Origin of the sequence: Gordonia sp. LUNF6 (genome assembly GCF_047041125.1) — a bacterium.
GTDB classification, from domain to species: Bacteria; Actinomycetota; Actinomycetes; order Mycobacteriales; family Mycobacteriaceae; genus Gordonia; species Gordonia sihwensis.
Genome location: NZ_CP178182.1, coordinates 1 through 56,027 on the forward strand (window position 1 = coordinate 1; position 56,027 = coordinate 56,027).

At 63.4% G+C, this 56,027-nt stretch carries 56 protein-coding genes, 1 pseudogene and 1 other annotated feature (1 of these 58 running past the window's edge); of the genes and pseudogenes, 19 read left to right on the forward strand and 38 right to left on the reverse strand.

What is annotated here, in order from left to right; translation table 11 throughout:
- Positions 1–828 carry a hypothetical protein gene (locus ACK8HH_RS18655; protein ID WP_006897737.1) on the forward strand — a complete coding sequence of 276 codons (828 nt, stop codon included), beginning with the start codon at positions 1–3 and terminating at the stop codon, positions 826–828.
- A gap of 83 nt (positions 829–911) precedes the next feature.
- Positions 912–1,289 (forward strand): hypothetical protein, encoded by a 378-nt coding sequence (locus ACK8HH_RS18660; protein ID WP_006897736.1) that lies wholly within the window; start codon positions 912–914, stop codon positions 1,287–1,289.
- A 78-nt stretch (positions 1,290–1,367) separates the two neighbouring features.
- Here the strand turns inward: ACK8HH_RS18660 and ACK8HH_RS18665 are convergent, their stop codons facing one another.
- Together ACK8HH_RS18665 and mobC are read right to left on the reverse strand one after the other, a co-directional pair.
- Positions 1,368–3,386 carry a relaxase/mobilization nuclease domain-containing protein gene (locus ACK8HH_RS18665; protein WP_006897735.1) on the reverse strand — a complete coding sequence of 673 codons (2,019 nt, stop codon included), beginning with the start codon at positions 3,384–3,386 and terminating at the stop codon, positions 1,368–1,370.
- Positions 3,383–3,811, reverse strand: coding sequence for a plasmid mobilization relaxosome protein MobC (gene mobC / locus ACK8HH_RS18670; protein WP_006897734.1), 429 nt, complete (start codon positions 3,809–3,811; stop codon positions 3,383–3,385). Before mobC ends, ACK8HH_RS18665 begins: the two co-directional genes overlap by 4 nt.
- Positions 3,812–4,199: 388 nt before the next feature.
- On the opposite strand from mobC, the gene ACK8HH_RS18675 reads away from it, so the two are divergent.
- Complete coding sequence (locus ACK8HH_RS18675; RefSeq protein WP_006897733.1) at positions 4,200–4,562, forward strand: hypothetical protein; 363 nt, start codon at positions 4,200–4,202, stop codon at positions 4,560–4,562.
- A gap of 88 nt (positions 4,563–4,650) precedes the next feature.
- Here the strand turns inward: ACK8HH_RS18675 and ACK8HH_RS18680 are convergent, their stop codons facing one another.
- Both ACK8HH_RS18680 and ACK8HH_RS18685 read right to left on the reverse strand, forming a co-directional pair.
- Positions 4,651–10,050, reverse strand: coding sequence for a helicase-related protein (locus ACK8HH_RS18680; RefSeq protein WP_278127478.1), 5,400 nt, complete (start codon positions 10,048–10,050; stop codon positions 4,651–4,653).
- A 389-nt stretch (positions 10,051–10,439) separates the two neighbouring features.
- Entirely contained in the window at positions 10,440–10,973 is a 534-nt protein-coding gene (locus tag ACK8HH_RS18685; protein WP_006897731.1) for a hypothetical protein, read from the reverse strand.
- A 204-nt stretch (positions 10,974–11,177) separates the two neighbouring features.
- Between ACK8HH_RS18685 and ACK8HH_RS18690 the strand changes: the two genes are divergently transcribed.
- Complete coding sequence (locus ACK8HH_RS18690; RefSeq protein WP_006897730.1) at positions 11,178–11,531, forward strand: hypothetical protein; 354 nt, start codon at positions 11,178–11,180, stop codon at positions 11,529–11,531.
- On the opposite strand, the gene ACK8HH_RS18695 is transcribed toward ACK8HH_RS18690, so the two are convergent.
- From ACK8HH_RS18695 to ACK8HH_RS18725, 7 genes are all read right to left on the reverse strand, one after another.
- Complete coding sequence (locus ACK8HH_RS18695) at positions 11,528–12,499, reverse strand: Fic/DOC family protein (RefSeq protein ID WP_006897729.1); 972 nt, start codon at positions 12,497–12,499, stop codon at positions 11,528–11,530. The two genes, ACK8HH_RS18690 and ACK8HH_RS18695, sit on opposite strands and share 4 nt — an antisense overlap.
- Positions 12,496–12,744 carry a hypothetical protein gene (locus tag ACK8HH_RS18700; protein ID WP_006897728.1) on the reverse strand — a complete coding sequence of 83 codons (249 nt, stop codon included), beginning with the start codon at positions 12,742–12,744 and terminating at the stop codon, positions 12,496–12,498. Before ACK8HH_RS18700 ends, ACK8HH_RS18695 begins: the two co-directional genes overlap by 4 nt.
- A 75-nt stretch (positions 12,745–12,819) precedes the next feature.
- Entirely contained in the window at positions 12,820–13,011 is a 192-nt protein-coding gene (locus ACK8HH_RS18705; RefSeq protein WP_006897727.1) for a hypothetical protein, read from the reverse strand.
- A complete protein-coding gene (locus ACK8HH_RS18710; protein ID WP_006897726.1) occupies positions 13,011–13,442 on the reverse strand; it encodes a hypothetical protein in 432 nt (143 codons plus the stop codon). The genes ACK8HH_RS18705 and ACK8HH_RS18710 overlap by 1 nt, the downstream gene beginning before the upstream one ends.
- A 21-nt stretch (positions 13,443–13,463) precedes the next feature.
- Entirely contained in the window at positions 13,464–14,156 is a 693-nt protein-coding gene (locus ACK8HH_RS18715) for a hypothetical protein (protein WP_006897725.1), read from the reverse strand.
- A 29-nt stretch (positions 14,157–14,185) separates the two neighbouring features.
- Positions 14,186–14,428, reverse strand: a complete 243-nt coding sequence (nrdH, locus tag ACK8HH_RS18720; protein ID WP_006897724.1) for a glutaredoxin-like protein NrdH — start codon at positions 14,426–14,428, stop codon at positions 14,186–14,188.
- A gap of 180 nt (positions 14,429–14,608) precedes the next feature.
- The gene (locus ACK8HH_RS18725; protein ID WP_006897723.1) at positions 14,609–15,073 is read right to left on the reverse strand and encodes a hypothetical protein; all 465 of its coding nucleotides are present in this window, start codon (positions 15,071–15,073) and stop codon (positions 14,609–14,611) included.
- Between the two features lie 468 nt (positions 15,074–15,541).
- Between ACK8HH_RS18725 and ACK8HH_RS18730 the strand changes: the two genes are divergently transcribed.
- Positions 15,542–15,694 carry a hypothetical protein gene (locus tag ACK8HH_RS18730; protein WP_156150526.1) on the forward strand — a complete coding sequence of 51 codons (153 nt, stop codon included), beginning with the start codon at positions 15,542–15,544 and terminating at the stop codon, positions 15,692–15,694.
- An 18-nt stretch (positions 15,695–15,712) separates the two neighbouring features.
- Here the strand turns inward: ACK8HH_RS18730 and ACK8HH_RS18735 are convergent, their stop codons facing one another.
- From ACK8HH_RS18735 to ACK8HH_RS18755, 5 genes are all read right to left on the reverse strand, one after another.
- On the reverse strand, positions 15,713–16,621 hold the full coding sequence (locus tag ACK8HH_RS18735) for a DUF4192 family protein (protein WP_039867934.1): 909 nt from the start codon (positions 16,619–16,621) through the stop codon (positions 15,713–15,715).
- 724 nt (positions 16,622–17,345) lie between these two features.
- Positions 17,346–18,416: a DUF3644 domain-containing protein gene (locus ACK8HH_RS18740; RefSeq protein WP_101841752.1), complete on the reverse strand. Its 1,071-nt coding sequence runs from the start codon at positions 18,414–18,416 to the stop codon at positions 17,346–17,348.
- Positions 18,417–18,518: 102 nt separating this feature from the next.
- Positions 18,519–19,409 carry a hypothetical protein gene (locus tag ACK8HH_RS18745; RefSeq protein WP_101841753.1) on the reverse strand — a complete coding sequence of 297 codons (891 nt, stop codon included), beginning with the start codon at positions 19,407–19,409 and terminating at the stop codon, positions 18,519–18,521.
- On the reverse strand, positions 19,409–21,115 hold the full coding sequence (locus tag ACK8HH_RS18750; RefSeq protein WP_233500221.1) for a class I SAM-dependent DNA methyltransferase: 1,707 nt from the start codon (positions 21,113–21,115) through the stop codon (positions 19,409–19,411). Before ACK8HH_RS18750 ends, ACK8HH_RS18745 begins: the two co-directional genes overlap by 1 nt.
- A 250-nt stretch (positions 21,116–21,365) precedes the next feature.
- Positions 21,366–22,577: an IS110 family transposase gene (locus ACK8HH_RS18755; protein WP_101841755.1), complete on the reverse strand. Its 1,212-nt coding sequence runs from the start codon at positions 22,575–22,577 to the stop codon at positions 21,366–21,368.
- A gap of 297 nt (positions 22,578–22,874) precedes the next feature.
- Between ACK8HH_RS18755 and ACK8HH_RS18760 the strand changes: the two genes are divergently transcribed.
- Positions 22,875–23,492 (forward strand): hypothetical protein, encoded by a 618-nt coding sequence (locus ACK8HH_RS18760; RefSeq protein WP_158298038.1) that lies wholly within the window; start codon positions 22,875–22,877, stop codon positions 23,490–23,492.
- 301 nt (positions 23,493–23,793) lie between these two features.
- Here ACK8HH_RS18760 and ACK8HH_RS18765 read toward each other — a convergent pair whose 3' ends face one another.
- The 8 genes from ACK8HH_RS18765 to ACK8HH_RS18800 form a co-directional block, all read right to left on the reverse strand.
- The gene (locus ACK8HH_RS18765) at positions 23,794–25,341 is read right to left on the reverse strand and encodes a ParB/RepB/Spo0J family partition protein (protein WP_045539844.1); all 1,548 of its coding nucleotides are present in this window, start codon (positions 25,339–25,341) and stop codon (positions 23,794–23,796) included.
- Between the two features lie 86 nt (positions 25,342–25,427).
- The gene (locus ACK8HH_RS18770) at positions 25,428–25,694 is read right to left on the reverse strand and encodes a hypothetical protein (RefSeq protein ID WP_052692452.1); all 267 of its coding nucleotides are present in this window, start codon (positions 25,692–25,694) and stop codon (positions 25,428–25,430) included.
- Positions 25,695–25,711: 17 nt separating this feature from the next.
- Positions 25,712–25,960: a hypothetical protein gene (locus tag ACK8HH_RS18775; protein WP_045539842.1), complete on the reverse strand. Its 249-nt coding sequence runs from the start codon at positions 25,958–25,960 to the stop codon at positions 25,712–25,714.
- Between the two features lie 711 nt (positions 25,961–26,671).
- Complete coding sequence (locus ACK8HH_RS18780; RefSeq protein WP_045539841.1) at positions 26,672–26,887, reverse strand: hypothetical protein; 216 nt, start codon at positions 26,885–26,887, stop codon at positions 26,672–26,674.
- Positions 26,888–27,008: 121 nt separating this feature from the next.
- Complete coding sequence (locus ACK8HH_RS18785) at positions 27,009–27,722, reverse strand: type I-E CRISPR-associated protein Cas5/CasD (RefSeq protein WP_006897794.1); 714 nt, start codon at positions 27,720–27,722, stop codon at positions 27,009–27,011.
- Positions 27,719–28,099, reverse strand: coding sequence for a helix-turn-helix domain-containing protein (locus ACK8HH_RS18790; protein WP_006897793.1), 381 nt, complete (start codon positions 28,097–28,099; stop codon positions 27,719–27,721). Before ACK8HH_RS18790 ends, ACK8HH_RS18785 begins: the two co-directional genes overlap by 4 nt.
- Positions 28,087–28,992: a hypothetical protein gene (locus tag ACK8HH_RS18795; protein ID WP_006897792.1), complete on the reverse strand. Its 906-nt coding sequence runs from the start codon at positions 28,990–28,992 to the stop codon at positions 28,087–28,089. Before ACK8HH_RS18795 ends, ACK8HH_RS18790 begins: the two co-directional genes overlap by 13 nt.
- Positions 28,989–29,240 carry a hypothetical protein gene (locus ACK8HH_RS18800; RefSeq protein WP_006897791.1) on the reverse strand — a complete coding sequence of 84 codons (252 nt, stop codon included), beginning with the start codon at positions 29,238–29,240 and terminating at the stop codon, positions 28,989–28,991. The genes ACK8HH_RS18795 and ACK8HH_RS18800 overlap by 4 nt, the downstream gene beginning before the upstream one ends.
- Positions 29,241–29,595: 355 nt before the next feature.
- Between ACK8HH_RS18800 and ACK8HH_RS18805 the strand changes: the two genes are divergently transcribed.
- Positions 29,596–29,946, forward strand: coding sequence for a M15 family metallopeptidase (locus ACK8HH_RS18805; protein WP_244874927.1), 351 nt, complete (start codon positions 29,596–29,598; stop codon positions 29,944–29,946).
- Positions 29,947–30,742: 796 nt separating this feature from the next.
- On the opposite strand, the gene ACK8HH_RS18810 is transcribed toward ACK8HH_RS18805, so the two are convergent.
- The 3 genes from ACK8HH_RS18810 to ACK8HH_RS18820 all read right to left on the reverse strand — a co-directional run bounded on the left by ACK8HH_RS18810 (position 30,743) and on the right by ACK8HH_RS18820 (position 31,868).
- Positions 30,743–31,030: a hypothetical protein gene (locus ACK8HH_RS18810; RefSeq protein WP_412475746.1), complete on the reverse strand. Its 288-nt coding sequence runs from the start codon at positions 31,028–31,030 to the stop codon at positions 30,743–30,745.
- 4 nt (positions 31,031–31,034) lie between these two features.
- Positions 31,035–31,412, reverse strand: coding sequence for a hypothetical protein (locus ACK8HH_RS18815; protein WP_412475747.1), 378 nt, complete (start codon positions 31,410–31,412; stop codon positions 31,035–31,037).
- A 129-nt stretch (positions 31,413–31,541) separates the two neighbouring features.
- Positions 31,542–31,868 (reverse strand): hypothetical protein, encoded by a 327-nt coding sequence (locus tag ACK8HH_RS18820; RefSeq protein WP_182374525.1) that lies wholly within the window; start codon positions 31,866–31,868, stop codon positions 31,542–31,544.
- Between the two features lie 283 nt (positions 31,869–32,151).
- On the opposite strand from ACK8HH_RS18820, the gene ACK8HH_RS18825 reads away from it, so the two are divergent.
- Both ACK8HH_RS18825 and ACK8HH_RS18830 read left to right on the forward strand, forming a co-directional pair.
- Positions 32,152–32,283 (forward strand): hypothetical protein, encoded by a 132-nt coding sequence (locus ACK8HH_RS18825; RefSeq protein ID WP_258325139.1) that lies wholly within the window; start codon positions 32,152–32,154, stop codon positions 32,281–32,283.
- Between the two features lie 165 nt (positions 32,284–32,448).
- Positions 32,449–33,144, forward strand: a complete 696-nt coding sequence (locus tag ACK8HH_RS18830; RefSeq protein ID WP_182374526.1) for a transposase — start codon at positions 32,449–32,451, stop codon at positions 33,142–33,144.
- A gap of 794 nt (positions 33,145–33,938) precedes the next feature.
- Here ACK8HH_RS18830 and ACK8HH_RS18835 read toward each other — a convergent pair.
- From ACK8HH_RS18835 to ACK8HH_RS18845, 3 genes and pseudogenes are all read right to left on the reverse strand, one after another.
- Entirely contained in the window at positions 33,939–35,387 is a 1,449-nt protein-coding gene (locus tag ACK8HH_RS18835; protein WP_182374527.1) for an aldehyde dehydrogenase, read from the reverse strand.
- Between the two features lie 25 nt (positions 35,388–35,412).
- Positions 35,413–36,525, reverse strand: coding sequence for an NDMA-dependent alcohol dehydrogenase (locus ACK8HH_RS18840; RefSeq protein WP_258325138.1), 1,113 nt, complete (start codon positions 36,523–36,525; stop codon positions 35,413–35,415).
- A gap of 170 nt (positions 36,526–36,695) precedes the next feature.
- A pseudogene (locus tag ACK8HH_RS18845) lies at positions 36,696–37,280 on the reverse strand (steroid 3-ketoacyl-CoA thiolase); the annotation flags it as partial.
- Between the two features lie 110 nt (positions 37,281–37,390).
- On the opposite strand from ACK8HH_RS18845, the gene ACK8HH_RS18850 reads away from it, so the two are divergent.
- The 3 genes from ACK8HH_RS18850 (at position 37,391) to ACK8HH_RS18860 (ending at position 39,577) form a co-directional block, all read left to right on the forward strand.
- Positions 37,391–38,014, forward strand: coding sequence for a TetR/AcrR family transcriptional regulator (locus ACK8HH_RS18850; protein ID WP_182374529.1), 624 nt, complete (start codon positions 37,391–37,393; stop codon positions 38,012–38,014).
- 433 nt (positions 38,015–38,447) lie between these two features.
- Positions 38,448–38,903, forward strand: a complete 456-nt coding sequence (locus ACK8HH_RS18855; RefSeq protein ID WP_350339598.1) for a helix-turn-helix domain-containing protein — start codon at positions 38,448–38,450, stop codon at positions 38,901–38,903.
- A 14-nt stretch (positions 38,904–38,917) separates the two neighbouring features.
- Positions 38,918–39,577, forward strand: a complete 660-nt coding sequence (locus ACK8HH_RS18860) for a hypothetical protein (RefSeq protein WP_182374531.1) — start codon at positions 38,918–38,920, stop codon at positions 39,575–39,577.
- Positions 39,578–39,678: 101 nt separating this feature from the next.
- Here ACK8HH_RS18860 and ACK8HH_RS18865 read toward each other — a convergent pair whose 3' ends face one another.
- Complete coding sequence (locus ACK8HH_RS18865) at positions 39,679–40,698, reverse strand: IS30 family transposase (RefSeq protein WP_174316897.1); 1,020 nt, start codon at positions 40,696–40,698, stop codon at positions 39,679–39,681.
- A gap of 698 nt (positions 40,699–41,396) precedes the next feature.
- Complete coding sequence (locus ACK8HH_RS18870) at positions 41,397–42,797, reverse strand: IS1380 family transposase (protein WP_067476669.1); 1,401 nt, start codon at positions 42,795–42,797, stop codon at positions 41,397–41,399.
- Between the two features lie 387 nt (positions 42,798–43,184).
- Between ACK8HH_RS18870 and ACK8HH_RS18875 the strand changes: the two genes are divergently transcribed.
- The gene (locus ACK8HH_RS18875; protein WP_182374532.1) at positions 43,185–45,083 is read left to right on the forward strand and encodes an AAA family ATPase; all 1,899 of its coding nucleotides are present in this window, start codon (positions 43,185–43,187) and stop codon (positions 45,081–45,083) included.
- A gap of 14 nt (positions 45,084–45,097) precedes the next feature.
- On the forward strand, positions 45,098–45,487 hold the full coding sequence (locus tag ACK8HH_RS18880) for a hypothetical protein (RefSeq protein WP_412475743.1): 390 nt from the start codon (positions 45,098–45,100) through the stop codon (positions 45,485–45,487).
- Between the two features lie 20 nt (positions 45,488–45,507).
- Here ACK8HH_RS18880 and ACK8HH_RS18885 read toward each other — a convergent pair whose 3' ends face one another.
- Positions 45,508–46,746, reverse strand: coding sequence for an IS256 family transposase (locus ACK8HH_RS18885; RefSeq protein WP_068972296.1), 1,239 nt, complete (start codon positions 46,744–46,746; stop codon positions 45,508–45,510).
- Positions 46,747–46,887: 141 nt separating this feature from the next.
- Between ACK8HH_RS18885 and ACK8HH_RS18890 the strand changes: the two genes are divergently transcribed.
- The 3 genes from ACK8HH_RS18890 to ACK8HH_RS18900 all read left to right on the forward strand — a co-directional run bounded on the left by ACK8HH_RS18890 (position 46,888) and on the right by ACK8HH_RS18900 (position 49,065).
- Positions 46,888–47,691, forward strand: coding sequence for a hypothetical protein (locus ACK8HH_RS18890; RefSeq protein WP_412475744.1), 804 nt, complete (start codon positions 46,888–46,890; stop codon positions 47,689–47,691).
- A 289-nt stretch (positions 47,692–47,980) separates the two neighbouring features.
- Complete coding sequence (locus ACK8HH_RS18895) at positions 47,981–48,580, forward strand: hypothetical protein (protein ID WP_101841758.1); 600 nt, start codon at positions 47,981–47,983, stop codon at positions 48,578–48,580.
- Between the two features lie 41 nt (positions 48,581–48,621).
- On the forward strand, positions 48,622–49,065 hold the full coding sequence (locus tag ACK8HH_RS18900; protein WP_006897771.1) for a hypothetical protein: 444 nt from the start codon (positions 48,622–48,624) through the stop codon (positions 49,063–49,065).
- Between the two features lie 97 nt (positions 49,066–49,162).
- On the opposite strand, the gene ACK8HH_RS18905 is transcribed toward ACK8HH_RS18900, so the two are convergent.
- From ACK8HH_RS18905 to ACK8HH_RS18925, 5 genes are all read right to left on the reverse strand, one after another.
- Entirely contained in the window at positions 49,163–49,369 is a 207-nt protein-coding gene (locus ACK8HH_RS18905; RefSeq protein ID WP_006897770.1) for a hypothetical protein, read from the reverse strand.
- Positions 49,370–49,824: 455 nt separating this feature from the next.
- Complete coding sequence (locus tag ACK8HH_RS18910) at positions 49,825–50,187, reverse strand: hypothetical protein (RefSeq protein ID WP_233500208.1); 363 nt, start codon at positions 50,185–50,187, stop codon at positions 49,825–49,827.
- Positions 50,188–50,205: 18 nt separating this feature from the next.
- Positions 50,206–51,003, reverse strand: coding sequence for a ParA family protein (locus tag ACK8HH_RS18915; RefSeq protein WP_006897767.1), 798 nt, complete (start codon positions 51,001–51,003; stop codon positions 50,206–50,208).
- A 294-nt stretch (positions 51,004–51,297) separates the two neighbouring features.
- Positions 51,298–52,520 (reverse strand): IS3 family transposase gene (locus ACK8HH_RS18920; RefSeq protein WP_085948520.1). Its coding sequence is split into 2 segments (ribosomal slippage): positions 51,298–52,241 and positions 52,241–52,520, totalling 1,224 coding nucleotides; the frame shifts between segments, so codons are not numbered across the junction.
- Positions 52,118–52,251: a sequence feature (AL1L pseudoknot), on the reverse strand. (Overlaps the previous gene by 134 nt.)
- Positions 52,521–53,993: 1,473 nt before the next feature.
- A complete protein-coding gene (locus ACK8HH_RS18925) occupies positions 53,994–54,200 on the reverse strand; it encodes a hypothetical protein (protein WP_006897765.1) in 207 nt (68 codons plus the stop codon).
- A 358-nt stretch (positions 54,201–54,558) separates the two neighbouring features.
- Between ACK8HH_RS18925 and ACK8HH_RS18930 the strand changes: the two genes are divergently transcribed.
- Positions 54,559–54,981 (forward strand): ImmA/IrrE family metallo-endopeptidase, encoded by a 423-nt coding sequence (locus ACK8HH_RS18930; RefSeq protein WP_006897764.1) that lies wholly within the window; start codon positions 54,559–54,561, stop codon positions 54,979–54,981.
- Positions 54,978–56,027: the 5' portion of a DUF6545 domain-containing protein gene (locus ACK8HH_RS18935; RefSeq protein ID WP_006897763.1), read on the forward strand. It continues 99 nt past the right edge of the window; the window shows 1,050 of its 1,149 coding nt (coding positions 1–1,050); its start codon is at positions 54,978–54,980; its stop codon lies off the right edge, out of view. The genes ACK8HH_RS18930 and ACK8HH_RS18935 overlap by 4 nt, the downstream gene beginning before the upstream one ends.

A 56,027-nucleotide genomic window follows, 5' to 3' on the forward strand; every position in this document is an offset into this window, starting at 1 on the left:
GTGCAAGACCACGACGAACTCGAGCAGGTTCTGGAGCGGACCGCAGCTAAGTTACTCGGCCACGGTGCCTCACTGATCGAAGCCCTTATGCGGCGCCTGCGCCAAAGCGCCGAAGAGCAGATGCGGCAAGAGGCAGCGCAGGACGATCCAGCACTGTCCAGCGTCGCTCGGCACACTGAGCCGGAGCTTGGTTCGGCACCCAGCCCGATCGGTGGCCTCAGTGATTCCGAACTCGACGCACAGGTGAAGGCCCGATACGGGCTGGATGTTTCGAGAATTGGCGACCGCGAACATGATCGGCAGTGGGCTGATCGGGCGGCACCGGCCGATGTGCTCGATCTGCTGCGTGCGGCAGACCGCGACGGCGACGGTTCGGCGACTGCCGCCCGGCTGCGCGACAACCTGATGGAACGCATTCGCGAGTACGGGATCGACGCAGACGCGCTGCTGTCCGAGTCGCCCGAGGCCGCAGGTGAAGCTTTGCGCGAGAACCGAGAGTCCTTTCTCGGCGAGAACGATCCCGCCATCGACCGCGATGCCGCCGAGGTGACCTCTCTGATGGGGCGCGCCCAGGCCGCCGATCGTGAAGCCGAGACTCTGAGCGCACACGCCGATGACGGCTATGCAGCGGCCGACAACGTGTCCCGCAGCGGTCAGGTCGCCGCGGGTACGACTGGCACAGGCGCGGCCACTGCGGCGACGTTGGCCGCCAAGGACCATCCGACCAACCCTCGCCGGGCCGCGGTCACCGCGGCCAAGCAGGCGCCGAAGGCCAAGCCTCCCGCCGGGCGCGGTGCCGATCGCGAACGCGGACATTCCGGCCGTTGACACCCACGAATCCGTAGATTGATACATGCGGTGGTTCCTTGGACGGTCAGCCACCCGAGCAATCTCATAGAAGGTAGGACAACATGACAGACATAGCAGCAGACGTCGTGGCCGAGCTGGAAGCCGAGGACGCGAAGGAAGCCGCCGAGCTAGCGGAGCGCCAACGTCGTCGGCGCGAGGCGCTGGTGCCAGCGATGGCTCTCTCGCGCGAGATCCTCGCCGCCCGCGAGGAGTTCCTATCCGCGGATAGGGAGCGGGTCGACCAGTTGACAGCATTGGTCAAGGCCGCACGTAAGAGCGGAGCGCCCAAGGCGCGACTCGACGAACTCATGGTGGAACCATTGGCCGGCCGTAAGCGCGCCCCGCGCAGAACCAAGCGCACCGAGCCCAAACTCGAGAGTGGCGCGCAGTCTGCGGCACCACCGGTCGGCGAGACGCCATCTCGCCCGGTAGCGGTGTAACTGCCGGCCTTATCACCCGAACACGACCCTGTGATCGCCACGTGATCACAGGGTCGTGTTCGTATGTTGCGGTCGTCTCTATCGCTCGAACCCTCGACGTCCCTCGTTCGACCGTGGTGTCGGACGAGGCCGCTCGATCGGCGGGCCTGCCGACACCTGCCGCCGAGCGGCCGGCCTCGTCCGGTTCGCCGCCGGGGACGGCGCGCGGTCAGCGAACCGGCGATCGACGGCCGCACTGGCTGCACGGATCCGCCGCGCTTGCCGCAGATGTCCTTGCGCTGCCATCGCTTCTGCGATCGCGCGACTGGCGGCGATCATCTGCCGAGTCACGGCCATCCATAGCAATGTGGTGTCGTCTCCGTTGCTCGCACCGGCGATCATCGTCGCCGCGACACGAGCGACAGCACTACGCGTTTGCGCGCGGCTTCCGGCCGCTCCGGTGCTGCGACGTTCGCTGGCGGCGCCGGAGAGTGCATCGGCCAACCGGTTCAGATCACGCGCGTCCGCACCGCCCATGTGGCGGGCCGCCGCACCGACCGCGGCGGCAGTGTCACCGGCGGCAGTGTGCCACGACTTCGACGTCCTATCTGAGACCGAGTTAACGCGTCTCTCCCAACGGTTGGCCGCCTCGGCCGCGGCCGCCGCGCGAGGACCGGCCGGCCGCGAGTCGGCGGCGTGTACGGGCGTCACGTCCGCGCGACGCCACGCCGCCGCGGCCAGCTTCTGATGGTCGGTGCCGCCGGGCCACCTCTGCCGAAGCGACGAGAGCTTCAGTTCGTCAGCGAGGTATCCGGCCGACCTCCATGCCGGCTTACCGTCGCTGTCTGCGGCCAGACTGGGCCGGAGCGCGACACTGTAGCCGGTGACTTCGGTGGTGGAGCCGCGGGCGAACCGTGGACGAATCAACACGTCGCGGTGAGCACGGACCGCGCGCACATAATCGGCCTCGGTCGCCGACGACTGAGCCAGCGGTCGGAGGATCGAGCGCAGCCTGTCATCGACAGCCGCGAGCTGAGCGATGACAGGCTGCTCACCGCGCGGCGGTGGGGGAGGAGACGGTGCAGCATTGCGTGACGCATGTTCCCACGCCGACCTGGCATCAGCGCGTGCGTTCTTGTCGTCGATCCATCGTTCACGAAGTCGTGGCAATGACAGATCTTCACCGAGCTTCTTGCCGCCGTGCATGATCGGCTTTCCGTGCCGGTTGGCGTACTCACTCGCCGGCAGGCCGACGCTGAATCCGGTGACGGCCTTCGGGTCGGTCTTGTCATAGTGTGCAGGCCGGATAATCAATCCGTCGGCCCGCACCAGTCGCACAAACTCCGCTTCGCTCTCCGACGCGACCGCGGCCGCCCGCACGCGCCGAGCCAGTTCGGCCGAGGGAGCCTCCGGTCGGCCGGCCTTGTCCGCGTGCGCGGACTGCGCATGGGCGGTGCCGCGGGTAGGCATGTCTCGGCCACCGGACAGAACTTCCAGACCGTGCTTGGCTTCGAGTGCGCGGCACACACGCTGTGCGCGCGGCCAGTCGCCTTCCTTGCGGTCGCTACGTTCCGGGTGTGGACGGAACAGTTGCACGACCGACCCGTCATCACGCACACGTGATGCTGCGATGTGCACGTGATCGCCACCGTTCTTCGTTACCCCGTGACGGATCGCCACCCAGCGAGCCTGTGCGTGATCCGGGTCGTCGAAGCCCATTTCTTCCATGAACTCGTGGACGATGCTCGACCACTGGGCATCGTCGAGTGCCCCGGCTTCCGGAGGTAGCGACAGCGAACAGTGCCACACATTCTCATCGATGCTGGCCTCAGCCAGCGCTGCACGCCCGCCCAGGCCACGTTCACGGGCGGCCGCGAGCTTCCTGTTGTCGCGCCGCACAACTTCGGCGCCGAACACCACTCGAGCCTCATCGAGGGTCGCCGCGAGATTGTGAACGTGCTCGGCATCGAGCACAGCTCCAGCGCCTCCGGCATAGAACACTTCGGAGGAACTGGCGGCGAGCACGTGCTGGTTCTCATGTTCGTTCGCTTTACCCGGGCCGGCGAGATACGAGACCAGACCGTACATCCGTGCGCCGGATGAGATCGCCGGGATCACTCGCCGATCCTCGTCGAGGGATCGTTGAAGACCTCGTTGAATGCGGCGGTGATCCGGGAGAGCGCGCGATCGACACCTGCACACGCCGCGGCGAACTCTGCCGGAATCTCAGCCTCGGAGTTCGCCTGTCGAGCGATCTGATTGAGATTGACGCCGATGCCAGCGATCAAGTTGCGCATGTCCACAGCCTGCTGCCAGGCCGCAACCTTCTCTTCCCGTCCTACTGGCACGGCCGCAACAGGTGACAAGGTTCGCGCAACCATCAGTCGTTGAACACTGACGCCGGCGTCGTCGGCGGCAGCACGTAGTCGCTGCTGCTCTACGGCAGTGACTTTCACTTCGATCTTGTTGGTGCGACCACCGACCACGTTGCGCCGACGCCGGCGGAGGAACGCGCGCGAAGCGTTCGGGTCCTGCTCATTCATGAGCCCCGCCTCCCTGGCCTCCGGCCACCGAGCCCAGCGCAGCGATCCCCTCCGGGGAACCCCGCCGACATCAACGATTCGGTCTCAGCGTACCGGCGAAAGCAAAGGTACGCAACGTTTAGGCATGCCTAAACAATAGCTTGCTCCGCGCTCCGCGTGGTAGATTGCGAACGGAGCGCAGCGGAGTGGAAAGCAGAGCCCGACCGCAGGGAGGCCCGTTCGGCGCGCGTGGACCGCACGATTCGCTGCTTCCAGGCCTGGGACGGGCTGGGGAGAAGATGTGGGTCCTGGGCTGACTGCCCGGGCTCAGCCAGACGAAGTCGAGGTCGAGAGGAACAGATGTCATCGCGTGCCGATACGGTGACAGCCGAAGAGACAGGAGTCGATCATGAGCGCACCGTTCCCGCCGCCGCATCAGCCGACGAGGCGGCGGCCCAGTGTGGCCGTGTGGCTGCTGAAGGCACTCGGTCTCGGCATCGTGTTCTATTTGTTCATCGGGCTGACGGCTGGACTCATGGTCCAGCACGAGCTGTCAGGTACACAGATGCTCGTCGTCGTCATCACGTTGTCGTGGCTCGTGACGATTGCTTTCGTCGCGCGGTTCATCATCAACCGGCGACGGCTTGCTGTCTGGCGGCGAGCGCAGGCCCAGCAACATCAACAGTGGGTGATGGCCATGCAGCAGGCCGAGTGGCACGGCCGGCGGCAGGCAGCGTACGACGCCGAGTACCGGCGACAGATTCAGCGTTGAAGATCGTCGGCCGGCACGTAGTCGGGGAGTGAAGACGATGGAGGCGGTCACCCTGTGCAGGGTGACCGCCTCCATCTGGTGGGTAGCTCTACAGTTCCAGTCCCGGTTCGCGCGGTTGGGTTGAACGGTTGGGACTAGCGTCGCGTGTGCTCTGCGTTGGTGGTTGGGGTCTGGAGTTCACCGGGCTGATCGGTTTGAGACCGCGGCGGGCGACATTCGCGGCGATCTCGGACGGGGTGAGTTCTCTGCCGTCAGGAGCGTGGGTGCGGTGCCATTCCGCTGATCGGCGAGCTTCGCCAATCTGCACTGCTGCTCGGTACCTATCGACCGAGTCGCATGGCGACTCCTCGAGCATCTGCTTGGTGGGGTTCCATTGCAGACTCCATCCGGGTTCTCGCCCGCTGCTGGCCAGGCGAAGCTGGGCAGCCTCGCGGCGCGCTCGTTCCTCTGGCGAGTTCTGTGCCGCTTCGATCGCCATCTTGATCTGTTGCAGCTCGACACGAAGTCCGGTCAGCCGATCCGCATCGGGGAAGACTCCGTCGGCGCGTACCGCGGCCAGATCCTTGTCGCTAATCGCCCGCTCCAAGTCGTGCTGGAGTCGTTGAGGCCGGGTCGCGATGGCGGCGTAAGCATTCTCCACTCGAGTCAAGATTCCGCTCGCGGTAGCTGACAGGGAGGTCGACTTGAGTGTGCTGTCGGCGTCGAGGTTCCGCATCCAGATCGGCTCGTCGAGTGCACCGCCGAACAGCCGCAAGTGGATATCTTCGCCATCGGCCGGCCGCGACATTTGTAGCTGCACACCGCTGGGGAACTCAGCGATCGATTTGTAGTGGCCGGCGCCCATTCCTTTCAGACCCATCCAGCGGAAGCGGATCGCTTCGAGTAACGCCTCACCTCGTTCAGGGCGTTCTGGATGCGCCGCGGGTTCGCCAGCCCCAAGGACGGTGAGGGGTCGCCCTGCTGCGTCCCAGTCCGGTATCGACTCCGCTAGGGGTGTGACGACCTTGATGCTCGCCGACAGCGCGGGGATCTTCTTCTCGAGGGTGCGAAGGTCGAAGCGCGCTTGGTTCTGAGCGTCCCGGAAAGTGTTCTCGAGTGCAGTGAGGCGGTCGACGTCGTTCTGCAACTCGACCATTCGCATGAACCGCTCGTCACCGGTGGCCGCGGCCTTCGTGGCCGCGGCGGCCTCGGTCAGGGATTGCTCCTCGATGTCGGCGACGTCCGCGGTGTTGTCGATCAGCCCTTGCTTGTACTGGCTGATGAACGCTGCCTTCGCCTCCACCTTGCCCCACATGATTGTGTCGGTGGTTCCAGCTGTGGCGTAGCTGTAGATCTCGACCTCATCGTTCTGGTTTCCCTGGCGGATGATGCGCCCCTCGCGCTGTTCCAGGTCCGCTGGGCGCCACGGCACGTCCATGTGGTGGAGGGCAACGAGGCGGCGCTGAACGTTCATTCCGGTTCCCATGCGCTCGGTGGACCCGATGAGAACGCGCACACGGCCAGCAAGGCAGTCGTCGAAAAGCTGGTTCCGCTGGGCCGGTGTGACGGCGTCGTGGATGAAGCGGATCTGCTCGGCCGGCACACCGCGCTGCTCCAGCTCGCCGCGGACCGCGTCATACACCGACCACTGTCCACCGGGCTTCGGAGTACCGCGGTCGCAGAAGACGACTTGCAGTGATCCCGGGATCGGTGAGGGCTGACCCGCTCCGTCGTTGTAGACGCGCTCGTTGTCTCGATGGTGGATCGCCGCAACAGTCTCAGCGACTGCTTCCGCGCGAGTTCGGCCATCTTCGGATGGGGTGAGTCCGACCAGTCTGGGGTCGAGAGCGACATTGCGTCCGTCGTTGAGCACCTTGAGCGGGTTGTCGAGCCGCGGATCATCGGGCATGTGATCGCTGCGGTACTCGAGGTCGGTGATGAAGTCGCGGACTTCCTGGCCGGGTTCGGTGAGGATCATCTTGCGGGCGCCGAACTTAGGAAGGTTTGCCGGCACCTGGTCGCGCACGACGACATCGGAGAATACTGCGGAGAGTGCATACATCGACTGGACGTTGCTGAACGAGTTGACGCTGGAGACCACGCGGAGCTGTGTTCCAGTTGCGTTGGTGACAGTCTGCGAGGTGGTCTTGGTGAACATCGCAGACCAGTCGTTGACTGATGCGACGCCGGCTGATGCGAGAATGTCCGGTCGCATATAGGACTGCATCACCCACGCCTCAGCGAGGCTGTTGGCGATCGGTGTACCGGTAGCGAAGGTCGCCACCTTCTCTTGACCGGGGACGAGCCATCGTCCCTCAGCGAGGGCTTTGTGTCGCGCTCGCTCCCGTAGCAGGTCGAGCTTCATCGCTAGGTCTTCGGCCTTTGCCGATCCTACGTGCGCCAGTGAGTCAATCGACGCGACCCGCTGGCGGTTCTTGTACCCGTGTGCCTCATCAACGATCAGGTAGTCGCATCCCGACTGCTCGAACCGAACACCATCGTCGAGTTTGAGGGTCTGCAACTTCGCTATGCGCTTCTCGAGAGTCTTCTTCGCCTGCTCGATCCGTTTGATCGTCGCGGTCGATCCGCTGCCGAGCTTCTGGTCCAGTTCGATGCCGAGTTCGACGAGTTGGCGTTCGAGGTGGTTACGTCTGCGGTCCGGATGAACATTGATCCTCTCGAACACACTCGCGGGGATGATGACCAGATCCCATTCCTTGACCGCGGTCTGCGCAACGAACTGCCGGCGATCTTCGTCAGTCATTCCGCGGCGGCCTGCGAGTATCTGCGCTGCCGGGTACCACTGCTTGGACTCGCGCGTCATTTGCTCGATCAGATGGGTCGGGACCACGAGCCACGGCTGTGAGACGAGACCACGACGTTTGAGCTCCATCGCCCCCATGAGCATCGATCCCGTTTTGCCGGCGCCGACAACGTGATCGAGGAGCACCGTCGGCTCGGCGATCATGCGTGCGACTGCCGCCCGTTGGTAGGGGTGGGGCTCGAAGTCGGGGGACAGTCCCGGCAGCGTCAGGTGCGAACCGTCGTACGCGGGCGGGACGAAGGAATTGAAGCGGTCGTTGAACTCGCGCAACAGCCTCGTGCTGCGCTCTGGGTCTGACCAGACCCAGCGACCGAACTCAGCCGCGATCTTCTCTGCTTGCACCTGTGCTCGGATCGTTGCTTCCTGATCCACCAGTGGCGCGCCGGCCTCGATCTCCGATTGCGGGTTGCTGACTTTGATCGGCTCCTGGTTCAGGAGCTTCTGGAACAGCTGGCCTGCGTTGAGCGACTTGCGCGAGTCCCGGCTTTCCGCACCGAACTCGCTCTCGTAGCGGGCGCGGTCTGATCGATACGGGCTCCCGGTAACTACCCAGCTACCTGCCGCACGCTCAACGGTGGTGTCGCTCGGGCCTCCGAGAGCCTCGACGATGAACTGCCTGTAGTCCTCGAGGGATACCCACGTCACTCCTGGCTGCACTTGGCCGATGTCGGTAGCAGCGAGGTCATTCGGGATGACTTCGGCGACCGCGGCGGCGGCGCGAGTGTATTCGCCGGCAAGCACTGTGTCTTCGGCCGCCGAGGCTAGTTCTGTCAATCGTGTATGACGCTGGCGTACGTTGCCGGTGAGCAGATGCTCGGCCGGAATGAGATCCCCTGTGCCGTCAGGCGAGATGAATACCGTGTCGCCGAGGGCGGTACGAATCTCGTCGTGGTCCTGCAGACCCAGGAGCTCGCCAATCCGTTCAAGGTCGACCCGCCCCTTCTCCGCCATCGTGATCGCGACGGCGTCTGCGGAGGACTCGGCATGTTCGGCGCGTTCGGGTGCGACAACGACATCGCGTACGAAGATGTCCGCCTTGCGCGCGCTTTGGTCATCCTCGTTGAAGTTTTCCAGAGACAGCACTACCGATAGACCTGGGTCGCGTCGCAGCTTTTCCAGATGTGGTTGTCGCACGCTTACCGAGGTCGGGGCCCATGCTTCTTCTGTGAGCGCAGCGAGCGTGTCCTCGGGCAGCTCGCCCTGCCACGGCCGGCCGTTAGTCTCAGGGTTGGCCACCCGCCACTTCTGCACTCGCGTTGCGAGCCGTTCGGCGGCTTCCTCTGGTGTCCGCGCTCGGCCGCCGTGAACTGCGAAGCGGTTGATCGGACCGTACGCGGAGTGGTACGCGTCGTAGACTGCATTTAGTTCGTTGCGAAGCTGCGCCTTACGATCCGGGTTGCTCGCCTCCGAAGTCTGTTCAGCGATCAGTTCGGTTCCAAGATCCCGGAGACGTAGCAGGTGCCGCGCTTCCTTCATCCGGGACTTGGGCATGGTGAGTTCTTGCCACTGGCCACTGAAATCCGCCGACTCGAATACGTTGCGCTCGACGTCATAGCGGATATGACCGGGAGTGACCTGATCGGCATACAGAGTCGCCGGCGTCCCGAGACCAGTAGCGAACTTGTGAATCTGATCTTCCGTTCGTGGCCGCGGGCTGTGTCCGGCGCCCTGCCGTAGCGCGCGATCGACGACGTCTGTGAGCGCCTCTCGGACCTGATCGGCCAGCGGTCGGTCGGCGTCGCGGCCGCTGACAGTCAGCGACCCGTCACGGTAGAGGCCGCGGCCGACCGAGAGCGTGCCAAGCACGTGCTCGCGATGCTCGGGCTCAGTGAAGTAGGCGTTGATCCGCACCGATTCCAGGCCTCCGTCGGCCGCAGGAACGTCCACCTCGGTGGTGTCGATCCATGCAGGCTTGTCCCACTTCGGTCGAGGACTGTCCAGCCGGCGGAACATCAGGATGTCAGTGACTACCGAGGTGCCGGCGACGTCTTTGAAGGCGTCAGTCGGCAGCCTGACCGCGCCTACGAGGTCGGCCAGCTCAGCGAGCGCCTCACGGGAACGCCGATTCTGCGCGTCAAGCGTTCCGGCAGTAGTGATGGCCATGACCCACCCGCCAGGCTCTGTCAGGTGCAAGCTCTTGATCAGGAATGCGTTATGGATCGAGTGGTTGTGCGGGTTCCACACTGGGTCGGGGACCGAGAACTTCCCGAACGGCACGTTGCCGATCACCGCATCGAAGCTCCGCTCAGGGACGTTGGTGACCTCGAAACCTTCAAGACGGATCTGCGCATGGGGATTGAGCAAGTGCGCTACCTCAGCGGTCACTGGGTCTTTCTCGACGCCGACCATGACCGCGTCTTCGGGTGCGAGCGCGATGAACGTACCCGATCCGGCGCCGGGTTCGAGGACTCGGCCAGACTCGAATCCAGCCCTCTGCAGCGCATCCCACATGACTTGGGCGATTGCAGGGTCGGTGTAGTGAGCGTTGAGCGTGGAAGCACGGGCATCTGCCCACTCGTCCGGTCCAAGCAGCTCGCGTAGCCGGGCTCGGTCCGCGGCCCATTCGCCTCTTGATTCGTCGAAGATCTCCGGAATCGCGCCCCATCCTGACCATTGAGCGAGGACGTCCTGCTCAGCAGGCGTCGCTGGTCGCTGTTCCTCACGGCAGGTGCGGACGATCTGCACCGCGGCGATGTTGGCACGCGCGCGAGCTTTCGCTCCGGTGGGTACGAGTTGGTGACCTGGATGCACGAACCTTGCCGCAGCGGGTCGAGACGAGTGCTCCGTCGTGACCGGTGAGGCTGTCGATGAGCGAGTGTCCTGGTCGTGATCGGCGCGGGCCTCGTCGAGTGGAGCAGGATCCGGTTCTAACCCGGCCACAGTCGTGTCGGCGTCAACAGCGACCATGCTTCCGTCGGGCCGCCGGGCCATCTCGACCTTCCGCGTCGACCACTGGGACATCGGCACGCCAGGCTCGTCCTGATCGACTGTAGGCAGTGTCCTCCCGTCGGCCGGTGGCAAAACGGTGCCGCCAGGGTCGGCCAGCGCCGGATTACTCGGGGCGCGGTAGTCGTCTAGGTCGAAGATTGAGAGCTGATTGTCATCAGTACGCGATCGACCTCGTCCGCGACGTCGCCCGCGAGAGCGTCCTGCGGACTGCTGGGCACCGGCAGGTGGTCGAGCCTCCGCGCTTCGAGCAGATCCGCCGCCCACACCCGGAACCGAACCGTCCGGTCCGGCCACAGTAGATCGGCCAACTCCTGCATCTGCTCGCTCGGTTCGAGGGTCTCGTCGAGCCACCAATTCGTCGTGCGCGACTGTTGCAGCTCCGGCTCCGGCTCCTCCCGATCCGTTGGCATCTCGGTCAACTGGGCCAGAAACACTTCCTCGCCCATCATCCGAGCCCGCTTGTGCAGCTTCTGCAACTCCGGGAACGTCGGCTGCCTGCCGGGGTGGTCCCGCCTCCACTGTGCGTTCAGCAGGTGCGTGTGCTCGGTGATCAGAGTCGCGATCTGCACTTCGGCGGCCTCGAGCTCCTGCTCGATCTTGTCCGTCGGCATCTCCTGCTCGATCAGCTGTCCCCGCAGTGTCTCGAGTGCGTTCAACATCGTGCCTACCTCCTAGTTCGTCCCTGGCTGCCAGGTCCGGGCGTGTTTCATCCATCGGGGTGGTCCCCTTCTACTTCGACCGTCCAAATCGTTGCGGGAACCACCTTCTCACCTCCCGGAGGCAGAGCTGGGTACCACGTACCGTAGTCGGACACCAATTCGCCCGTCAATAGGCTATTGACAGATGTGGGCGGGAGGTCTTCGATGAACGTCATGGGCGAGATCATCGTGGAGCGGGCCGGCGACGGCTGGTTCGTCGTCGGAGTGGGGCGTGTTTCACTACGTCAGGTGCGGATGCTCGCTGAGGAATCGGGGAGGTCGATTCGGTGGCCTGCGGACCTTGCTCGGCTGGTCGGCGACGTCGAAGCCGCCGACACCGCACTCAAGGCCGCGAATAGGGAGTCGGTGCGGTCCAGATTGGCGCTGGCGCAGTTCATGCGGAACCAGGGAATATCGCTGCCGGAGATTGGGGCCACGCTCGGGGTAAGCCGCCAGCGTGTGCATGCGCTGTTGAACGATCATGGCGAAGAGAGGAGCGGCTTAGAGAGCGGGGACTAGCGCTCAGGGGATGATGAGTGCCGCCAGCCAGATCGTTCGGAACTTCCTGTCGGCCGGGAGCTCGGTATCGGGTTGCTCCGCGATGATTGGGTCGTAGGAGACGTACGGCTGGTGCCACGCGACGCAAGTCGGGCGGCGCGTTCAGCAGCACTTTGCGGCCGCTGAGCGGCTGCGTAGTCCTTGATGAAGGTGTATCCGTTTCGACCGTTGTCTGCCGTTGCCTCCTCGGCGTACCCGAACATCGCTAAGTAGATGTCTTCGACTGACTTCTTGTCGCGCGCGTACTCGACTTGCATTAGTTCGCCGAGTGATCCAACCGCTGCGGGGTCGCCGAACCCGACGAGACCGCGATCAAGTTGGGCCGCGAGGTAGGTCGGGTCGTTGAACACGAGACTGACGTGGCGAGCAGCGTGGACCGCTCCGGCGTCGACCTTGTTCCAGTCGATGTCCCAGCCGGCGTCGCGTAGGTACTCATTGAAGAACACGCGCTGGGAGCGGGAGTTTCCGTCGACGAAAGGATGCAGGTAGGTCATCTGCGACCAGTGATGTGCTGCTGTTTCGAGCGCCTGCTGGGCTGGGGTGTCGAGGTCCGGGCGATCCAAGGCAATATCGGATTCCAACAGGGGAAGGTGCTGACGCATAACTTCAGGTGGTGCATGCTTGATCCCCATTGCGAATGTGTGCTGCCCGGCCACACGCAGTTGTCCACTCCAGTCGTAGACATCCTGGAGGATGTAGGCGTGAATGGCCTGGAGGTAGCTGACGTCGAAGCGTCGGGCTTCGAGTGCAGTCAGAACCTCTGGACGCAGCCCGGGATCGTAGTCATCGCGGTCGAGGTAGTCGTAGGAGTCGAGTTCGATGATCCGCTTCGCTGCTGCGAGGCGTTCGACTGCCTCGAGTTCTTCAACAGTCGAGGCCCCGACCTTATTGGCCGGGACCTCGATGTCGTTGGGGTCTTCTGTGCTCACTCGGCTTTGGCCTGACGTGTCTGAGCGGTGCGCTGTCGGGTCTCCGACAAGATGCGGTCGCGCTCTTCTGCGAAGGTCGTTTCCCCGCTGCGCATCCTGCGCAGGGCGTCGAAGTCCTCAGTGGTCAGCGGCATGCCGGCCATCGTTGAGGCTGCGGAAGCACTGGCGCTGTACCACTCCTCCGGCAGTGCTGCTGCCCGAGCACGGCACTCCTGCACGCTGAGTACACGCTTCTTCGTGGTCATGGCTCCCCCTTCGTTTGGGTGTCCAGTATATGTCGGGCTTGAAACCATAGCCGGGTCCTCTTCTCGTCGGTCTTGTCAGAACAGTGCGATCTGATGTTCTTGGGCTCGGTCAGTCGCGCGCTGGTCGCTGGCTGCGGCCATGAGTTTGGCGGTCGCGGTGGTGACGCCGAGGGCCTGCGCCACGAGGGACCAGGACCGTCCCTCGTGGCGCAGGCGCGCGGCGTCGTCCTCGTCCTGGATCTGTTGTGAGGTCGTTGGGGTGGCCATTACTGGTCTCCTTCGTCCTCGTACCAGGAGTCGGGGAGTTCGTTGGCGTGCAGGAGGAAGGCTTCTCGGCGGCCGGCGACAGTGGTGGTGAGGTCGGTGAGCGCGTAGAGGCTGGCGTCGGCGGTTCCGCTGATCTCGTGTGCTTCGGCGGCCCGGTCGGTCCAGATGTCGAGGCAGTCGTCGCAGCGGCGGTGTGCGAGGTTGCCGGCGTTGGTCCACACGGGGTCGGGGTGGCCGGCGCACGTGATGCGGACCATGAAGTCGGCGCGGTTGACCGGGTGCCGGCGGACTGTGACCCGGCCGGACGGCTCGGTGTGGAGGTCGGCGGCGGGGCTGCGGTCGGTGATCGGTCCGTGCAGCAGGAGGTAGGGGACATGCAGCTGCTGCCGTGGATGGTGTTCGGTGATGTGGTCGAGGTGGCGGGCGTTCATCGGTCTTCTCCTTCTGCTGGATCAGAGCTTGGCGAGGGCGTCGGTGACGGCGAACCGGCGGCGTTCGGCTGCTTGCTGGTGGTTGGTGAGGGTGGTCCAGTGGCCGGCGAGGTCGTCGGTGTCGGCGTCCTCGAGCGCGATCTGCATTCGGGCGAGGAGTGCGGTGTAGCCGCGGCGGTAGTAGGCGTCGACGATGCCGCGGCTGAGGTACGGGACGTCGCTGCCGCCGGGGAGTGGGCCGTGGCCGGTGGGTGCAGCGATGGTGATGAGGGTTTGGCGGGCGGCGCGGTCCGTGGTGCCGATGCGGGTCATGAGGATCTGCGGGGTGACGGGCGCGCCTTCGTCGACGAGCTCGACGACAGTCCGGAAGATCCGGCCGTGGATCGGGCTGAGAAACAACGGATGATTCATCGGGATTCGGTCGGCCGGGTAGCCGCCGGTGCTGTCGCGGTGCTGGTGGTCGCCGACGAGGGCGTGGATGGCGGCCGCGGTGGCCGGCGACCAGATGAGGGAGGTAAGGAAGTCGAGTTCGGCGTGGATCTGGGCGTCGATGTCGTCGAGGTCAGTGGGGAGGCCGACGAGGGTGTCGGTGGCGTCGTGGACGGTCTCGAGTGCGGGATGCTCCAGGGTCGCGGTCATGTCGTCGTCTTCCTCGTTGGTGGTGGCCGGCACGGTGTCGGCGGGCTGGTGCGCGTCGTGGTCGGTGCCGGTCATGGTGTGGTCCCTTCTGGCCTTGCGGTGGGTTATGCGGCGGCGAGCTGCTTGATGCGGTCGGGGCGGAACCCTGACCAGTGGTCGTCTCCGGCGACGACGACGGGGGCTTGGAGGTAGCCGAGTGAAAGGACGTAGTCGCGGGCGTCGTCGTTGGTGGAGATGTCGACGGCAACGTAGGTTATTCCGGCCTTGTCGAGAGCTTTGTAGGTGGCGTTGCATTGCACGCATGCGGGCTTTGTGTAGACGGTGATGGTAGGGGTCTCTGTGCTCATTGTTTCGTATCCTGATCTAGTGCGAGTCGAGCCGTGTTCGTTTCTTTCATCATAATCGAGTACGCGCGATATTGCTAGGCTTATTCGAGTATTTTAGGCAACGATTATATGTCGATTCGTCGGGCGGTTACTTTGTTTTCTTCGACGTCGTACTTCGCCTTCTTCTTGGGGTGTTTGGGGCTATTCGTTGGTGGTGGGTGCGGGTTGCCAGGTGCCGCTGCGGAGGCCCTGTAGGTGGTCGTCGTGGCTGGCGTATTCGTCGGCGAGGGTGGCGAGGACGGTCCAGGATTGCAGTCGGGAGAGGTGGTGTTGCCACCAGGTCCAGCGGGTCGGCGGGTTGTGGGGGTCGATGCTGGTGGGGTGGAGTTTCTGGGCGCGGTTGACGGCGAGCTGTTCGATGATGCGTGCATGGTGTTCGTTGACGGCGGCTGCGCGGGTGGCGGCGGTGATGACGTCGTCGTCGTGGCCGGTGAGGTTGTTGGCGGCGGTCCAGAAGATTCCGGTGTAGGTGCTGGCGAGGTCGTTGGGGATGACGGCCGGGGCATACATGGTGGTGTCCTTTTCGGTTAGCGATCGGCGCAGGCCGCGCGGCATATTGTTGTCGATTTCGATCGTTTCTTGCGCGGTGGTGGTTCGCTGGGTCATGAGGGTTATTCCTGACTGTTGGTGGGTGGGGATTTGTTGTTGCCGGCCATCGTTTACTGAGTGATCGGAACGCAAGGGTGTGAGCGAAAGAATGTCCGCGAAATAAGCGAACGTATGTGAGCGCGTGGATATTGTTTCGAGCCTGTAGGGCCGACGAGCGTAGCGAGGAGTCAGGCCCTTGCGTGGAGTGAGCGAAGTGAAAAGAATTGGCCTCACAACAAACCCCGTCGCTCGCGTGGGGTTGGCAAGGGGCCGCACCGGCGAAGCCGGTTCGTTCCGATGGGTGAGGTGACGCTAGTCGCCGGCATCGGACGGGCCGTCTCGGACGCCGGAGGCGTCAGGAACGGGCAGACGTGGCGCGGGTCCGGCAGGGATTACCGGCTGCCGCTGGCGTGCGGCGCGTCCGGTGCGGGCGCCTGCCCCTCGATGGGGCGGCGTCGCTGTGGGGTGCGGACGTAGGGTGGATTCATGATGTCTGAGGTAGAGGTCGCGGTCGCGTCTGTTCCAGCGGTGTTCGCTGGCGCCTTCGGTTCGGCGGCGTCGGGTGTGGTGGGCGTCGATGTGTCGTGGGCGTCGCGCGGTGTGGACGGCGATGCCGGTGGTCAGGCCGTTTTGGTCTGACCACCGGCTCACTGCTGCCTAGTCGGTGGCGGCGATGGCCTCGGCGAGGATCTCCGGCGGGATCCCGCTCTCAAGGACGCGGGTGAGGATCATGCCGATGCCGAGCAAGTCACCGTCTGCGGCGGTTCTGGCTGCGTCAAGGAGCATTCGGGCTTTACCTCCGTTGCCGGTGAGGTAGATCGCAGCGGCTGCTGCGGTGAGCAGGTGTGCGCGGTCCTGTCCTCGGAGGTGCCGGGCCAGCTCGATGAGGGCCTCGGCGGCGGCGCCACGTTCGCTGAGGGCCAGACGAAGGATTGCGTCGCGGAACCCTCCCATGCGCGAGTAGGTCGCAAGGCTCTTAGCGAGTTCGTCCGGTGCGACCTCGGTCGGCGTGCCATGTGTGATCACGGTGCTGAGTTCGTCGAGTGCTCGGCTGGCGGTGATGCGGGCGTAGTCGTCGCCGGTGTATTCGGCGACGGTGCGCTCGATGTCGGCGACGAGCGTCTCGCGGCTGTCGGTGGGCGCTCCTCCGGTCAGTCGGCTGTAGAGTCCGGCGGTCGACGCGTCGGGATCGTCGACGAGTCCGGTGTCCTTGGTGTCGAGGTTGGTCCAGCGGGCTCCGTACTGGATGACGGGCGCGTGCAGTCGGCGGACGACTGCGATGCCGTGGGCCGCGTAGACGGTGGTGGCCTGGGCGGCGAGCTGCTCAACGTCGGCCGCGTCGAGTTCTTCGGAGACGATGACGACGATCGCGGACTGGGCATCGAGACTCTCGCCGACTGCGCCGACATTGTGCAGCTTGTTGTCCGCAATGTCATGGCGGGCGGTGAAGGCCATCTGCTGGTCGTTCGTGAGCATTATGGTGACGATGGATTCGCGCGGTGCGAAGCCGATGACTCCGGCTGCGGAGGTGACGATGTCGGTGTCGGTGCTGATCTTGATAGCCATGATGGTTGGCCTTTCATCGTTGGTCGGCACAGGTCCTGTGTGCCGCTCTGTCTGACGGTGGTCGGTGTGGTGGCGCTGGCGGCGGCGCGCGAGGACGCCGCCGACTTTTCGTTGCGGTGTCGGTGGGCTGATTCATGGCGATACCTTCCAAACTGTTGATGTGGCGGCTTTGTGTTGTTACCGGCCATCGTTTTAGCGAGGAGTGGAGCGGAAAGGGATGAGCGGAAAGAATGTCCGCGAAATAAGGGAGCGCAGCGACCGCGTGGACATTGTTTTCGAGCCCGTAGGGCCGGAGGGAGCGCAGCGACCGGAGTCACGCCCTTGTAGCGCAGCGACGAGTTAAAAAGAATGGTGGGAACAACACAAACACCGAGCGCTTTTCTCGGTGTGAGGCACCGCGTAGCGGTTCATTCCCGATGGTTGAGGCGACGGTAGGAGCCGGCATCGGACGGGCCGTCTTGGACGCCGGAGGCGTCAGGTCCGGTTGACGTGGCGCTGGGGTCGGCAGGGCTGGCGGTGCCGAGGGCTGCTCGGACTGGGTGCCCCCTGCTTGACCACAGCGGCGGGGATCTCAATGCGGGAACGCAAGCTTCAGCGTGAGCAGGTGCTGCCGCACAGAGCTGCCTTGGGTGAAGGCACGCTTGACCGCAATCCGATTGGGCCTATGAGGCCGAGAACGGCTAGCTAAGGTTCGTGGGATGGCTTGGCTGAGAAAGCATCCACATCAAGAATCCTTCGGTCTCGGAGTCAAACCCGTCGCCTCACGAAATCCTGCCTCCGTCTTGCACTTCTTGATCAGCCATTTCACGCACACCTCTGTGTAGAGGTAGTCGCCGTGCGCGCTGTCGTAGACGCAGAAGTCCGACCTGGTGTTTCGCGGGTCGCCGGTTCCCTTCGGGGGTCGCCAGTGGTTCTTTCTCCACGCTGCCGCCATTTCGTGCGACGGGGCGAAGTGAAACGGGATCTCGGCGGCCACCTTCGCGGCGACGGCACCAGGCCTGTACTTGTCGTCGTTCGAGACGGGGCGCGTCTTCTGTTTCGTAATTACATATCCCCGTTTGTTGGCGATCTCTTCGGCGGTGACGCGCTCCTCTTCTGTGAGGTCATCGTAGTTGACGAACTGCAGTGACAAGTCTCCCTTGCGGTTTCCGCTCTCCAGCAGAATGGTGAGCCGCATGCAGTAGCGGGGGTCGCGTGAGACCGCATCGCTGAGGCCGGCATCGTATTCGGCAAGGAACGTACGTAGATCCTTGGGCAGGGTCTGGGTCAGCTTCAGCAGGTCGCTCTTGCCTTGGTCGGTGAAGCCCCCGATGAACACGGGGAAGTGTAGCCGGTGGGCCAGTGAGTACTTCTTGCCGGCGAATCCGGTCACGAACTCTTCATAGTTGAGAAGCATCGAGTGGCATTCGCCGTTGACGATCGTTGCCAGTGCGTCGTCGGTGCCGGTGTGCCGGTGCTCGATCTTGTTTCTCAGAGCGATGAAGAACTCGAGGTTGGCTCGTACGACGGACTGATCAGTAGGGTGTTCCTGCCGAACGAACCATTCCAGAGGTTGCGACATCCGCTCGTCGTTGATCCGCTTGTAGCGGAGTGGTTTCTCCGACTTCAGCACGTGGTAGTTTTCGCCGGCACGCATCCACTTCGCTTGGAAGGCGTACAGCCACGCGATGTGCATGTGGATGATGAATCCTTCGAGGGAGCGTTCCCGTCCGGGGTCGTTAAACAGGCTGACAGCGAGAAGAGCCTCCTGTTGTGACGCCTTGAGGAGCAGCTCCCAGCGCTGCGGGCGAGCCATCCTACGGCCCTTCTCTTGCCGCGGACGTGTATGTCTGAGCAGCTCGTATGTTGTTGCTCACGCAGCCGTCTCCCCAACCTCGAGTCGTGCGGTTGCCATCTCTCAGCCGCCGTCAGGACTGTTGGGCAGTGGTAGGTCACGGCGCTCTCGGCGTTCCCTGACTCGAACGTGGTACGAGATGGGCGTGACGGACAGGAGATGGTCGATCATCCCAGTGAAAAAGCTCGCTGGGCTGATGTCGTCGGGCACCAATTCTGGGTATGCGGTGACGGCGGTCTCGGCGTTCGACCCATCCCAGTCGACCAGAAGCAGAGCAGTTGCTGTGTAGCCGTTGACATCTCCTCGATGTCGGAGCTTTCGGACCATGTCGATCGTGCGCTCGAATGCATCAGGTTCATCGCGGATGATCGTGGCGCGCTGGACGAAGAAGTACCCCACCGAAGCCAGCGGGTAGCGGCCCCGGAGATTGCTGGCGTCGCCGTAGGATTCTTCGAACCGGTTGGGCAGGTTCTTACCGAAGCTTGAGAGTTGCGCTTTGGTCGACACGAGCAATTCCGGTCCCCGGTCCCACCGTGCGATCACAACATCGACCTGCTTGGGGTATGCCTGACCGAGCACACGAGCGTCGACTGGTGCAACGGCGGCGATCGACGGTAGTCGCGCAGCGACCTGTTCCCTCAGCGGACCCGGCAGCTTCTCGAGCAGCACGCTGATATCCCGCGGAAGCACGCGAGGCCTAGAAGCTCTGGGCCACACCTCGTCTCGCTCGAATCCAGCTCGGCGAAACTCATGGGCGATCCACGCATCGATTCCATTGGCGAACTTGCCGCTCTCCGAGGCCGCGCCTTCTGCTACGGGTATTCCAAGTAGCTGTTCGAGAAGTCGGTAATCGGGGATGTAGGCAGGAGTTTCACCACGGTGGTGCGACCACGGGTCGGTGGGTTCGTCTCCGAAGAGATGATCAAACTGGCTGAACGAGTCTGTGCGCGCCATCAGCTACTGCGCCGGGGGTTCGCGGCACGAGCGAGGCGGCGTGCAGACATGAGGGCATGCGCAGCAACGAGCTCAGCATGTTGGTTGTCCGATACGCCCATCCCGTCACGAAGGACAATGTGGTCGACGAGCCGGACGGCGCCGAGCAGATCGCCGCTGCGGAGCGCTTCGCGCACCGGAGCTCGCAGATGCCGTAGGTCCGGCTCCAACCGCTCTACTAGTTGGGGCGAGGGGAGCGGTAGATGGTCGGCCTCTCGCGGCTCGATCTTGAGCATGCCGCCACCGTAGGCACGTCCGACGAGCTCGGCCCCGAGAAGAGTCACGGTGTTGAGCGAGGCAATGGGCAGTAGCGCGGCCCCAAGAGGTCGATGCTCGGGTTTCAGGTAGATCCCATGGACGCTGTTGAGGTGCACTGCCCTACTTGAGTTGGTGGTCATGCGCGGCGTGTCAGCGTTCATATAGGTAAGCAGCAAATCAGCGGGCTCGCTGATCGGCACCTGCCACCACGGCGAGCGGACACGGCATTTGTAGGCTTCGTGCACTCCGGACTGTTCGCCCTCGTCCAGGTAGCGTCTGGCCCCTGGCGACATCGCGGAGCGCTTGACTCCGGGGCGGAAGAGTAGTGTCTGCGCTCCTTCGGCACCCAGCCTGTTCAGCGCTTCAGTCGACAGCGACAGACCGCGTAGGTGGCGACTTCCCGGAGGGGACAGTCGCACTGTCTCTGAGTCGCGAAGGCGCAGTTTCCGTGCTTGTGCAGGTGACAGGGCGAAATATTGGTTGCGGCCGGTGACCGCGCCGAGAGTGGTCTCTCCCCACTCGTGTAGCACCCCGAATCCGGTGCTGTCGGCGAGATCTGAGTACGCCTCGAATGCGGTGGCGGGCAACAATGCAGGTGTCCACTTCGCACGCGCGTGTGCGGGTCGCCACCGGTGCTGTGCCGCACCGGTTGACAGTTCATCGTCGAGGTCATCGATCGACCGGACTTGGTGCAGTTCGCAATGATCCGTGCCGCCCTCGGCAAGTGCGTCCTCGGCGAGGAGAAGCACGACCTCTTCCTGAACACCCGGGAATACCCGCTCTGTGAACATGACCAGACGTACCCGCCCAAACCGCTCCATCAGGTAGCGGCGGACCTCCGCTGCGTAGTTCACCGATAGCAGTTCCGCGGGCACGACGAGGCCAAGACGCCCGCCTGGGCGTAGGAACTCGGCCCCGTGCACTGTTGCTGCCGCCCACATGGAGGCGAGGCCGGTCAGACCAACACCGCCACGAAGAGCTGCACGCCGGCTCGCGAGGCGAGCGGCACCCGAATGATCCTGGTACCGGACGTAGGGCGGATTACCGATAACAACATCGAATCTGCGTTCGCTCGGGACCTCGAAGAAGTCGCCTACTCGGATGCTTGCTGAGCGGCCGGTCGACTCCACCAGACTGGCCGCAGCCCGAGCACTCGGCTCGTGAATCTCGATCCCCTCGAGCTGGGCATGCGTACGTGGCGCCCCGAGTTCGTCCAGTCGACTCGCCGCTGATATCAGGAACGCAGCTTCGCCACACGACGGCTCCAAGACGCTGTCAAGAGGATCACGGACTGCCCAACGAGAGACGAAGTCGGCGAGCGCCGGCGGTGTGAAGAACGCACCACGGGCCTTCCGCAGCGCGAGAGTGTCCTTAACCTCGGTGGCGGCGGCCTGCACAACTCGAGTCACGCTACTGACCCTTCGTGAAGTGCGTCTGCAAGGATCGCGGCAGCACACTCGCTGACAGACGTGCCTCGACTCGACGCTTCCGCGGCGAGTTGCTCGGCGAGCCCGACGGGCACTCGAACCAACACAGCCTTGCGCTCACCGCGCCAGTGGCGTCGACGCTCTGACGCAGCCACCTCATGTTTCGATTGCACCCGAAAGTTGTATCAACTTCCGCCGACAGCTTTCGTGAGGCGCGCTCGAAATGAGTGATCTACGCGGCGACCGGTGGGGTCGTTGACAGAGCGACGGGTTGAGGGGTCCACAACCGTCCATCTCGAATAAGTGCCCACACAACGTCGACGAGTCGCCGGGCGAGTGCGATGAGCGCGTGAACATGGGAGCGTTTCTCGTTTCGTTTGCGCTGGTAGAACTCGCGGGATGGCCCGTCGCGTTGGGAGCTGTTGAGTGCTGCCATGTAGAACACCTTGCGTAGTCCGCGGTGGTAACGCTGTGGTCTGCGCAGGGTGCCGTGGCGGTTGCCTGAATCGTGGGGCACTGGAGCAAGTCCGGCGTAGGCGGCGAGTTTGGCGGCCGAGCCGAAAGAGGTGAGGTCGCCGCCGGTGATCGCGAGGAGTTCGGCTCCGCTTCGGGTGCCGATGCCGGGTACGGATTCGAGAATCCGAGCGTGGCGATGCTTGCGGAACACCTCGGTGATCTGTTTGTCCAGCTCGTTGATCTGGCGAGTGAGTGCTATCAGGGCGGTGGCTGCCTGCTGCACCAGCCGAGCCGTGGTCGCCTCGCCAGGCAGGGTGACGGTCTGCGCGGCCGCGGCGGCACGGGCCTTGGCGATCATCTTCGGGATGGTGGGCCGGCGGACACCGTGACCGCGTAGGTGGTCGTAGATCTCCTCGTCGGACACTGCGGCGATCGCAGCCGGTGTGGCAAAGCGCGTGAGGAACGCCAGGCCGGTCAGCGTTGAGTAGTCGAAGCACCGTTCCAGACCAGGGAAGATGCGGGTCAGCAGGCCGCGCAGCCGGTTGATGCCTCGAGTACGTTCAGCGACCACATCACTGCGATGCCCGGTCAGTAAGTCGAGTTCGATCGCGACATCGTCGGGAATTGCGATTGTCGCGAGATCACCACGCAGCCGGGCGGTCTGGGCGATCACCACCGCATCGCGGGCGTCGGTCTTGCCCTCGCCGGCGAACGCGCCAGTCATGCTATGCACAACGCGACCAGGGACATAGCGCACGTGCTGGCCGCGGCTGGACAACACCCCTCGGAGCAGGGCCGATTCCGGTGCGGTCATGTCGATCGCCCACACCACCGATTCGATCTCGGACACTCGGTCCATGATCGCTTCGATGGCTGCCTGGTCGTTGGGTACTCGTCGCGACCACAGCACCACTCCCGCGTCGTCGACCGCGGCGGCGTGGTGTGCGTGACGACCGACATCGATTCCAACCCAGACTCTTTCGACCATATGAACCTCTCTGCTCGTACGCGGTCACCTCGTCAGGGTGGTTTCGCCGGCACACCTTTACACAGCGACAAGTTCGCGAACACATCTCAATCAGCGGCCGAAACGACCCGTCACGGTCCGGGGTGACCTTCCCCGCCAAGCCACCAGCGACAACAGGTGATTGTCGAGCCACGCCCCGAACCGCGGACGAGCGCCCGAGGCAACCGCCCCGGACGTACTTCAACGTAAAGGTGATTGTGCGGGAGCGACGTGGCTGCGTGAGGTTTGTCTGTCGCGGTAGCTCTGATCGATTCGTAGGTGATGGTGCTGGTCCTGGCCGTCGGGGCACTCACGCTGCGGCTGTCACCGGCCTTCAGAGAATTGGTCATTTACCGTAAAGTTCCGGTCATGGTTGACGTTTTTGCCCTTGTTTGTCGGGCTCGTGATCTGGCTGATTGGTGGGAGTTGGTGACCATCAAATCGGTATGCAGGCGAGGTGGTGGCCTGTCCGCTCGCGAGGTTCTCATGGTCTTGGATGATCAGGGTTTCCTACATCGGGAGCGGCTGCGTTGGAGGGAGATTCGACGCATTCAGAACGCTATTTCAGCGCCAGTACCAGGAGTTGAGCTGACTGTCTCTGAGGCTTTTCGCAACGCGATGGACGCGGACGGAATTGCGTGGAGGGAACCTGTTCTGGACGCTATTGAGTGGAATAATGAACGTTCGTCGATGGTCGACTTGTCAGCGTTCTGCGGGTTAGTAACGGAAGAGGAACGTCTGATGAGTCTGGAGAATCTGAGAGGACTCATCGACGATATGGAGCATTCGCCCGAACTGCTGATTGTGCGCGATACACAGGTGGCAGAACGAGCACGACTGCGGGCGCTGAAGGCGTTGGAGAAGGCTCACGAAACGCTGCGTGAGCTGGGCGCGTGAGGATGGGTGTGGTGGTGCGGGGCCGCGGAGCGGCCCGCACCACGTCAGGGGAGGGGCTGTAGCGGCCCGGTAGGGCCGTTTCCTTGTCGCGGCGGAGCCGCGGGGTGTGCGGTGGTCGCCGGAGCGGAGCGGAGGTGGGCGGCGTGCACCGATCGGGTGGGTGCGGCCCGTCAGGGTCGCTCCGTTGTTCGGCCGTTTGGCCGGCGGGTGCCGGTCCCTCGATGGGGCCGGCACCCGCTCGCGCGCGAGGCCTGGGCTGGGGGCCGGGTGAGTGGTGTGGTGCTCACCCGGCCGGGGGCGGTCAGTCCAGGTCGATGGTGTTGGGGTCGATGTGTCCGGCGATGGCCTTCTCGATGTCGGCCAGGGTGTAGCCGGTCACCTCTGCGATGAAGTCGAGGTAGGCGGTGCGGGCGCGTCGTCCGTAGGGGTCACGCCAGGTGTCCTTGGCGATGATCGATTCGTGCGCGCCGACGGCGATGGCCAGGCCGATGAGCTGCGCGCGTTCGGGGGCTGCGTCGGCGAGGGTCGCGGTCATGTCGCGTTCGTCGATGCCGAGCATGGCTGCGGTGATGCTACGGGCGTCGCCGTCCTGGCGGGCGGTTCCGAACAGTTCGTAGCGGGACCACATGGTGTCGGAGACGAACTGGCTGATGGCCTGCTTGTGCTCCTTGGGGAGCGTCTTGCGGGTGAACCAGCTGGTGAGGTGCGTGATGCGGACCTCGCGGGCGGCGACGGCCTTCTTGTTGAGGATCTTGACGCGGCGGCGGGCCTGCCGTGCGGCTTCTTCCTCTTCGGCGCGCTGCTGTTCGGTGATCTGCTTGCCGATTTCTTGGGTGGGGTTGGCGCGCCTCCATTCCCACAGGGTGGTGACGGTTTCGAGGCCCTGGGGGTTGATGATGTGCCAGTCGATTTCGGCGCGTACCTCGGTGTGCTGGGTGAGGGTTCGGGGGTCGATCATCCCGTCGGCGGGGGCGGCGTCCTGGTCGGTGTTGTGTTTGAGGGACCAGTCAATGAGGGTTTCATCGACGGCGGTGCCGTCGGCGGCGGTCCAGGTGGTTTCCTCGTCGGCGAAGACTCGGGCGTAGCGGTGCTCGGTCGGAACGTCCTCGATGGTGATAGCGGTGCCGTTGTCGACTTTGACGAACTCGCGGAGCGCTCTGCCCTGGTAGTGCTTGCCCCAGGTGATGCCTGCGGCCTCGAGATCGGCTCCGGCGGCGGCGATCGCGGCACGCTGGTCGGCGGTGTCGGCGAGGTACTGGGCCATGTGGTGGAATCGGCCCTCGTACAGGGCTTCGAGGAGGTCGTCGGTGGCCTCCGGGTCATCGGTGTACTCGGCCAGGACTGCGGCCTGCTCAAGGGTCAGTTCGGGCAGAGTGTCGAGGTTGTCAAGGGTTTCGGTGCTCTTGGCGACGATGAGGCTGTGGTCTACCTCTGCCTTGGTGCGACGCAGCTTCTTGGCGATCTTGCTCGCGGACATTCCCGCCAGGTGCAGCTGTTCGATGGCCTTGGCCCGCTCGGACGGGAGCAACTCGGTGCGGTGCTCGTTGGTGATGTACTGGGCGATGATCCGTTCAGTGTCGGTGGCACTGGGATCGGTGACCGGGACGATGTAGGCCGGGATGGTCGCTAGTCCGGCTTCGCGGGCGGCGAGGGTGCGGAGCTGGCCGTCGATGACGGTCACGGTGCCGTCGTCGGCGAGGTAGGCCAGGATCGGGACGAGCACGCCGTCTGCGACTTTGTCGGCGAGGTCGGTGACGGCGGCGGTGTTGGTTCGGATGTTGTCGGCGATGGCGACGGTGGTGGGGTCGACGTGGCGCAGCTCGGCGGCGGGCGCGTTGGTGGTGGTCATGATGTTCCTTTCGGGGTGGGTTACCGTGGGGGCGCGCCAGCCGGTCCGGGTCCTGCGGACCGGCTGGCGCGTTGTTCGGACGCTGGTTAGAGTCCGAGGTCTCCGTTGTCGTGCCATTCGCAGATGGCGTCGAGGGCGGCTTCGCGGGCGCTGGTGCCCGATTCGTAGGCGTCGGCCCAGCACAGGTCGGGCATGTCGCGGTGGCCGAGGCCGCCGAGGCGGCGCGCGAGGTGCCGATCCACGTCCAGGAGCCACACGGCGAACTGGACGTCGCCGCCTGCGTCCGCGATGCGGTCGGGGTAGCGGGCAATCATGCGGTCGCACACCTCGACGGGGTAGACGGTTGCGGACATGGGGGTGTTCCTTTCTCTTAGTTCCGAGTGGTCATCCACTCGGCCTCACCGATGCACAGTTCGTGGCATCCGGTGCAGGTCCATTCGAAGGTGTCGGGGACATCGGCGGTGCGGTCGTGCACGAGCGGTCCGGCCACAGCCAGGAAGCACATGAGCAGGTCGAACCGAAATCCCTCGTGGCCGGTGAAGTCGCAGTTGACGATGGCGGCGGCGCAGCTGCTGCAAACCGGGGCCTCGTAGGGCTCGGTGTCGGTGGGCTGGGACATGAGGTTCCTCCTGAACTGTTGTTAGGTGCGGTTTGTGTTGTTACCGGCCTTCGTTTCGGCGAGGAGTGGAACGGAAAGGGTTGAGCGGAAAGAATTTTGGCGAAATAAGGGAGCGCAGCGACCGCGTCAAAATTGTTTTCGAGCCCGGAGGGCCGGAGCGAGCGCAGCGAGTGGAGTCATGCCCTTGTAGTGCAGCGACGAGTTGAAAAGAATGGTGGGAACAACACAAACACCGACCGCTTTTTGGTCGGTTTCAGTGCCGGCGTAGCCGGCTCCTTATGGTGCGGAGCATCCGACGTGACGTGGCGTCGGCAGGGCTGGGGCTGCCGACAGTTGCCTGACGCTGCCGCTTCCTCCGATCACCGTGGCGGGGCGATCGCGCGAGGGCTGCGTAGTCCCAGCAGGTTCGGCACCGCGGCTGCTTGCGGATCGCCGGCAGTAGGCACGGCATCGGTGCGCCAGCGCCATTTCCGGCCGCGGGTCACCCGACGATCGATCTGGCTCTGTCGTAGGGGTGGGCTAGTGTCGCGGGTGCGCGTAGGGAAGATGCGCGCACGACATCGCCCCACCCTCCGGTGATTCGGAGGGTGGGGCGATTCTTCGGCTGAGGGCGTTGGGTCAGTGTCTACCTGATCGTGAGGATACGAGTCAGGAGAAGGACACCGTAGGCGAGGCCGGCAGCGGCGGTGCCGGCGGCGTGAAGGCGCCACATCAGGGGGCGTCCGTGGCGGGCGTGAGCAGGAGTTCGTCTTCGAGGCGGAGTCGGAATCCGGCTTGTGCGGGGGTTCCGTGGCGGGGGATCTTGCGGATGAGGGTGGCGGCGATGGCCAGTCGCGTTGCTGGCGTGGATGCGTTGCGCACGACGTCGTCGGCGTGGAGGTACTCGGTGATTTCGGCGAGTAGGTTGGTGGCTGGATTCATCGTCACGGGGCCTTTCCGTGTGGTGGGTTCTGGTCCGCAGGTGTTGGCGCATCTGCGGACCCTTCTCATTCCGCGGCGCAGCCGTTTCGGGGCGGCGCCGAGGCTTCTTCGTGGTAGGTGGGTTTGCTCAGCCTTTCCTGGTCGGCGGGATGAGTGCGTCGATCCAAGCTCCTGGCGAGATGCGGTCGGGGTAGCCGTCGGGGTTGTCGATCTGGATGTAGCCGAGTTCGGTGGCGCGGCGTTGGTCTCGTGGGCGGTAGAGGCGTGCTTCGGTGCGTCGGGGTTGTGTGCGGCGGTACCAGGGAGCGGCGATCCAGTCGTGGGCGCGGAGGATGTCGACGGGATCTCCGTCGACGACGCCGAGCAGGAGAGGGTAGGTCGGTGGATACTCCCGGCGGCCGAGAAACAGTGCCCATCGTGGGGCGTGAAGGGCCGCGGCGATCTGATCCAGGAACGCGCGGTCGCCGCCGATCCCGGCGAGGAACACGGCGTCGTCGAGGACGGACTCGATCAGGGGTTGAACGATCATTCGGGATTGGGTCCGGCGCCGGGTCGTGCGGAACTCGGTTCGGGCGCGGCCGGGTTGGTCGGCGCGGACGACGATGTCGAGTGCGAGTAGGTCGGCGAGCTCCGGTCGGGCGTGGCGCGGTGGTCCTGCGATGCGGTAGCGGCCCAGGGCTGATCCGAGCAGGCCGGCCAGGCCGGTGTTCGTGGGTGCGAGGCGTTCGGGGCTCAGGTCCCGTTTGATTGGTCGGCGAGTCAAGTCGGGTTGCGCGCGATGGACGTCCCAGGCTTGGGTGGGGCCGGCCAGTCGCAGCAGCAGCGTGGCCTCACTGGTCATTCGGGGACCTCCTCGTGCATGTACCGAAGGCGGAGTCCGGGAATGCGTTCGGCGACGCGGCCGAGGGCCGCGCGGTGCCAGGAGGCTGGGTAGGTCACGTCGGGCCAGTGTTCCCAGAGTTGTTCGTCATCGATGTAGATCGGGACGACGGTGTCGCCGTCCTCGCGGATGGCGGCGGTGACTTGGTCGATGAAGTCGTCGGTTGCGGCGAGCATGCTGCGGACCTGGGCGGCGACTCTCGGCGGGATGACCGAGGTCCCGGCATCCCAGCGGCGGACAGTACGGTCCTGGACTCCGAGTTGGGCGGCGATCCAGGCTCCGGTGACGCCTAGTCGTTCCCGAGCTACGCGGAACTCGGCTCCGGTCATCGTCTCCATACCCACACTCGTTCCTTCCTGATTAGCGGCGCACCTTCTGGGCCGGCGACGTAGGGGGCGATCCATCGCTCCTCTTTGCGTGAGCGGCCCGGGCCGACGTGGTAGGTCTTCCAGTGGTCGCGCACGATCCACCGGCACGAGTAGTGGCGGTCGCCGGCCGATGCCGCGGTGCCGTCCGGGCCGACCGACCAATCACGGACCGTTCGCAGATCGATGACCGTGACCTCCGGGATCGGCCTGTTCCTTGTCTCTCGTGGGTGGCCATCGGTAGCGAGGTTCGCTGGGCGGGTGCCGGCCACCTTCGGTTCCTGTGAGAGAAGCATGGTTGCAATGAGGATCCGCCAGAGCACGATTTCCGGCGACATCAACGCCTCACCGATGCTGATTGTCATGTGCGCCAGCGACTCCAAGTCCGTGGTGTCTGCCGGTTCGGGCATCAGCAGCTTCTCGAGCCCGGCTCGGCCGCCAGCGCGCACCGCAGCCTTCGTCCAGCCGGACACTCGTAAGTCACCCATCAGTGCCGTATGTTGCGGAGCCTCCGCGAATCGGGTCCAGGAGATCGCGTCGACGGTTCGGTCGCTGTGCGGCAACTGCATCGACAGGCCGCCGTCGAAGACGACCAGACCGGTGCGGTGCTCGGAAGGAAACTCCCACTCGGGCAGACGTCTCCCGGACAGTGCCGTGTCGAGGGCCAGGGTCGTCATGTCGGGGGAGACCCACCACAAGGAGCCCGTTTCCAGTCCATCTGCTTCGGCGTCCCACAGTCGTGCAGGGAGGTCGTGGCCGCTTCCCCAGATCGCGGGGTCGAGTGATCGGGCCTTGGTAGCGTCGGCCCGCAGGGCTGCGACCATCTGCTTGCGAATCTGAGGAAGCTGGGTGGCACGCAGGATCACTGCAGGGTCTCATCCTGGTCGGTCCGTCCCGCGTCGGAGGGACGCGCAGTGATCGTCTCGACCAGCGACCAGAACGCTTCGACGTCGAGGGCCGTAGACACGTACTCGGTCCCCTGCAGCGACCATGTGCTCAGCGGCGCTGCTTCGACAACGGCGTCGGTGAGTCGATCGATAGTCTCGGCGTCGAACTCATCTCCTACGGCCGCTTCGACGACGTAAGAGTGAATGTCGGTGCGCGTGATGGTCATGCGATTCCCCTTCGGGCCTCGGCTGGGCCTACATGCCCTACCTGGTACCTTCACCATATGTCCTAAAATAGGACACGTCAAGGGCGGATTTCATCGTTCCTGCCTGAATGCGGTTGCCTCCTGCGTCATCTCAGGAGCTTCGGCATTAGTATTGAAAGCGAGATTTGGACGGTCTCACACAACAACAGAAGGTAGGCAGCCAATGTCAAAATTTGGCATGCGTTCGTTCGTGGCAACAATGGTCGCCGCGGCAGGCGTAGGCGGTACTGTTCTCTGTTCGGCTCCGGCACACGCAGCAGAGCTGTCACAGAACGGTTTCCCCCTGATCAGTCAGGACCAGACAGTCGAGTGGAGCGTGAACGGAGTCACGTTCTGGACTGCGCCCGGTGCGCCGACTGAGAAACTGCAGGCATTCGTCACATGGTTCGATGCGGCTATCGAGCCGGTGTCGCTCGGAAACGGAGACGACTGGTCGTGGGCCGAGCCGGCACTAGTTCCCCCAAGCAACGTCAGCTACAGCAATCACGGCAGCGGCACCGCAATCGATCTGAATCTCGAACGCCACGCCGGCCAGGGCGCGAGCGGGACTTTCACCCCCGAGCAGGCCTCGGCGATCGCAGCCAAGGCCGCAGAGCTCGGACTCGTATGGGGTGGGTCGTGGACTGACATCCCCGACGAGCCGCACATCGAGCTGGCTCACCTCTAAGCATCAACAGCCGCAAGCCAGACTTACCCAAGAAGGCCCTCAACTTCTCACGAGTTGGGGGCCTTCTGCTGCGCGATAAATATTTGGAGTTCACTCGCGTGATTCACCAGTAAGTCCTGGTGTTCGGGGCGAGGGTTCACCGGTTAGTGGCAAGAGGTTCTTGGGCGCCCCGCGACCAGGGTCCTCGCGGCAGGCCTTCGATCTATCGTGGTCTACTTTCCGGGGTGATTAGCACTCAAGACTACTCGGCCGGGAACTAAACGCTACGTCTGACTTTGATCGGGAATACCCCTGGACCGTCGAGATTCAACACCCATCCATTAAGCGCACAAGAAGCCCTCAGCCCGTAACCCCCTGTCGGAAGACCGTTGTCATCCCAGTAGGGGACGAGCGGCGTAGTGTCGAAGAGGCATGGGGAGTGTCGCGGGCGCATGCGTTTTGGTCCCCACCATAGAAGCTCGTCGTTCATGCGTAACCAGCGCAGTTCTTCGACTGATTCGATGACACGCTCCTCAGAATCGGACTCTTTGTTGTCACCGCTCATTCATTTACTCCTCATCAGACACGGTCTGGATGGACGTGGATTCGATGCAGCAGAGCGGCCAGTGACTCACTGATCGCCATCTACCGGAGGCGTTCAATGTTTGGTCCGGCATCTCGGATCGGCTTCTTCTGACGCCAGTTGTTGCATGCGACCGCCCGGGGCCGGCCGTCGCAATCCGAGTCCGATCAATTCGGCCCTGTGCTCGTTCTGTGAAACCTGGTAGCTGAAGCATTCTTCCGCCAGTGCTGCGACTCAGGCCCCGGAGCCGGTCTCGGCGATGCGTTTGGCGAGCTGCCGTTCGGCATCGTCGAGGATGTTGCCGTAGTCAGCAGAGCTTGATCCGTCCCATTGACCGAGGTGCCAGCTGCGGATCTCCATGAGCTCCGCTGGGGTCGCCGGATGCCAGTACGTGACGCGAGGGGTACCCCACTCATCCCAGTTGCCGGACGGTGCCACCGCGAGTTGAGCCCCGGAAACTGCATGGCGCCAGATACGGGCTTGTCCTCGGTTGTCGACGGTGAGGAGCCCGCACGCTTTCATGGACTCAGTCAGCTGGGAGTACACGTGGCCTCCAGTGTCGATCCAGCCATGAAAGCTGGCATCCGGCCGTCGGTGAGCGCTCACCACGCTCGCGACCAGCAACGCGGTCAATCGTGATCTGTCGTAACGAGGCCAGATACCACATCGCCCACGCAATAACGACCACGACCATCAGAACCGCGCCGAAGATGGTCCAGAACAGTCCGGTCTGCCAGTTCAGGACACCAAGACTAATCGCGGGCACCGAGACCACGGGGAGGCGCCAAGCCCACACCAGGATGAATCGGACCAGTCGCCACACGCCGGTCACGATCGATCCGGCGATGTCGTCGGCAGTGGTATCGGGTGTACCGCTGCTGGGTGTTGAGGGGGTGTTGTTCATGAGGTGGTTTCCTCTGGTGCGCAGGCGAAACGAGGTCTCGATGAGACGTGAGGACTGGTGTGCGGGCCCACACGTGGCCCGGCGATGGCCGGCCAGGACGGTCGTATCAGGATCGTCCTGGCCGACCTGCTACTTCTGCCGCGTTGCCGCGGTGGTGTCGGCGGGGGTGATGGACGCGGCGCGGAATGCGAGGCCCGACCTGTCTCCCTGACTCCAGGGAATCGCAACCAGGCCGGTCACCGAAACCTGCTGGGTGACAGATAGTTTTGGATCACCCACGACCGTCGCGTTCAGGATTTCGCCGCCGCTCTCGTCGAGGGCGAGCATCTGCACGACGTACTGGGCCAGCCCTGTTGCCGGGTCCAGCCGGGGCGCACCGGTATCGAAGCTCAGTTTGATTTCCGGAACCTTGGTCACCAGAAACCGGGAATCGGTCGTATCGATTTTCAAACGCATGACTGCATCTCCTGAGTGAATGTAGTTGGTATGCACCATGTTTGGTGCACAACCCACACAACAGGACGCCGTGCTGTCAGTTCCATATCAATCAGAGGTCAGTTCGGGTCAGCGGCTGTCAATTGCCGTCACCGACCAGTCAGCCAGACGTCAGCGACACGCCGCTGCGTGACCAGTAAGGGCCCACCCGCCGCTGGTCTATGACATGGACCAACTATGGTCACCGGCCGAGCGGTTACAGTGAGCGCCATCGGCTCCAGCGATCACGACAGAAAGGCCGGGCATGGCATCGGACGACCACCACGGCGGCGCGGCATCCACGCAGACTCATGCCGAGTCGTCGGGCAATTCCAGTACTTCTGTCGAACCGGATGAGATGGAGCGCCGTGCGATCGTGGACCGCATCGCCGACTAGGAGTGTCGGACAGCACCCTCACGCGGGCGCGGCGGGGCGAGAAGATCAGCGATGAATCGGCCTACCTCATCGCCACCGCTCTGGGCGTCGAGGCCGGCCACATCTGGCCGCACCTGCAGGCCTCAAGCGCGGGTAGTGCGCCGATCGAGCGGCGATCGATCGTCGATGATCCACACAAGCGCCGATATCGAGATGCTCCGCATCCTCACGCTCACCCGCACCAGTGCCGTGCATGCTAAAACTGTCGCCATCACCACCATGCAAGACCTACTCGTCACCGCACCCGCCCCGGTCCGTGAACAGCTCTCCGGTTTGAGCCCACGCCGCCTGGTGTCGACCTGCGCGAAACTCAGCCTCGCTGACAATCCTTCCACCCCAACAGAATCAGTGCTGTTGGTGCTATACCGGCTCGCGGTTCGGTACCAGCACCTGGCCGCCGAAGCCGACAGCCTGCAACATCAGATCGGCCGCCTCGCCACCCACGCCTGCCCAGCCCTGCTCACCGTGTACGGCGTCGGACCCAACAGCGCCGCCACCCTATTGGTAGCGCTCGGTGACAACCCCGGCCGCGTCACCAGCGAAGCCGCGTTCGCCAAACTCTGCGGCGTCGCGCCGATCGAAGCATCCAGCGGGAAAACCGTGCGACACCGCCTCAATCGCGGCGGGAACCGGCAAGCCAACCGGGCGCTGCACACCATCGTCACCGTCCGGCTCCGCCGCCACCAACCCACCCGCGACTACCTCGCCCGCTGCATCGCCGACGGCAAAACCAAACGCGAAGCCATCAGATGCCTGAAAAGATACGTTGCCCGCGAGGTCTACAACACCGTCCTACCAGCACAAACACGCCAACCAACCTGACATACACAAGAGCATCTGCTATCGAGACCAGGCGTTCTAGCCGGGTGTTGTGCCTGACGCCGAGACTAGTCGGGATCTTGCGTCGGCAATGCAGCCGTCTGACCGATCTGAAACTGCAAGCTGGCAGCGCAAGGCACGGGCACGGCCGTTGTGCTCCACTGAGGTCGGCACGCCAGTGGACTCAGTCAACCTCAGCCACACGTTCTCTCGGCTCGCCACGCGGGCGGCTTTGGTCACTAGCATCCGAACAAACTTCGGCATTCGGGCGCCACACTGATGCTCGCCCAGGGGGCGAGCTGTACTCGTCGACGGCCGGGGTCAGTGTTGCTGGCGACCATCCCAAGAGGTAGACAGAGCTCGTTGACACCGGATGGTGGCGAGTCGTTGGTACTGAATCGGGTCGGCGTTCTTCGTCAGTTGACGGATGCTGGCCGGATGATTCATCACCGACGGTTCCGGCACCGTGCGAAGCGCAGCTCTTAGCAGTAAGAAAGTCTCACAAGATCGCCGGGACATCCCTCGCGGTTACGTCATCATCTTGCAAGCCGGACGAGTGTGTCTGCGTGGTACCAGCTGGCGGATCCGTCGTCCATGCGAATGGGGATGGATCCGAGACGGTCGGGTTCACCGATGACGTAGCCAAACGCCGGTATCACTGCGTACGGTGCTGGCACTATGACTTTGTCGCCGTAGCGCCAGTCGTTGTGGGTCGCCGTCATGTAAATAACCTCACGATCAGTGCGGTGTCGTTCCTGCGCGCGGTGGACAGTGCGGCAGGAACGACACGCGGGCGGCTACGCGCTCGTTGACAGATACGTCGTGTGGGTCCGCATGCACGCCGCGAGACCTTCGGGACCGAGTTCGCGGCCTAAGCCGCTCGCTTTGATACCGCCGAATGGCGCAACGGGATCGAGCATGTAGTAGTTGACGCCTACCGTGCCGGATTCGATTTGTTCGGCGATCTTGATACCGTGAGACTCATCAGCGGTCCATACGGTGCCAGCCAATCCGTATGCGGAGTCGTTGGCGATCTGAACCGCCTGACCGATATCGTCGTATGGCATAAGAGCGAGTACCGGTCCGAATACTTCCTCTTGTGCAAGGGAACTTGACGGATCAACGTCTGAGAAAAGGGTGGGTTGGACATACCAGCCACGATCGAGGTGGGCTGGCCGACCGCCGCCGGCAACAATGTTCGCACCGTCTCTCTTGGCCTTTGCGATGTGTGCCTCCACTCGGTTGCGGTGCGCAGCGCTGACCAACGGTCCGACCTGTGTACTCGGATCAAGTGGATCACCGATGACGGCACCGTTGACGAGTCCGGCGAAGAGTTCGAGGGACTCGTCGAACCTCGTGCGAGGAACAAGAATTCGGCTATTCAGCACACAGGTCTGACCGTTATTCAGTAGCGTCGCCTGAAAAAGTCCCTCGATGTTCGCAGTGAGGTCAGCATCGTCGAGGATGATCGCTGCCGACTTTCCACCGAGCTCGAGCGTGACTGGGCGGAGTAGCTCGCCACAGGTCTTTGCGATTTGACGGCCGACGGCGGTCGATCCGGTGAACGTGACCTTATCGACGCCTGGGTGGGATACGAGGTATGAGCCAGTACTCGCCCGCCCAGGAACGATGTTAATGACTCCCGCCGGTATGTTCGCAGCAACGACCGCTTCGGCGAAAATGTAGGAATCCAAGACTGTTTCTGGGCTGGGCTTCACCACTACGGTGCAGCCGGCGGCCAACGCAGGCGCCACCTTCAGTGCAGTGACCAGGTTCGGATAGTTCCACGGCACGATCGCGGCGACCACTCCGACTGGGGCCTGGCGAACAATCGCGCGGCCACCGAGTAGGCCTGGACGTGTCTGCTCCAGTTCCGTAGTCCGAATGAGGTTCGCATAATACCGGTATACGGTCGCGGGAAGCCCGGACTCGAGCATTCCGGCGATGGCAATCGGCATCCCGTTTTGGGACGAGACCAATTCGGTGAGCTGCGGCGCACGCGCCTCCAACTCATCAGCAAACCGCTCGATCGCTGCTGCGCGCTCGTCGGGACTCCACGCCGACCAGCCGCGAGGATCGTCGAATGCACGTCGTGCCGCGGCAACCGCGGCGTCGACATCGTCCGCATCTGCTGCTGGTGCGCTTCCTATGACTTCTTCGGTGGCCGCGGACAATACCTCGATCCGCTCTGGCGCGTGGGCTGGTGACAATGTACCGCCGATGAACAGCGTGTTCTGGTCGATCATGTGTTCCTCCGTGCGTGCTTGCATCTCAGTGGCTGTGCGTGATGATCCCGCGAATGTTCTTGCCATCGAACATGTCTTGATATCCCTGATTGATATCGCTGAGTTGGTACTCGGCGGTGACAGTCTCGTCAAGCTTCAGCTGGCCGTCTCGGTACAGTCTGAGCAGCCGGTGAATATCTGCTCTCGGGTTGGCTTCGCCGAAGAGGCTTCCAGCCAAACGCTTTTGAAAGAGCGTGAACATCATCAACGGGATGGTTGCAGTGTTCTCAGTTGCCGGGGCAACACCAGTAACAACCCCGACGCCGCCTTTTCGCACCAACTCCAGCGTCTGTCCGATCATTTCGCCGGCGACAACCCCCACTGTGAGAATCGCTGAGTCGGCCATCACACCGCGGGTGAGGTCTGCAACAAGCGCAGTGGCCTCCTCGAAGCTCGTGCAGAAATGTGTTGCCCCGAGCGGTATTAACTGCTGCTTCTTTGATTCGACGATATCCACCGCGACGATATTTTCGGCGCCCGCTATTCGGGCACCTTGGATCGCGCTGGCGCCGATGCCGCCGCAGCCGATGACGACAACTGTGTCGCCCGGTTGGACCTTTGCGGTGTTGACCGCTGCCCCCCAACCTGTCGTCACTCCGCAACCGAGCAGACACGCTCGATCAAGCTGAACGTCGTCGTCGACCTTCACCACGGATTCTTGGTGGACCGTCCCATACTCAGCGAAGGTTCCCAGCAACGATAGGGCGCCGAGGTCCTTTCCACGGGCGCGGCGGCGGTAGCTGCCGTCGAGCATGGTGCCGGCGAGGATGAACGCGCCCATGTCGCAAAGATTCTGTTGCCCAGTCGAGCACCACCGGCAATGCCCGCATGCTGGCAGAAACGAGCAGACGACCTTGTCGCCGGGCTGCAGGTTCTTGATTCCCGGACCGACTTCTTCAACGACTCCTGCACCCTCGTGACCACCGACGGTGGGTACCGCGATCGGCATATCACCAGTGCGGGCGTGATCATCGGAGTGGCATAGCCCGCTCGCTTCGTAGCGGATGAGCACCTCACCTTCCTGGGGTCCGTCGAGCTCGACATCCTCGACGCTCCAGTCCTCACCGGGACCCCAGAGAACCGCTGCTTGCATTTTCATCACTTACTCCAATCGTTTAAGAAATCGGGTGTTAGCCAACCAGGGATAGTGTGCTGCGTCGCACTCATGCAGAGCGTGGATCGCAACGCCACGGGGTTGAACCAGAGCGCCACCATCGGCGGATAATTCACTGGCTGAGTTCGGCGTCTAGCTGTTCACCGGTTGTTGACGGCTTGTGTTGCGGCCCAGGCGCGCTCGTGACTACGCGCCGAGAAGTCGTCCAGCTCGGCACGGGTCAGGCCGAATCGGGCGTTCATCAGCTCCGACGACGCGCCCTGCGCCATCAGCTCGCCGCGCTCCGAATCGACGTTATAGCGGACCAGCTCGCGCGGGCTGTACTGCGGGCCGAGGGGCGCGCCCGGCCTCATCGCCGGTGGCATCGGCACCCGGGACATCGACTCGACGCCGCAGGCGATCACGAGATCGGCGCAGTCGGCCACGATCGCCTGCGCCGCGAAACTGACGGCCTGTTGTCCGGAGCCGCACTGCCGGTCCACCGTCACCGCGGGCACGGACTCGGGCAGTCCCGCGGCCAGGACCGCGTGCCGGCCGAGATTGCCGCCCTGCTCCTCGTTCTGCAGTACGCAACCGGCGATCACGTCATCGATCAGCGATGCGTCCACGCCGGTCCGATCGACCAGCGTGCGCAGTGTCTGGCCGAGCAGATCGACTGGATGCCAGTTGCGCAGCGCGCCGCCTCGCCGTCCGACCGGGGTGCGGACCGCTCCCACGATCACTGCTTCTCGAGCTGCCATGAAATCCTCCTGCTACGGTATCGATCATCGTACTATACGAATGTCCTAGAATATGAGCAAATGTACTGAAATGCGGAAATCTGTATGATGTCCATTCGAGTGGAGGTGACATGTCCAGCGGGGAGCCGATCGACAGCGATCTGACGACCAAGGCGCGCATTCGTAACGCTGCGCTGGAACTCTTTGCCGCCGAAGGGGTTTCGGCGGTATCCATGCGAGCGGTGGCGGCGCGCGCGGGTGTCGCGGTCGGACTGGTGCAGCATCATTTCAAGACCAAGGACGGCTTGCGATCGGCGGTCGAGCAGTACATCGTCGACCGCCACGCCGCGGCGATCGCGTCCGTGCCGGGCGACGGTGCTCCTGCCGAAGTGGCGGCCGCACGTGATGGGGCGGTGCGGCGCATGCTCGACGAGCACCCGGCGCTCATCGGCTACATGCGTCGCGCGCTACTCGACCCGAGCGGCGACGGCCGGTTGCTGGAACGGCTCACCGACCTATCGCGGAACCAGGTCATCGAACTGCGCACGGCAGGTGCCGCATCGACCAGCCGACCAGTCGCCGATCAGGTGGTCGGGCTGATGGTGCGGCAGCTGGGACATCTGTTCCTGCAGCCGATGATCGATGCGATGTGGGCTCAGCTCGATACCGAAAAGACGTGCAAGCCGCAACTGATCGTCCGCGCCAGCGCCAATGTCGGAGCCCCAGAAGGACTTCGCACAGCGGAGCCTTCATAGCCTAATCGGTGATAGAAGGTTGCGCTAACACGTGACTACACCTGTTGGACATCTACCGTCCAAGAGTCTGCACCGATGTCGGACAGGTCCATTTCACACCAATGGCAATATCGACCCGCGCCGGTACTGCAGGCGAAACCTGCACAATACAGTTGCCGCAGTTGGTCTTTGCGGTGGCGCTACGTCTTGGCTCAATCGGTGACTGCGACATTCCTGATTGGAGTGCTGTATGCCAGGCAGAGATCGACTACCGTTGCCGCCTGAGGTTCGGGAGCGGGTTTTCGTGAGTTGCAGCACCGCGGTCGAGTATCGGTAGCGGGTGTGCCCCAGACCCTTGCGCTGATCTGGACGCGTGTGTTCGGCATCGTCCCGGCGATTACCGGTGGCCGCCGAACGCCGCCACTGGTCAAGGCCCGATTCTTCGACGAGATCGATGCCGGCGTCAGCCCCGACCGAGACCGGCCTAGTCGCAGGGGTGTTCGGCGGCCACCGAGTGTCAGTGGGCCGCACGCGGCTGGCCGAAGCGGTCAGGGACGCTCAAGTGGTGCCACCACATTCGATTACCCCATCGCCCGCCGGGGTTCCTCGCGCGGACGCGTTGACCTGGCTCGAGCGCGTCCGGATCGAGAAACTGACCGACGCCGGCTACCGGCAGGCCCGGATACTGGGCCGTTCGCCAGCGACGATCAGCCGGGAGATGCGGCGCCGGGAAACCATCGTCAGGCCGCGACCGACGGGCCAGGGCGGCGCTGAGGCTGCGCGGCGGCGGGATTGCTGTCATCGCTTTGCGGAGGTAGTAAACAGGCGGGCGAGACTAGCTGGCCGGACTTCGCTCGAGGCCGCGGCCCCAGCGAGAGCGCATTCACCAACCAAGAGTTGGCGGCGTTGATGGAAACGCCCGGGGTGAGTGTCGTCGTCGATCCGGAGACTCTTGCCGATATGAAGGCTGCTGCGGACTCGACGATCCAGACCAAGGTCGACCTACTGCAGCAGTGCACACGACCTACACATGACGATGGACGGCGAGTCCGGCTGCACTACAACGCGACGCCGGTACAGATCTGCGGCGACGGCCAGGTCGACTCAATCACCTTCCATGCGCCAGACGGCCAGGAAACAATCACCGCTGCAGGCCTCGTGATTCCGTCAATCGGCTACGCCGCAACATCGATCGCAGGACTGCCATTCGACGCGGCCACCAACACCGTGCCAAACGATGGCGGACGGGTGCTGCAAGACGACGACACCGTGATGGATGGCATCTACGTGACCGGTTGGATACGACGAGGGTCGACCGGCGGGATAGGCATGAACAAACTCGACGCGCGGGAGGTAGCAAGGGCGGTGATCGACGACTTCCAGGCCAGGCCAATTCACACACCGCGCGAGGGTTACCGCGAGGACCTCGTCTCGCTGCTCGACGGCCGCGGAACACAACCAATCGGGCTGGACGGCTGGCAACGGATCAACAACGCCGAACTGGACGCCGGACACGCTCTCGGCAGGGCACGCCTGAAACTGATCGCCCGCGCCGAGATGCACAGGATCGCTTCCGCAGAGTAGGCCACCGTAACCAAGAACTGAAAGATTGCCCACCAGATCACGGCAACACGCTGTCCGGCTGCTTGATACTTAGTCACCACGAGTCCCTGATGTCGGCGGTGTCAACTCGTGGAAGCAACGTTGTCCTTCAGTAGGCGTTCGAAGACTTCCCGTGGAGTGTAGAAGCCCAGGCACTGCCGTGGCCGCTCGTTGAGCTCGCGGGCGATCGCTTCGAGGTACAGCTGATCGGATGGGATTTCGGTGCCCTTGGGCAGGTACTCGCGGATCAGGCCGTTGGTGTTCTCATTCGTCGGGCGTTCCCATGGCGAGCGGGGATGAGCGAAGTAGATCGGCAACTCGGCGGCCACGGTGACGCTGGCGTGCTCGGCCATCTCGGTGCCTTGATCCCACGTCAGGCCCTGTCGCATGAACTCCGGCAGTCCTCGCAGGTGATCGATCAGCACATCAGCAACGCCGGGTGCTTTCTTCCCGTCCGGCAGACCCAGGATCAGCGTGTACCGGCTGGTGCGCTCGACCAAGGTCACCGCCGCGGACTGGCCGGCCTTCCCGACGATCAGATCTCCTTCCCACCAGCCCGGCACCCGCCGATCGGCCGCGGTCTCGGGGCGGTCGTCGATGCTGACCATGCCCACGATCCGCGCCGACCGCTCACCGACTGACTTGCGGGGTTTACGCGCGGTGCGCTTGGACTGCAACAGGATGCCCTGAGCAGCCAACTCTCCCTTCGGAAGAGCATAAATCCACCGATAGATCGACTCGTGTGACACGCGGCGGCCCTGCGCGTTCGGTGAACCCGTCATGGGATCCACTGTGGGGTCTTGGGCCTCGAGCTTCAACCTCCCCGCGATCTGGCGCGGCGTCCGCGACCTGCGCAGGTCGGACCGTACCCGGTCGGCGAGCACCGAGTCAGCATCGATCGCCCTCGTCTGCGGACGGGCCCGCCGTGCGCGGGCGTGCTTGTCGGCGTGCACCACCTGATACGCGCCCGTCTTGGTGGCATTGCGTTTGATCTCGCGAGACACCACCGACTTGTCGCGCCCGATCTGCTCGGCGATCGCCGTGACCGTCATCCCCGCACGCCGTCCGACCGCGATCTCCGTCCGGTCCGCCACCGTCAACATCATCCGTCCCAGCCCCACCCAGGGTCTCCTACCGCGCTACCCGCAACCCCTCGTGGCCTGCAGTGTTGCTACGACGGTATGACACCGCCGTCCGCTCCCGATGGGCACGATGCCGCGTGCTCCGTCGACGTAGGCGTAGTCGACGCGGTCGATCAGGGAGCCCCGCCAGGACATGTCGGCGATGTCTATCTGGACTGACGAGTCGGAAAGACTTCAGATCACTCAAATCGGCGTTCCGACGCGGAATCCCGAAGCTCGAATCCCCATTCCGTATGGGATCGTGTGGTGGACGTCAGGCTTGTACACCGTCACCGCGTGATGGCTGTCTTCCTCAAGTCGCCATGCGTCGACGGGGTCGGTTGAACTCTGAAACCTACTCCGATACGTCGGTCTATCTTCGATGTTGTTCAGTTTCCTCACGCATTCGTGACTAGTGGAGATGCCGGTGGAAGGCCTGACCGCATTCCTTCATCGACGAGACCATGAAATAGACAGCTGCACGGCAGTGTTCGATGATTACGTAAGAGGTGCCGGACATGGCCGAGAGGTGTTGTTAGCCCCGCTGATTCACGGGCCGGTGTGACTGCTGCTGTCGGGTGACGGCGGGCTTGTTTTCGCGTGTGGGCGTGCGTGTGTGCCGGCTGGCGCTGCCGGTGGGCGGGTCTCCGGGTGGTGATGTCGTGGGCGGGCAGGTGAGGTCAGGCGGGTTTTGGGATCGCGGCGATCGTGTTGAACACTGCGACGATGGCGGTGGCCCACGGCCATGTTTCGGGAATCTTCACGCGCCGCCGCCGGCCACTACGGACCAGTCGGGCTGCCACGTGAAGGAAGCGGTAGCGCAGCGCTTTGGGCTCGCACAAGGCCAGAACTGCGGCGTCGCCGGTGCAGGCCAGCATCCGAGTCCACGCCACCAGATCTGCGGCGATCATCACCGCCACCAGCCAAGCCTGGTTGAGAGCGAACTCCCGCGAGGGAAGCCTGCCCAGGCCGGTGTCTTTGGCGTGGCGGATGCGGTCCTCGACCCGGGCGTGAGCCCGATGCCTGGCTTCAAGAAACTGCAGCTGGCCGGTGGCGGTGTTGGTGACAAAAGCCTGGTAGCGCCATCCATCGATCTCCTCGAACATCGACAACTGGGCGCCGGGGTGGGGCCGCTCGCGGCGTACGATCACCCGCATCCCGTCTGGCCACTTTGCGAGCATCCCGGGAGCGAGGAACCCGGTCAGCTCCGCGATGTCGGCCCCGTCGCGGATGTCCCCGTTGGGGTTGAGCGCTGGTCCCCACGCGGCTTCGGGGCAGGTCGCGATGGCCCGGCGAATCGGGGCAGTGATAGCGAAGCCGACCGAGTACTCCACCTGTCGACCACGAACGCGGTTCTGCTCGGTGATCCACTCCAGCAAGTCGTGGGAGGCGCCGGCACCGTCGGAGCGGATCAGCAGATCACGCCGATGACTGGCGGGGATCTGCGCGATGGCCTGGCCCAGGACGTCGATGTGGTCGGCAGCGGTGTTCGACCCGGCGTTGCCCGGGCGCAAGCTCGCGGCGAGAAACTCTTCTGTGTTGTCGCACCACACGCCGATCGGGTGGTACCCGAACGTGCGCTTATATGTCGGAGTTGCATGTTCCTTCTCGCTGTGGGTGACCACGATGGTGGCATCCACATCGAGCACGACCGTCGATCCCAGATCCCGCCCCGCACACGCCGATGCGGGTACTCCGCCGGGCAGTTGGGACCACACGTGCCGCCGCGTGCGGGCACGCGCGACCTGGATCTTCTTGCGCTTGCCGGCAGTGACCTCATCGAGTGTGCGCCACACCGTCGGCGCCGAGGCGACCGGGCCCAGGGCCCCGGATTGGTGGCGCAGGACGCCGATGTCGGAGATGGACTCGCCGCCATCGGCGAGCATCACCGCGGTGTCGATCAGCACACGGCCGCGGTCGTGGATCGGGATGAATTGTCGGCGAGCCATGGCCCCTGACAGCTCGGCGGTCAGACCGACCTGATCAGCCAGAAGTCGAGGCACGATGGCCCCGGCGTGGGCGATCACCCCGACACCATCAGCAGTAACGGACAGACCGGCCGACCACGAAGTACGCTTCACCTACCGAGTGCTTTCTGCTGGAGAACATGGAACCTTAGACAAGTCCCAGTTTCCCCTGCTCAGGAAGCACTTCGGTCTATTTTCGCCCAGCGATCCGCAGATCCCCATGAAACACCCAGGTTAGCGACTTGCGAGATTCCAACTGGATCTCACATCTCTGTCCTCCACCACTTCGGTACCGCTCGCATTTGGAGTAACAGTATTGGGGCCTCCCTGGGCTTGGGCGCTTGGCCACACCGAAGGGCCCTGGTGCCTACGGTGAGGACGGGGTATTCGACGGATTCGAAACATGCGCACGAGGATGTTTCACGAAAGTGCATCTAGCGTGACAACATTCAGCATGGGCGAACGCAGGCTGGAGTTTCCGACGAATCCGGAACCGATGCTATGACGGATCAAGGGGTGGGTGTGGTGGGTGTGGGGGCGCGTTGGTGGAGTCTTGACATTCATGCGCACTCCCCGGCGTCATTTGATTACGGCGGTATCGCCGACGTGAGGAGCAGCGCTCCGAAGCCAACCTTCAAGGAGTGGATTCAAGCCTATATCGACGCCGGCGTGGATGGCATCGTCGTCACCGATCACAACACTCATGAAGGTATCGAGCAAGCGCGTGATGCGCTGGCCGATCTTAAGGCCGAGAATCCAGGACTCAGGCCGTTCGTCATCTTCCCGGGTGTCGAGGTGACGGTGACTAATGGGACTCACGTTCTCGCGATCTTCGATCCCCAGAGCCCAGCCGAGGTTGTCAACCAGACGCTGACGTTGTGCCAGTACAAGGGCACCCGGGGAGGCAGTGACCAAACGGCCGATGTGACGGTTGCAACTGCGGCGAAGATCGTCAACGAGCTAGGTGGACTGTTCGTACCTGCTCATGCAGACAAGAAGCAGGGTGTTTTCGGGATCGATCCACGCGACTTGGCCGTCCTGCGTGAAAGTCCTCACATTCACGCCGTTGAGGTGATCGATGATAGTGCGCTGAGCACTGCCGACGCCTCAGGCTGGGTGCCGCTCCTAGGTTCCGACGCACACCATCTCACCACTGGGTCTCACTCAGACCCGGACTCTGCTAAGGCACCCGGCACGCACCTCACCCTCGTCAAGGCAGAACGCCTCGACCTTGAGGGTCTGCGCTTGGCGCTTACAGATCCGCTCGAGTCGATCCGGCGGTGCCGCAAGGACTACGACGATCCGAACGACGTTGACCACGGCTATATCCGTTCGCTCGAGGTGAGCCACGGAGGAGCCACCGAAACGTACCAGTTCGGCCCGTGGATGAATTGCCTCATCGGCGGCCGCGGTGTGGGCAAGTCAACTGTCATCGAGCTCCTCCGGCTCGCGCTCGGCCGGACAAGCGAATTGCCAAAAGGCATTGCCGGTGATCTAGTTAGATTTGATCCCGTCGTCGAGTCGGATCATCGGTGGTGGACCAGCGAGACTCGAATCACCGTCGAGTACGTCAGAGACGGACGCTCATTGAAGGTGACGTGGGCCGGGTCTGATCCAACGCAATCGAAGATCGAGCTTTGGGACGGATCCCAATGGCAGCCACAGGCTGGGCGTGTGTCCGACCGGGTGCCGGTTCGCGTGTTCAGTCAAAAGCAGATCTATGAGCTGGCATCAGAGCCGCAGAGCTTCCTGACCATCCTCGATGATATGCCGCAGATTCGGCGACCAGAGTGGGACGAGGAGTATGAATCGCTCCAGCTGAAGTTTAAGGCTGAGCGAAACAAGCTGCGGCAGTTGCTCGCCGAGTTGGAGAAGGCCGACCGCATTCGAGGCGAGCTGGAAGAGGTGCGGGGTCGTCTGCGCCATCTCGAGCAGCTCAAGGCAAGTGATGAATACCAGGAACTCGAGGCGCTTGAGAGCAGACTCCGGCTATCCGCGTCAGCGGAGGAACTGGCGACCGAGATTGAACTCGGAGCGAACAAACAGTCGACAGCGTTGCGCGGACTTACGTCCGGGCTCCTGAACGTCGAGGAACACTCCGATCGCGCCGCGTCGTTCATTCGTGCAGCGCAGCTCCTGGAAAAGGCGTCAGAAGTGTTGAGGTCCGCGAGGTCAGAGTGGGAGGTACGACCTACTCGTCAGCAGTGGGAAGCACGAGTTACTGAGCTCAATGCGTGGCTGAGTGACCAGGGTGGGTCGTCGCATGCAACTCCAGAGCAGACGACTTCCTGTCACTCGGGTGGTTGTTCTACAACCTTTGGAAGCACGAAGGGTTCACGTGTATTGAGCCTGAATTCTTCGCTCGATACGCCGCTCCACCAGCGGCCGTCGACTTCCTGATGGACCATTGCACGGTGTCGCTCGCAGACCTGCGCGCACAGCTGGCGCAGGAACGATCCGAGAATGCGTCGCTGTGGACTCGGTACAAGCTGCAACAGACCCCGTTTGTGCGTATCGACGACGGCACACTGCTGCCTATCAGATTTCAGTACGTGATCCAGCGCATCTTCGGAGACCATCTCTACCTCGAGACCGAACACATGTTGCGTGCGACCGACTCGAAGAAGGCCGACCACTACGCGGAGGCAATGCGGAACATCTTCGAGGAACGCGTTGGCGAGGTCCTCCAACGCATCTGTACCTACGACGAATCGGGGGAGACAGTCCTTGTTGACGAAGCCGAGATGAAGGACAGCGCCCCGTGGGGTGGTGGACTTCGGATCGGCGTGTGCCACGCGTTGTGATCAACGAGTCGTGATGGATGTTAGGCGATTTGGCGTGGCGCGTCGACCTGTTGGGCGGCCTGGTGTTTGGCGGCGATAACCTTGCGCAGCTCGGCCATGCTGATGTCGGAGAGGTAGCGGCGGGTGACTTGCCATTCGTCGTGGGCTTCGATCACGACCGCGGTGGCCAGCCGGAGAAACGCCGGCGGGTTGGGGAAGATCTCCACGACATCGGCGCGGCGCTTGATTTCCTTGTTCAGCCGCTCAATTGGATTGTTCGACCAGATCTTCTGCCAGTGCGCCTTCGGGAACGCCGTGAACGCGAGCACGTCGGGTTTGGCCTCAGCCATCATCGCCGCCACTTTCGGGAACGATGCTTCGAGGGTGTCGGCGACCTGGTCCCACTGTGCGGCGACCTCGGCCGGTTCGGTGTGGGCGAAGATCGTTTTGACCGCAGCGGTCACCACCGGCGCTTGTTTGGTCGAGACCGCGCCATGCAGGTTCCGCATGAAATGCACCCGGCAGCGCTGCCACGCTGATCCGGTAAACTGCTGGGCCACTGCCGTTTTCAACCCTGCATGGGCATCGGAGATCACCAGATGCACCCCTGAGAGTCCTCGGGCTTTGAGTGAGGCGAGGAACTCACGCCAGAACTCGAAGGATTCCGAATCACCGACTGCAGTGCCGAGCACCTCACGAGTTCCGTCCATCGACACCCCGGTGGCCACGACAAGGGCTTGGGAGACGACGTGGGCGCCGACTCGCACTTTGCAGAAGGTGGCATCGGCGAACACATAGGGGAACTCGGTGTGGGTCAGAGGCCGTTCCCGGAACGCCGAGATTTCTTTGTCGAGGCCGGCGCAGATACGGGACACCTCGGACTTGGAGATCCCGGCCGAGACGCCGAGGGCGTTGACGAGGTCATCGACGCTGCGGGTGGACACACCGTGTACGTAGGCTTCCATCACCACCGCGTGCAGGGCTTTGTCGATGCGGCGGCGTCGTTCGAGCAGGCTGGGGAAGAATGACCCGGACCGGAGCTTGGGGATCTTGACTTCCACATCGCCCGAGGTCGTCGATACGGTCTTAGTTCGGTGGCCGTTGCGGTGGGTGGCGCGTTCCGCGGAACGCTCATACCGGCCGGCGCCGATCTTTTCGGTGGCCTCGGCCTCGATCAGTGCTTGCAGGCCAGCTCGGATCAACTCGGCGAACACCGCCCCGGAATCGGCGGAGGTGAGTGCATCGAGCTGGGCGAGCAAGGCAGAATGGTCCTGGGTCATCGTGTGGTGTGTCCTTCTGTGAGTCACTTGGTAGGTAACTCATTGACCACTACGCGATGGCCCGCCCAACAGGGTCACCGACACGCTCAGCAGCAGCTCACCTCAGCCCCGAAACCCCACCACCTCAGGGGACTTACCCAGATGAAGCGAGTCTGGCGAACGAAAAAGTCGACGCTGCCGAAGATCTGCGACTTCGCACTCTTCCGTGGGCACGGTTGCATTCTGATCGACGCCAACATGCGTAACTTGCCCCAACCGTTCGCGGAAGGTGAGGCGACGATCGAATCGCTGCAACTCGAGATCGAGCAGCGGTTCACGACAACCAAGTTCCGACAGCTACTCAGCACCGTCGAACTCTTCATGAACCGAGGCTGGAACAGGCTGCGTACGGCGGTCACTGGCCGCACCAGATTCGTCCCGATCGTGGTTGTTCCCGACGCGGGAATCCCGGGCGACATCGCGGTCGAGAACGCTGTGTACACCAGAGCATTCGGCCTGGTAGTCAAGTACAACGAGAATCCCAACATCACCAAAGTCCACGTGCCAGCAATTCTCACCTGGCGTGACCTACTCAGACTCGATGGACTAGCCGAACGCGGCGTCGACATCTTTGTCCTGCTCAAACGCTGGCGCGACATTGACGCTCTGGGTCGGTTCGGGCGTGAGCAACTACCTGTGCCGTTGAGTGAGTTCCTAGATCGTCGATACCCGGACTCACCGATGAGTCAGCGTGAGCACCGGCGAGGATGGGACCTGTTTGAGCACCTTCGTTCCCACGTAGAGCAACACGCGATCGCGGCTGCTCCCGCGGCCCTTCGCCAGACGGTGGCAGCAGAGTTCGCGCACCAACGACGCCAGCTGCCGACATTCGACAACCGACACGAGTTCACCGAGCGCGATGGCCGCGCCATGAGGATCACCAACAGTTCATCGGATTGCGATTGAGGAAACGATAACGGCCACAACAGATCCGCTGTTGGCTTGCGGTGTGGCGGCTACGGTAGCCACTCAAGAAGCGGTAAATATACTGCCTCACAATCACTTTCACTCGTCCTAGTTCGCGCCGATAATGTACCTTATGTCAGGTAAACCACTGCATATTGCATCAGATGCATCACCTCGCCACTCCTCCTGGTCCTGACCGCGGTCACGAATCCCGTTGCTTAGCAGCGGCATTCGAGCAAGCAACACGGCTTTGACGCGAGGTTCGTGTGAGAGGAGCCAGACGGTGAAAATGGCAGAGAAGTTGCGGCGTCACGCCGCGGCGGCGCACGGGCTGTTTCTGACCGCTCACACGTGTGAGCTGATTGTCGACGATCGGCTGGCACTGCGCGCGGCCACCAACGATTCCAAGAACATCGGCGCGGCTGAGCTCGCGCTCATCGCCCGAGAGATCGCCACGGCCTCGGCCGTCACTGCGGAGGCCCTGGCGGCCAGCAACCCTCCCGACCCCGATGCCGGCCCGTGGACCACACTCATCAGTATCGACCTGTTCGGCCGGACCATCAGTGCCATCGCCGAGAGCGCGATCGACCGGCACCACCGCGATCCCGAACTCGCCCTGCTGGCCAGCGAAAGCGTGTACCGCCATCTATCAATGTTCGGCTCCTTCGCCGCCCGCGTCGACCTCGAGACCACCCCACCCGGATGGGTCGCCGTCGCACCCATGGAAATCCGATTCACCGCCAACAGCCTCATCCACGCCGCAGCCAGCACCGACTCCCCTCCCCTGGCCCGCGCCCTCACCGAAGACGCCCACCGCCTCCTCGCCGCGAACGCAGCCACTGAGTTCGTACTGGCCGGCCGGATCCCCATGCCGCCCCGTACGGTGTGACCCACAACCGAATCGGGAGGATCTGAAACATGACGAGAATAATGAAGACAGTGCTGGTTGCTCTCTGCGGCATGATCGCCGCGGCCGGGCTCTTTGGTGCCGGCACTGCCGAGGCGAAGATGCGCGAGACTCCGCGCATCGGTGTCATGGGCGAAGAAGTTTGGACAGTCGGCAACAACGGTGCATGCCGGGGCAGCATCCATGCCGGCCTTCAGAACGACCCCCGCCGCCCAGGCATTGCTCAGGTGACGTTGCGGTCGAGGGGATTCACTTCCGACAATTGCCGCGCCGTGATCAAGTTCGTGTTCCACAACACGGTGGCGCCGTTCAACCACGAACGGTTCATCAGTGTTCGTGGGACGCGGAAGGCTGGGACTGTCCTGGCTCGCAAGCAATACTGGATCGGATCGGGCGTTGATCTGGTGTCGATCACCTCGAATACCCCTGCGAGCAAAGGTGTTTCGTACTACATCGCCATTCCCTGATCGCTACAATCGCAAGCGAAAGCCCGGTTCCTGTCTCGATAACCCCCATCGAGACGGGAACCGGGCTTTCTCGTTCAATAAGACTTGGTCTGTCGAGCTACTCGGCAAGGTGTTCGACCTCGCCGCCTGACTCTGCCGCGTACTGGGCGGCCTCCTCGAGTTCGTCTGCGGCGAATGCCCGCACACCGTGCGGGTTGCCCGGCGGCCGCACAATCGCGACCAGCTCCGAGAGGGAGTGGCGCTGCCGTTTGGGCCGGCGACGGTCCACCACTCCCCCAGCCGGTTCGTTGGCCCCTTCATTCACGAGCGTTCCTCCTTCTTACTACCGTGTGGCTGACGTACAAGGGGATCGTGAGCCCTGTTCGACCGTTTGAACTGTGCAGCTCCACAAACACGATCGCCCGCCATTGACCGTCACAGAGCTTTACCCACGCCAGTAAGGAAGCAGGTTCTACGGGTTCGAACCGAAGTCCTGCCGCACGTACCCGAAGACTCGGATGGTTCTTGTTGGACTTGAAGTCCAGCGCTCCGGCGGACGGATCCACGTCCTTCATCGACACGAGGACGGGAATCGGAGGGTCGCAGATCCGCACCATCTCATTGCGGCCAGGCTCCCACTGAATGCGAACAGGCGGACCTGTCCGCGACACGAGGTCGCAGGCTGGGCCGCCTAGTTCGGTGTTCATCACATCAGCATATCGAACTAACGTTCTACCTTAATGCGCTGTGTAGTGCAATGCACTGCACTGCATTGCACTGCTAGATATTGAACTGTGCGAGGTAGTGGTCGATCGCCATCTCTACGATCTGGTTCTTCGAGACGTTCTTGTCGAGTTCGGCCGGAATCACACGGGATCCCTTGTCGAGCCTGTTCAGCAGGGACCGTGGCAATCGAAACGAAGTCGGGACCTTAGGGCCCTCGTCCTCGGCGGCTGACTCACTTGGGCTCGACGCCGAGGCTGCCGGCACTCGCCGCTTGGCTGCGGGGCGCTCCTTCACAGGCGGCGGGGCATCGGCAACCGCCGGGGCCGGCGGTAAGACCCCTTCGGCAGGCTTGGCGGTCGCCTGTGCGTCGGCGGGATGCGGCTCGTGCCGTTTGGTGACGCGTTGACGTTCAACCATAATCAGTTCCCCTCTCCCCTACTTTGCCGCCACTAGATCCAGCTCACGCGCAAGATCGGTGAATGCCACTTGGAGCGCTAGCGCGCCATCGCCGCGAAGGGTGAACACTGACTGGCCTGTACCGTGTGCATCGCCCCACGCCGCTCGCTTGGGCGTAACCGTTCGTGCGACCAGTCCCCCGTCGCTCAAGTTGCCGTATGCGTCGCGCAGTTCTTCCTCACGGAAGTCCTGTTCGCCGGTCTTCTCCCGCCGAGTGATGACGATCGCCTTGATGTTCAACTTCGGATTGACCTGTTTCTGAACGAACTTCGAGGTCTCGACAATGTTCTCGATGCCCCGGACGCTGTCGACCATCGCCTCCGTCGCCAGAATCATGCCGTCGGCAAAGTACAACCCGTTGAGCAGGAGGCGTCCCAGGCTTGGAGGGCAGTCGATGAGGACCACGTCGTACTCGCTCAGGTCGACGCCCTCGAACGCGGCGCGGAGCCGGTATGGCATATCGGCAGCTCCATCAGTATCTCTGGTGGCGAGAGCGAGTTCAGCAGGCAGGAGGTCGATGCCCGGCCATGAGGTGCTGATTCGGACGTCGAGGGCGGCGCCTTCCGTCAGGTCTGCAAGGAGGTCGCTCATGGTGGGAGTGTCGTCGTCGATCTCGACGCCGAGGCCCGTCGTAATGTTCGCCTGTGGGTCGAGGTCGACCAGCAGTGCGCGACCACCACTATGGGAGACCGCAGCGGCTAGACCAAGGACAGTGGCAGATTTGCCGACTCCGCCCTTCTGGTTTGCAATGGCGTAGACGGGCGCTGAACTGGGCATACTTAATTACCTCTCACTAGATTGCAGTGCAGGGCTTCAATCTGCACTGTAGTGCGTGACAGTGCAGTGCGTTCGCATACAACCGATAGCAGCGCGTTGCAGCGGTGCGCATAACAGTACAGTGCACTCGCCTGCATTACAAGGCGGTGTAATGCGGTGCAGTGCAGGGCGTTGCACTGTGGTGTGCCGCAGTGCGTTGCAGTGCGCTACATCCCAGTGCGGTGCAGTTCAGTGCAGCCCGGTGCGGTGTGCTGCGGCTGATAGGCGTGAAGCGCCCTGGGTTTCGTTCCGTGGTTACACGGTCGCGGGCGCGGTCGTCGTGGTGTGAGTGTAGGTCGCTTCGACGTTCGCCGGGGTGCGGTAGCCGAGAGCTTCGTGGAGCCGGGAGGTGTTCCACCAGTGGACCCAGCCCATCGTGGCGAGCTCAACCTCGCTGACTGACTCCCAGATCCGCTTGGAGTAGATCAACTCCGCCTTGTATAGGCCGTTCACTGTCTCGGCCAGCGCGTTATCGTAGCTATCGCCGACGGTACCTACTGAAGCCGTAACTCCCGCGGCGAGCAGAGCGTCCGAATAGGCGAGCGAAACGTATTGACTACCCCTGTCGGAATGGTGGATCAATCCGCTTTCGTTCCTGCTCACCCCGGTGGACTGCAGTGCATGCTCCAGTGCGAGCAATGGCAGAGACTCCGTGTGGAGCGTGGGCGCGACCGCCCAGCCGACAATTCTGCGACTGAAGACATCGGTAACGAATGCGACGTAGCAGAACCCGGAGAGCATCCGGACGTAGGTGATGTCGGCGACCCAAAGCTGCTGCGGTCGATCCGCGACGAACCGCCGTTCAACGAGGTCCGGGCGCTGGTCATCTCCGTCTGCGGAGCAGGTGGTGACGGGCTTTCGACCTCGGCGAACGCCCTGCAGGCCGGCGATCTTCATCAGCCTCGCGACCTGGTCGCGACCGACGTTCCATCCTGCGTGGCGCATTGCGTGCCACATCTTCCGGACCCCATAGACGCTGTAGTTCGCCTGATGAATCCGCTGCACCTCCTCCGCCAGCATCTCGTCCCGAACGCTGCGAGCGGAGGCCGGCCTGTTCTTGGCAGCGCGGTATCCGCGGGAGGTGATGAACCCACATTCTGTCGCACTGAGGATGCGGCAGATGGCCTCGACCCCGAACTTCTCGCGATGCATGTCGACGAACGCGATCATTTCGTCGTGGGGCGGTCGAGTTCCGCTGCGAAAAACGCTGAGGCGGCCTTCAGGATCTCGTTCGCACGTCGCGCCTCGGCGAGCTCCCGCCGGAGACGGCGATTCTCCTCCTCGAGCGGCTCTCCCGGTCCGACCGGCTCGGTGGCGCCGTAGCGATTGCACCAGATCCGCAGCGTCTCTGTGCCGACACCGAGCTGCGGCGCGACGGCACGGATCGATGCTGCGCGAGGGCCGCCCTCGCGGGCTTGGCGGTCGTAGACCATGCGCACGGCACGCTCACGCAGCTCTGGACTGAACTTCTTGGGCATACTCCGATTCTCCTTGCTGAGACTCGGAACGGAACCCAGGGCGCTTCAGGCGTTGGAGTTGGTCCGGGTCAGTGCTGGCACCGCACGGCCGGCTCCTTCTCAAGACCGTCTGCGTCGAGGAGCCACCCGTATTCGCTGCACAAAGGGCACGCTTCACGAGCGGTGCGACGGGCGAGGGCTTCGGCCTCCTGGGCGAGAATCGCGGCGGCTGGTCGGTCGTCGAGGTTGTCGGCACCGTGCCAGCGGAGAATGCCGGCAAGGAGCTTGATCGGGTGGCGGGGGGTGTTGGCGATCCAGTGTCCGGTGATTCCGCGGTAGTCGACGATGAGCTGGTTAATGTCGGCAGCTTGCCAATCGTGAGCGGCTGGTGCCGCGAGGATACGTGCCCAGCCTGCGGCAGAGTGTCGTCGTGCCCATGCCGGTGTTTGTGGGTCAGAGAGCCAACGAGAGGCCAGTTTGACCCCTTGTGGGTCCGCTGGGGGGTAGTTCCGACGGCTTCGGGTCCTCCCGTCGTAGCTGACGCGCGAAGCGCGGCGGTTTTTTCCACAGGCGGAGCCTGTGTCGCTGTCTAGTTGAGTTCTTCTTACGTGAGAGGGATCCCTAAAGGGACCCCGTAGGGGATGGGGTGTCACCGAGTGAGGGTTACGAGGGTCCAGTCGTTCTTTGAGGCGGCTGACCTGTGGATTACGCGGGGGGTGCAGTGCCCATACTGAGGCCCAGCCGCGGCCGCGGTCTCCTACCCGCCACGAAGCCATCCTTTCCCTGTACGTACGTTGCCTGCCTCGCAGTACCTCAGTGGCTAGGCCGAGAGCGCGCATGAGGCGGCGGGCACGCTGGACGACGGCTTTGGACAGTCCGGTCAGACGAACGAGGGTGCCCACTGCCGGCCGGCAGCGCCGCCCGGTCGACCATTCAGCGAAGGTTGCCATGCTGGCGCAGACCTTGCGGAAGGAGGTCCGGCTGACACCGCCGCGGCCCTGCTCGTCGCAGACGAGCGGTCGGACGGTGGGGTAGTAGAGCTGGTAGGCGAGGTCGGCTTTCATGCACCAGTCGATGTCGGTAGTCCAGCAGGCGATGCCGAGGTGTGCTGTGGCCGGCAGAGCGAGGGTAGTCGGCTGGTGGATTCCGATCGCGCGAAGCAGCGCTGGGCCGGTACGGATCTGCCCGCGCCGACGACGGGTGCGGGACGATCCCGGGTACAGGCGGATTCCGCATGCTCGGGCGTAGAGTCCTGCCGCTCGCGGGCCGGTGCCCGAGCAGGCAGGACGGTGGACGTCGACGTCGACCGATAGGGTCGCACGCGCCATCGACGACACGAAGCCAGTTGGCTTGACAGTTTCAGGGTGCGCGCTACTCTGAGACGTGAGCGGCAAACTCAGTCCCTTCGGGGTAGCTAGCGATTCGAGCGGCAACTCGCATCGCACATATTCAGATTTGGCGAACGCCTCCGGTTACTACCGGGGGCGTTTGTCGTTATGCGGAGTCGCGGAGGCTGATCACCTCCTGCCGTGTGTGCGACGGCATGAGGTCGGGTCTGCACGCGCGGTCAGCGATAGCCGCTGTGAGCCACTGCGTCATCGACACGCCCTCTTCCCGGGCGGCCTGGGCAACGGCGTTCTTCACCTCAGGGTCAAGGCGAAAGTTCGCTGTGACGGTTCGCTTGTATCGCGGATCGGCCATCTCGGCCCACCTCCTCTACGTGCGTTACAGCTTCGAGCATGCGTTACAACTAGCTGATCGTCGTGCATCTGCGTCGGCGTGTCGGCGGGATCTTCCTAAAGGTCCTCGGGGATACCTCCTTACCCGGTTGGTAGATGACTTCCAGTATGTCATCTAGTCATATACTCGTCCTGTCCGACCACGGATGGGAGGCGGTGTGGGTCGTATGCTCCGGTGCATGGAGGTCCGGCGTCGCAGGGGGAGTGGTGCTCTACGTTCTCCGAGGCAGGAACTGGTGGATGCTGTCTTCGAACGAGTCCATCTTCAACCGCCCTGGACAGTGGATGAGTTTCGGAGGTGGCTGTCGGAGCATCTGGGCATGTCGATCGAGCTACGTCGATCTGACCCTGACAGCGACCACCTGCTGACGGGGGAGTGCGGCCTAGTCGCAGTCAAGGGGAGCAAGGCAGTGATCTGGTACGACGCGTCGAGGAGTCCACGCCATCAGCGGCAGCAGGTGTTTCACGAGTTCGCTCATCTACTCTGCGGCCACCATGAAGCGCGACCGTTGGAAGAGACGCTGAAGTCCGGGGAGCATCCCCTCGTAGCGGGGATGTCGCCAGCGATGATCGAGGCCGTTTTCGGGCCCGCCGACCCGCCTAGACAGGGCCGGGATCGCAGCGAGGCGGAAGCGGAGCTGATTGGAACGAAGCTCGCAGTTCTATCGGTGTCGGACAGCTCGGCGCGGTCCAAACGAAACTATGCGCGGGTTCTCTCGCTGTGGAGCGGAGGGCGCGCATGATCAGTGATCCGTCTGCGCCGCTGAAAACTGTCGCCACATCACCGTGGAATCCGGCATTCTCGATGAGCTTGCTGTTCGTTATGTTCATCGCGATCGTGGCCCGCGCAGTGATTGTCAAGCAGAGCCGCTTCGAGTGGTGTGCATGGCTGGCGATCACCCTGTGGCTGGGCGTGATCGCGTTTCGGGAGCCTTGGGTGCAAGCGGGCTTTCACGCTGCCGGCGTCAACTTGGCGTGGGTCCGGTTCATGGCCCATAGCTGTGCAGTGTTGGGCGGCTCGGTTCTCATCGCGCTCGGCGTGGCTTGGAGCACCGGTTTTCGGATGCCGAAGAAGCGCTGGTGGAGAACCGTCGCACTGGTGTATCTCCCGTCGTTCGTATGCATCGCAGTGATGGCCGTTGTCTCGTACCCTGCTCTGGCTCAGAACCGGGCTATCGAGGAGTTCCCTAATCGGATCGGTCTCTATGGGATCGTGTACGCGGCCATGCCGATTATCGGGGCTCTGTTCGCCGGCGGGGTTGCCGCACGAGCAGGGTTCGGAAGCGGAGGGCATCGGATGAACGGTGTCATTGGCGCGATGTGCGTGTTCGTGGCGGCGCTGTCGGTGCTCGATCACTCGTTCCGTATCCTCACGGCGCTGAGGACATCGCACACGGCTCCAGGGGATCTGCAGCAAGCTCTGGAGGATCGGGCGGCCGCGACTGATTGGCTGCTGGTGATCCCCGTGGGGATCCTGCTGGTGTCTTTGATGCCTGTCGTGGTGGTGTCGGTGGCGAATCGATTGGCTTCGTCACCAGCAGAAGGCAAGGTCCGGCAGCTCAGAGAGCTGTGGCTGACATTGATGAGTACGTTTCCTCAGGTCAGGTTGAGTCGGCCGGCAGAACTGACCGAGCCGGAGGAAGATCTTCACCGCACTCTCATCGAAATCGAGGACGCACTCCTGCTGCTCTCTCAGTGGATGACAGATGACGAGCTGCGTGCCGCCGAGGTCGATGAGTGGTACGAGGCTGTCCGCGGAGCGTTAGCGCGGTGTGAAGGACCAGTGCTC

Coding starts and splice junctions, on each gene's coding strand:
- ACK8HH_RS18820 (WP_182374525.1), bottom strand. CDS start 31,868: ATGCGTTTGAAAATCGATACGACCGATTCCCGGTTTCTGGTGACCAAG.
- ACK8HH_RS18890 (WP_412475744.1), top strand. CDS start 46,888: ATGAAGCGAGTCTGGCGAACGAAAAAGTCGACGCTGCCGAAGATCTGC.
- ACK8HH_RS18840 (WP_258325138.1), bottom strand. CDS start 36,525: ATGAAAATGCAAGCAGCGGTTCTCTGGGGTCCCGGTGAGGACTGGAGC.
- ACK8HH_RS18875 (WP_182374532.1), top strand. CDS start 43,185: ATGACGGATCAAGGGGTGGGTGTGGTGGGTGTGGGGGCGCGTTGGTGG.
- ACK8HH_RS18685 (WP_006897731.1), bottom strand. CDS start 10,973: ATGTTGAACGCACTCGAGACACTGCGGGGACAGCTGATCGAGCAGGAG.
- ACK8HH_RS18790 (WP_006897793.1), bottom strand. CDS start 28,099: ATGGAGACGATGACCGGAGCCGAGTTCCGCGTAGCTCGGGAACGACTA.
- ACK8HH_RS18700 (WP_006897728.1), bottom strand. CDS start 12,744: ATGACCACGAAGAAGCGTGTACTCAGCGTGCAGGAGTGCCGTGCTCGG.
- ACK8HH_RS18770 (WP_052692452.1), bottom strand. CDS start 25,694: ATGTCCGCAACCGTCTACCCCGTCGAGGTGTGCGACCGCATGATTGCC.
- nrdH (WP_006897724.1), bottom strand. CDS start 14,428: ATGAGCACAGAGACCCCTACCATCACCGTCTACACAAAGCCCGCATGC.
- ACK8HH_RS18675 (WP_006897733.1), top strand. CDS start 4,200: ATGAGCGCACCGTTCCCGCCGCCGCATCAGCCGACGAGGCGGCGGCCC.
- ACK8HH_RS18930 (WP_006897764.1), top strand. CDS start 54,559: ATGTCGATCGAGCTACGTCGATCTGACCCTGACAGCGACCACCTGCTG.
- ACK8HH_RS18850 (WP_182374529.1), top strand. CDS start 37,391: ATGTCCAGCGGGGAGCCGATCGACAGCGATCTGACGACCAAGGCGCGC.
- ACK8HH_RS18910 (WP_233500208.1), bottom strand. CDS start 50,187: ATGGTTGAACGTCAACGCGTCACCAAACGGCACGAGCCGCATCCCGCC.
- ACK8HH_RS18830 (WP_182374526.1), top strand. CDS start 32,449: ATGATCCACACAAGCGCCGATATCGAGATGCTCCGCATCCTCACGCTC.
- ACK8HH_RS18775 (WP_045539842.1), bottom strand. CDS start 25,960: ATGTCCCAGCCCACCGACACCGAGCCCTACGAGGCCCCGGTTTGCAGC.
- ACK8HH_RS18715 (WP_006897725.1), bottom strand. CDS start 14,156: ATGACCGGCACCGACCACGACGCGCACCAGCCCGCCGACACCGTGCCG.
- ACK8HH_RS18915 (WP_006897767.1), bottom strand. CDS start 51,003: ATGCCCAGTTCAGCGCCCGTCTACGCCATTGCAAACCAGAAGGGCGGA.
- ACK8HH_RS18855 (WP_350339598.1), top strand. CDS start 38,448: ATGCCGGCGTCAGCCCCGACCGAGACCGGCCTAGTCGCAGGGGTGTTC.
- ACK8HH_RS18705 (WP_006897727.1), bottom strand. CDS start 13,011: ATGGCCACCCCAACGACCTCACAACAGATCCAGGACGAGGACGACGCC.
- ACK8HH_RS18925 (WP_006897765.1), bottom strand. CDS start 54,200: ATGGCCGATCCGCGATACAAGCGAACCGTCACAGCGAACTTTCGCCTT.
- mobC (WP_006897734.1), bottom strand. CDS start 3,811: ATGAATGAGCAGGACCCGAACGCTTCGCGCGCGTTCCTCCGCCGGCGT.
- ACK8HH_RS18815 (WP_412475747.1), bottom strand. CDS start 31,412: ATGAACAACACCCCCTCAACACCCAGCAGCGGTACACCCGATACCACT.
- ACK8HH_RS18740 (WP_101841752.1), bottom strand. CDS start 18,416: ATGGCTCGCCCGCAGCGCTGGGAGCTGCTCCTCAAGGCGTCACAACAG.
- ACK8HH_RS18800 (WP_006897791.1), bottom strand. CDS start 29,240: ATGACCATCACGCGCACCGACATTCACTCTTACGTCGTCGAAGCGGCC.
- ACK8HH_RS18900 (WP_006897771.1), top strand. CDS start 48,622: ATGAAGACAGTGCTGGTTGCTCTCTGCGGCATGATCGCCGCGGCCGGG.
- ACK8HH_RS18835 (WP_182374527.1), bottom strand. CDS start 35,387: ATGATCGACCAGAACACGCTGTTCATCGGCGGTACATTGTCACCAGCC.
- ACK8HH_RS18825 (WP_258325139.1), top strand. CDS start 32,152: ATGGCATCGGACGACCACCACGGCGGCGCGGCATCCACGCAGACTCAT.
- ACK8HH_RS18660 (WP_006897736.1), top strand. CDS start 912: ATGACAGACATAGCAGCAGACGTCGTGGCCGAGCTGGAAGCCGAGGAC.
- ACK8HH_RS18730 (WP_156150526.1), top strand. CDS start 15,542: ATGATGTCTGAGGTAGAGGTCGCGGTCGCGTCTGTTCCAGCGGTGTTC.
- ACK8HH_RS18725 (WP_006897723.1), bottom strand. CDS start 15,073: ATGACCCAGCGAACCACCACCGCGCAAGAAACGATCGAAATCGACAAC.
- ACK8HH_RS18755 (WP_101841755.1), bottom strand. CDS start 22,577: ATGGTCGAAAGAGTCTGGGTTGGAATCGATGTCGGTCGTCACGCACAC.
- ACK8HH_RS18885 (WP_068972296.1), bottom strand. CDS start 46,746: ATGACCCAGGACCATTCTGCCTTGCTCGCCCAGCTCGATGCACTCACC.
- ACK8HH_RS18810 (WP_412475746.1), bottom strand. CDS start 31,030: ATGAAAGCGTGCGGGCTCCTCACCGTCGACAACCGAGGACAAGCCCGT.
- ACK8HH_RS18785 (WP_006897794.1), bottom strand. CDS start 27,722: ATGACCAGTGAGGCCACGCTGCTGCTGCGACTGGCCGGCCCCACCCAA.
- ACK8HH_RS18765 (WP_045539844.1), bottom strand. CDS start 25,341: ATGACCACCACCAACGCGCCCGCCGCCGAGCTGCGCCACGTCGACCCC.
- ACK8HH_RS18895 (WP_101841758.1), top strand. CDS start 47,981: ATGGCAGAGAAGTTGCGGCGTCACGCCGCGGCGGCGCACGGGCTGTTT.
- ACK8HH_RS18865 (WP_174316897.1), bottom strand. CDS start 40,698: ATGTTGACGGTGGCGGACCGGACGGAGATCGCGGTCGGACGGCGTGCG.
- ACK8HH_RS18710 (WP_006897726.1), bottom strand. CDS start 13,442: ATGAACGCCCGCCACCTCGACCACATCACCGAACACCATCCACGGCAG.
- ACK8HH_RS18735 (WP_039867934.1), bottom strand. CDS start 16,621: ATGGCTATCAAGATCAGCACCGACACCGACATCGTCACCTCCGCAGCC.
- ACK8HH_RS18690 (WP_006897730.1), top strand. CDS start 11,178: ATGAACGTCATGGGCGAGATCATCGTGGAGCGGGCCGGCGACGGCTGG.
- ACK8HH_RS18745 (WP_101841753.1), bottom strand. CDS start 19,409: ATGGCGCGCACAGACTCGTTCAGCCAGTTTGATCATCTCTTCGGAGAC.